Origin of the sequence: Gordonia sp. HS-NH1 (genome assembly GCF_001418765.1) — a bacterium.
Classification (GTDB): Bacteria; Actinomycetota; Actinomycetes; order Mycobacteriales; family Mycobacteriaceae; genus Gordonia.
On record NZ_LIYC01000006.1, the window covers coordinates 1 to 55,596 of the forward strand.

At 67.7% G+C, this 55,596-nt stretch carries 58 protein-coding genes (1 of these 58 only partly in view); 39 read left to right on the top strand and 19 right to left on the bottom strand.

The window, feature by feature from the left end; translation table 11 throughout:
• The 5 genes from AMD30_RS06570 to AMD30_RS06590 form a co-directional block, all read right to left on the bottom strand.
• Nucleotides 1-570, bottom strand: a 570-nt coding sequence (locus tag AMD30_RS06570) for an alpha/beta hydrolase domain-containing protein (RefSeq protein ID WP_269432754.1), incomplete at its 3' end; no start/stop codon positions are given.
• Nucleotides 571-578: 8 nt separating this feature from the next.
• Nucleotides 579-968, bottom strand: a complete 390-nt coding sequence (locus AMD30_RS06575) for a carboxymuconolactone decarboxylase family protein (protein WP_010840537.1) — start codon at nt 966-968, stop codon at nt 579-581.
• Nucleotides 965-1,861 carry an NAD(P)-dependent oxidoreductase gene (locus AMD30_RS06580; RefSeq protein ID WP_055475123.1) on the bottom strand — a complete coding sequence of 299 codons (897 nt, stop codon included), beginning with the start codon at nt 1,859-1,861 and terminating at the stop codon, nt 965-967. Before AMD30_RS06580 ends, AMD30_RS06575 begins: the two co-directional genes overlap by 4 nt.
• Nucleotides 1,858-2,598 carry an SDR family oxidoreductase gene (locus AMD30_RS06585; protein WP_055475124.1) on the bottom strand — a complete coding sequence of 247 codons (741 nt, stop codon included), beginning with the start codon at nt 2,596-2,598 and terminating at the stop codon, nt 1,858-1,860. The genes AMD30_RS06580 and AMD30_RS06585 overlap by 4 nt, the downstream gene beginning before the upstream one ends.
• Nucleotides 2,599-2,787: 189 nt before the next feature.
• Complete coding sequence (locus AMD30_RS06590) at nt 2,788-4,254, bottom strand: aldehyde dehydrogenase (protein ID WP_055475156.1); 1,467 nt, start codon at nt 4,252-4,254, stop codon at nt 2,788-2,790.
• A gap of 64 nt (nt 4,255-4,318) precedes the next feature.
• On the opposite strand from AMD30_RS06590, the gene AMD30_RS06595 reads away from it, so the two are divergent.
• From AMD30_RS06595 to AMD30_RS06630, 8 genes are read left to right on the top strand one after another with little or no spacing between them, the layout of a single operon-like run.
• Nucleotides 4,319-4,900, top strand: coding sequence for a TetR/AcrR family transcriptional regulator (locus tag AMD30_RS06595; RefSeq protein WP_035716876.1), 582 nt, complete (start codon nt 4,319-4,321; stop codon nt 4,898-4,900).
• Entirely contained in the window at nt 4,900-6,144 is a 1,245-nt protein-coding gene (locus AMD30_RS06600) for a cytochrome P450 (RefSeq protein WP_010840532.1), read from the top strand. The genes AMD30_RS06595 and AMD30_RS06600 overlap by 1 nt, the downstream gene beginning before the upstream one ends.
• Nucleotides 6,144-6,956: an SDR family oxidoreductase gene (locus tag AMD30_RS06605; RefSeq protein WP_055475125.1), complete on the top strand. Its 813-nt coding sequence runs from the start codon at nt 6,144-6,146 to the stop codon at nt 6,954-6,956. The genes AMD30_RS06600 and AMD30_RS06605 overlap by 1 nt, the downstream gene beginning before the upstream one ends.
• On the top strand, nt 6,953-8,320 hold the full coding sequence (locus AMD30_RS06610) for a cytochrome P450 (protein ID WP_010840530.1): 1,368 nt from the start codon (nt 6,953-6,955) through the stop codon (nt 8,318-8,320). The genes AMD30_RS06605 and AMD30_RS06610 overlap by 4 nt, the downstream gene beginning before the upstream one ends.
• On the top strand, nt 8,320-8,511 hold the full coding sequence (locus AMD30_RS06615) for a ferredoxin (protein ID WP_004022803.1): 192 nt from the start codon (nt 8,320-8,322) through the stop codon (nt 8,509-8,511). The genes AMD30_RS06610 and AMD30_RS06615 overlap by 1 nt, the downstream gene beginning before the upstream one ends.
• Before the next feature lie 54 nt (nt 8,512-8,565).
• Complete coding sequence (locus tag AMD30_RS06620; protein ID WP_055475157.1) at nt 8,566-9,111, top strand: nuclear transport factor 2 family protein; 546 nt, start codon at nt 8,566-8,568, stop codon at nt 9,109-9,111.
• A 6-nt stretch (nt 9,112-9,117) separates the two neighbouring features.
• Entirely contained in the window at nt 9,118-10,386 is a 1,269-nt protein-coding gene (locus AMD30_RS06625) for a hypothetical protein (RefSeq protein WP_055475126.1), read from the top strand.
• The gene (locus tag AMD30_RS06630) at nt 10,383-11,291 is read left to right on the top strand and encodes an SDR family NAD(P)-dependent oxidoreductase (RefSeq protein WP_055475127.1); all 909 of its coding nucleotides are present in this window, start codon (nt 10,383-10,385) and stop codon (nt 11,289-11,291) included. The genes AMD30_RS06625 and AMD30_RS06630 overlap by 4 nt, the downstream gene beginning before the upstream one ends.
• Nucleotides 11,292-11,549: 258 nt before the next feature.
• Here the strand turns inward: AMD30_RS06630 and AMD30_RS06635 are convergent, their stop codons facing one another.
• Both AMD30_RS06635 and AMD30_RS06640 read right to left on the bottom strand, forming a co-directional pair.
• Nucleotides 11,550-12,548 (bottom strand): NAD-dependent epimerase/dehydratase family protein, encoded by a 999-nt coding sequence (locus tag AMD30_RS06635; protein ID WP_055475128.1) that lies wholly within the window; start codon nt 12,546-12,548, stop codon nt 11,550-11,552.
• A 3-nt stretch (nt 12,549-12,551) separates the two neighbouring features.
• Nucleotides 12,552-13,604, bottom strand: coding sequence for a phosphotransferase (locus AMD30_RS06640; protein WP_055475129.1), 1,053 nt, complete (start codon nt 13,602-13,604; stop codon nt 12,552-12,554).
• A 250-nt stretch (nt 13,605-13,854) separates the two neighbouring features.
• Between AMD30_RS06640 and AMD30_RS06645 the strand changes: the two genes are divergently transcribed.
• Entirely contained in the window at nt 13,855-14,718 is an 864-nt protein-coding gene (locus AMD30_RS06645; RefSeq protein WP_055475130.1) for a mycofactocin-coupled SDR family oxidoreductase, read from the top strand.
• 14 nt (nt 14,719-14,732) lie between these two features.
• Here AMD30_RS06645 and AMD30_RS06650 read toward each other — a convergent pair whose 3' ends face one another.
• The 3 genes from AMD30_RS06650 to AMD30_RS06660 form a co-directional block, all read right to left on the bottom strand.
• On the bottom strand, nt 14,733-15,851 hold the full coding sequence (locus tag AMD30_RS06650; RefSeq protein WP_055475131.1) for a TIGR03857 family LLM class F420-dependent oxidoreductase: 1,119 nt from the start codon (nt 15,849-15,851) through the stop codon (nt 14,733-14,735).
• On the bottom strand, nt 15,848-17,437 hold the full coding sequence (gene fadD1, locus AMD30_RS06655) for a fatty-acid--CoA ligase FadD1 (protein WP_010840521.1): 1,590 nt from the start codon (nt 17,435-17,437) through the stop codon (nt 15,848-15,850). Before fadD1 ends, AMD30_RS06650 begins: the two co-directional genes overlap by 4 nt.
• Before the next feature lie 103 nt (nt 17,438-17,540).
• Nucleotides 17,541-18,002, bottom strand: a complete 462-nt coding sequence (locus AMD30_RS06660; RefSeq protein WP_055475132.1) for a hypothetical protein — start codon at nt 18,000-18,002, stop codon at nt 17,541-17,543.
• A gap of 103 nt (nt 18,003-18,105) precedes the next feature.
• On the opposite strand from AMD30_RS06660, the gene AMD30_RS06665 reads away from it, so the two are divergent.
• The 5 genes from AMD30_RS06665 to AMD30_RS06685 all read left to right on the top strand — a co-directional run bounded on the left by AMD30_RS06665 (nt 18,106) and on the right by AMD30_RS06685 (nt 23,354).
• A complete protein-coding gene (locus AMD30_RS06665) occupies nt 18,106-19,017 on the top strand; it encodes a PaaI family thioesterase (protein WP_055475133.1) in 912 nt (303 codons plus the stop codon).
• Nucleotides 19,018-19,401: 384 nt separating this feature from the next.
• Complete coding sequence (locus tag AMD30_RS06670; protein WP_055475134.1) at nt 19,402-20,202, top strand: TIGR03084 family metal-binding protein; 801 nt, start codon at nt 19,402-19,404, stop codon at nt 20,200-20,202.
• A gap of 86 nt (nt 20,203-20,288) precedes the next feature.
• Complete coding sequence (locus tag AMD30_RS06675; protein WP_014927896.1) at nt 20,289-21,449, top strand: acyl-CoA dehydrogenase family protein; 1,161 nt, start codon at nt 20,289-20,291, stop codon at nt 21,447-21,449.
• Between the two features lie 75 nt (nt 21,450-21,524).
• Entirely contained in the window at nt 21,525-22,697 is a 1,173-nt protein-coding gene (locus AMD30_RS06680; RefSeq protein WP_010840516.1) for an acyl-CoA dehydrogenase family protein, read from the top strand.
• 9 nt (nt 22,698-22,706) lie between these two features.
• Complete coding sequence (locus AMD30_RS06685) at nt 22,707-23,354, top strand: TetR/AcrR family transcriptional regulator (protein WP_055475135.1); 648 nt, start codon at nt 22,707-22,709, stop codon at nt 23,352-23,354.
• Here the strand turns inward: AMD30_RS06685 and AMD30_RS06690 are convergent.
• The 3 genes from AMD30_RS06690 to AMD30_RS06700 form a co-directional block, all read right to left on the bottom strand.
• Nucleotides 23,351-24,004, bottom strand: a complete 654-nt coding sequence (locus AMD30_RS06690) for a Pr6Pr family membrane protein (protein WP_055475136.1) — start codon at nt 24,002-24,004, stop codon at nt 23,351-23,353. The two genes, AMD30_RS06685 and AMD30_RS06690, sit on opposite strands and share 4 nt — an antisense overlap.
• A 110-nt stretch (nt 24,005-24,114) precedes the next feature.
• On the bottom strand, nt 24,115-25,233 hold the full coding sequence (locus tag AMD30_RS06695; RefSeq protein ID WP_010840513.1) for an NDMA-dependent alcohol dehydrogenase: 1,119 nt from the start codon (nt 25,231-25,233) through the stop codon (nt 24,115-24,117).
• 62 nt (nt 25,234-25,295) lie between these two features.
• Nucleotides 25,296-26,810: an aldehyde dehydrogenase family protein gene (locus tag AMD30_RS06700; RefSeq protein WP_010840512.1), complete on the bottom strand. Its 1,515-nt coding sequence runs from the start codon at nt 26,808-26,810 to the stop codon at nt 25,296-25,298.
• 222 nt (nt 26,811-27,032) lie between these two features.
• On the opposite strand from AMD30_RS06700, the gene AMD30_RS06705 reads away from it, so the two are divergent.
• The gene (locus AMD30_RS06705; protein ID WP_010840511.1) at nt 27,033-28,151 is read left to right on the top strand and encodes an HPP family protein; all 1,119 of its coding nucleotides are present in this window, start codon (nt 27,033-27,035) and stop codon (nt 28,149-28,151) included.
• A 9-nt stretch (nt 28,152-28,160) separates the two neighbouring features.
• Here AMD30_RS06705 and AMD30_RS06710 read toward each other — a convergent pair whose 3' ends face one another.
• Nucleotides 28,161-29,558: a helix-turn-helix domain-containing protein gene (locus tag AMD30_RS06710; RefSeq protein ID WP_231632655.1), complete on the bottom strand. Its 1,398-nt coding sequence runs from the start codon at nt 29,556-29,558 to the stop codon at nt 28,161-28,163.
• 327 nt (nt 29,559-29,885) lie between these two features.
• On the opposite strand from AMD30_RS06710, the gene AMD30_RS06715 reads away from it, so the two are divergent.
• The 6 genes from AMD30_RS06715 to tuf all read left to right on the top strand — a co-directional run bounded on the left by AMD30_RS06715 (nt 29,886) and on the right by tuf (nt 36,325).
• Nucleotides 29,886-30,761: an exodeoxyribonuclease III gene (locus tag AMD30_RS06715; RefSeq protein ID WP_055475159.1), complete on the top strand. Its 876-nt coding sequence runs from the start codon at nt 29,886-29,888 to the stop codon at nt 30,759-30,761.
• Nucleotides 30,758-31,528 carry a hypothetical protein gene (locus AMD30_RS06720; RefSeq protein ID WP_055475137.1) on the top strand — a complete coding sequence of 257 codons (771 nt, stop codon included), beginning with the start codon at nt 30,758-30,760 and terminating at the stop codon, nt 31,526-31,528. Before AMD30_RS06715 ends, AMD30_RS06720 begins: the two co-directional genes overlap by 4 nt.
• A 453-nt stretch (nt 31,529-31,981) precedes the next feature.
• The gene (gene rpsL / locus AMD30_RS06725) at nt 31,982-32,353 is read left to right on the top strand and encodes a 30S ribosomal protein S12 (RefSeq protein ID WP_004020596.1); all 372 of its coding nucleotides are present in this window, start codon (nt 31,982-31,984) and stop codon (nt 32,351-32,353) included.
• 6 nt (nt 32,354-32,359) lie between these two features.
• Complete coding sequence (gene rpsG / locus AMD30_RS06730; RefSeq protein ID WP_004020595.1) at nt 32,360-32,830, top strand: 30S ribosomal protein S7; 471 nt, start codon at nt 32,360-32,362, stop codon at nt 32,828-32,830.
• A gap of 91 nt (nt 32,831-32,921) precedes the next feature.
• The gene (gene fusA / locus AMD30_RS06735) at nt 32,922-35,027 is read left to right on the top strand and encodes an elongation factor G (RefSeq protein WP_010840507.1); all 2,106 of its coding nucleotides are present in this window, start codon (nt 32,922-32,924) and stop codon (nt 35,025-35,027) included.
• A gap of 107 nt (nt 35,028-35,134) precedes the next feature.
• Complete coding sequence (tuf, locus tag AMD30_RS06740) at nt 35,135-36,325, top strand: elongation factor Tu (protein ID WP_010840506.1); 1,191 nt, start codon at nt 35,135-35,137, stop codon at nt 36,323-36,325.
• 102 nt (nt 36,326-36,427) lie between these two features.
• On the opposite strand, the gene AMD30_RS06745 is transcribed toward tuf, so the two are convergent.
• Nucleotides 36,428-37,300, bottom strand: a complete 873-nt coding sequence (locus tag AMD30_RS06745) for a CDP-diacylglycerol diphosphatase (protein WP_055475138.1) — start codon at nt 37,298-37,300, stop codon at nt 36,428-36,430.
• A gap of 232 nt (nt 37,301-37,532) precedes the next feature.
• On the opposite strand from AMD30_RS06745, the gene AMD30_RS06750 reads away from it, so the two are divergent.
• The 3 genes from AMD30_RS06750 (at nt 37,533) to AMD30_RS06760 (ending at nt 40,375) form a co-directional block, all read left to right on the top strand.
• A complete protein-coding gene (locus AMD30_RS06750; protein WP_231632656.1) occupies nt 37,533-38,426 on the top strand; it encodes an SHOCT domain-containing protein in 894 nt (297 codons plus the stop codon).
• Between the two features lie 211 nt (nt 38,427-38,637).
• Nucleotides 38,638-39,549, top strand: a complete 912-nt coding sequence (locus AMD30_RS06755; RefSeq protein WP_055475139.1) for an alpha/beta hydrolase — start codon at nt 38,638-38,640, stop codon at nt 39,547-39,549.
• Between the two features lie 79 nt (nt 39,550-39,628).
• Complete coding sequence (locus AMD30_RS06760) at nt 39,629-40,375, top strand: alpha/beta fold hydrolase (RefSeq protein WP_055475160.1); 747 nt, start codon at nt 39,629-39,631, stop codon at nt 40,373-40,375.
• A gap of 137 nt (nt 40,376-40,512) precedes the next feature.
• Here the strand turns inward: AMD30_RS06760 and AMD30_RS06765 are convergent, their stop codons facing one another.
• Nucleotides 40,513-41,451 carry an oxygenase MpaB family protein gene (locus AMD30_RS06765; protein ID WP_044507154.1) on the bottom strand — a complete coding sequence of 313 codons (939 nt, stop codon included), beginning with the start codon at nt 41,449-41,451 and terminating at the stop codon, nt 40,513-40,515.
• An 82-nt stretch (nt 41,452-41,533) separates the two neighbouring features.
• On the opposite strand from AMD30_RS06765, the gene AMD30_RS06770 reads away from it, so the two are divergent.
• From AMD30_RS06770 to AMD30_RS06820, 11 genes are all read left to right on the top strand, one after another.
• Nucleotides 41,534-42,562, top strand: coding sequence for an o-succinylbenzoate synthase (locus AMD30_RS06770; protein WP_055475140.1), 1,029 nt, complete (start codon nt 41,534-41,536; stop codon nt 42,560-42,562).
• A 99-nt stretch (nt 42,563-42,661) separates the two neighbouring features.
• Nucleotides 42,662-42,895 (top strand): hypothetical protein, encoded by a 234-nt coding sequence (locus tag AMD30_RS06775; RefSeq protein WP_010840499.1) that lies wholly within the window; start codon nt 42,662-42,664, stop codon nt 42,893-42,895.
• Nucleotides 42,892-43,524 (top strand): TetR/AcrR family transcriptional regulator, encoded by a 633-nt coding sequence (locus AMD30_RS06780; protein ID WP_035716915.1) that lies wholly within the window; start codon nt 42,892-42,894, stop codon nt 43,522-43,524. Before AMD30_RS06775 ends, AMD30_RS06780 begins: the two co-directional genes overlap by 4 nt.
• Nucleotides 43,525-43,605: 81 nt before the next feature.
• Nucleotides 43,606-44,535 carry an SDR family oxidoreductase gene (locus tag AMD30_RS06785; protein ID WP_055475141.1) on the top strand — a complete coding sequence of 310 codons (930 nt, stop codon included), beginning with the start codon at nt 43,606-43,608 and terminating at the stop codon, nt 44,533-44,535.
• A complete protein-coding gene (locus AMD30_RS06790; protein ID WP_055475142.1) occupies nt 44,532-45,155 on the top strand; it encodes a hypothetical protein in 624 nt (207 codons plus the stop codon). Before AMD30_RS06785 ends, AMD30_RS06790 begins: the two co-directional genes overlap by 4 nt.
• Nucleotides 45,152-45,691, top strand: a complete 540-nt coding sequence (locus AMD30_RS06795; protein WP_084817216.1) for a hypothetical protein — start codon at nt 45,152-45,154, stop codon at nt 45,689-45,691. Before AMD30_RS06790 ends, AMD30_RS06795 begins: the two co-directional genes overlap by 4 nt.
• Before the next feature lie 32 nt (nt 45,692-45,723).
• Nucleotides 45,724-46,362, top strand: a complete 639-nt coding sequence (locus tag AMD30_RS06800; RefSeq protein WP_055475162.1) for a hypothetical protein — start codon at nt 45,724-45,726, stop codon at nt 46,360-46,362.
• Nucleotides 46,359-46,934: a hypothetical protein gene (locus AMD30_RS06805; RefSeq protein WP_055475143.1), complete on the top strand. Its 576-nt coding sequence runs from the start codon at nt 46,359-46,361 to the stop codon at nt 46,932-46,934. Before AMD30_RS06800 ends, AMD30_RS06805 begins: the two co-directional genes overlap by 4 nt.
• A gap of 83 nt (nt 46,935-47,017) precedes the next feature.
• Complete coding sequence (locus AMD30_RS06810; RefSeq protein ID WP_010840492.1) at nt 47,018-48,211, top strand: NAD(P)/FAD-dependent oxidoreductase; 1,194 nt, start codon at nt 47,018-47,020, stop codon at nt 48,209-48,211.
• Nucleotides 48,212-48,218: 7 nt separating this feature from the next.
• Nucleotides 48,219-48,950, top strand: coding sequence for a DNA alkylation repair protein (locus tag AMD30_RS06815; RefSeq protein WP_055475144.1), 732 nt, complete (start codon nt 48,219-48,221; stop codon nt 48,948-48,950).
• Nucleotides 48,951-49,292: 342 nt separating this feature from the next.
• The gene (locus AMD30_RS06820) at nt 49,293-50,342 is read left to right on the top strand and encodes an IS110 family transposase (protein ID WP_055475145.1); all 1,050 of its coding nucleotides are present in this window, start codon (nt 49,293-49,295) and stop codon (nt 50,340-50,342) included.
• Nucleotides 50,343-50,757: 415 nt separating this feature from the next.
• On the opposite strand, the gene AMD30_RS06825 is transcribed toward AMD30_RS06820, so the two are convergent.
• From AMD30_RS06825 to mftR, 3 genes are all read right to left on the bottom strand, one after another.
• Nucleotides 50,758-51,087 carry a DoxX family protein gene (locus AMD30_RS06825; protein WP_425307023.1) on the bottom strand — a complete coding sequence of 110 codons (330 nt, stop codon included), beginning with the start codon at nt 51,085-51,087 and terminating at the stop codon, nt 50,758-50,760.
• Between the two features lie 112 nt (nt 51,088-51,199).
• A complete protein-coding gene (locus AMD30_RS06830; protein WP_055475146.1) occupies nt 51,200-52,258 on the bottom strand; it encodes a ferredoxin--NADP reductase in 1,059 nt (352 codons plus the stop codon).
• 130 nt (nt 52,259-52,388) lie between these two features.
• The gene (mftR, locus tag AMD30_RS06835; protein ID WP_014927873.1) at nt 52,389-53,006 is read right to left on the bottom strand and encodes a mycofactocin system transcriptional regulator; all 618 of its coding nucleotides are present in this window, start codon (nt 53,004-53,006) and stop codon (nt 52,389-52,391) included.
• 158 nt (nt 53,007-53,164) lie between these two features.
• Between mftR and mftA the strand changes: the two genes are divergently transcribed.
• The 4 genes from mftA to mftD all read left to right on the top strand — a co-directional run.
• Entirely contained in the window at nt 53,165-53,272 is a 108-nt protein-coding gene (gene mftA, locus AMD30_RS06840; protein WP_010842291.1) for a mycofactocin precursor MftA, read from the top strand.
• A complete protein-coding gene (mftB, locus tag AMD30_RS06845; protein WP_010842290.1) occupies nt 53,272-53,625 on the top strand; it encodes a mycofactocin biosynthesis chaperone MftB in 354 nt (117 codons plus the stop codon). The genes mftA and mftB overlap by 1 nt, the downstream gene beginning before the upstream one ends.
• A gap of 147 nt (nt 53,626-53,772) precedes the next feature.
• Nucleotides 53,773-55,068, top strand: a complete 1,296-nt coding sequence (gene mftC / locus AMD30_RS06850; protein WP_010842289.1) for a mycofactocin radical SAM maturase — start codon at nt 53,773-53,775, stop codon at nt 55,066-55,068.
• Nucleotides 55,069-55,171: 103 nt separating this feature from the next.
• Nucleotides 55,172-55,596, top strand: the 5' portion of a protein-coding gene (gene mftD / locus AMD30_RS06855; protein ID WP_010842288.1) for a pre-mycofactocin synthase MftD. 775 nt of this gene lie beyond the right edge of the window; only the first 425 of its 1,200 coding nucleotides appear in the window; the start codon lies at nt 55,172-55,174; its stop codon lies beyond the right edge, outside the window.

The following is a 55,596-nucleotide window of genomic DNA, read 5'->3' on the forward strand; positions in this document are numbered from 1 at the left end:
GAAACGCCGGGAGGGATCAGATTCGCCGATCCCGAGAACGGTGGAGACCGTCAGACCCGCGAGCGGATGACCGGCGGAGTCGGTCTCGCGGACTGCTCGCCCAACCGAAGTGAAGATGTCGTAGCAGTACGCGTCGCCGGGGTGTCGTAGTCCGGCATAACGTTCCGGGTCTTTGGCGGCGAGGCCCTGCGGGGCGCCGGTCGCCACGCCGACCGAACCCGCCCCGCCCTCGACGCCGACGAACTGTGCCGACACGCCCACCCACGCGTGGCCCGCGCGGACGAGCTCGGCCGCCACATAGGAGTATTCGGGCGCGGCGTCGGCGCCGCTGCTGACGTTCAGCCACTCGACGACCACGCAGCCGCTGAAGGCCGCGGCCTCCGTCGGGCGTCGGACGACGATCCGGGTCGTGAACTCGGCGGTGGGCGCGCCGGTGTCACCGACGACCGGGTCGGCGGCCCCCGAAGCCGCGTACTCGGTGTCGGTGTAACCGGCCGCGGTGAGGTCGGGTAAGGGTGAGGCGCTCAGCAACGAACACCCGTTTCCACCGCGGAGGACACGGAATCGCATGGCCTGACTCACTTCTTCTTCCGATGCTGCTTGATCACCTCACCGAACATGAAGTGCATCTTGGTGCCCTGCGGCCAGCCGACGTAATAGCACAGGAAGAGGCTGATCTCCTCGAGCTGTTCGGGAGTGAGCTCGCCGTTCCCGAGCGCGGCGCCGGCCTGGATCTCGGCGACGTCGATGTTGTTGCTCGCGGCGAGCGCACCGAGCAGGAGCAATCGGCGATCGCGGTTGGACAGACCGTCGCGCGCCCAGACGTTGCCGAACACCTGGTCGGCGGTGTGCGCGAAGTAATCGCCCGGGCCGTCGCTCACCTCCCAGCCGTAGACCTCGGACATCTTCGCGAGTCCGCGCCTGCGCACCTCGTCGGGTGCGTCGCCGGAGATGTCGGATCGGGTCATGCTGGTTCTCCTTCGAGGTGGGGGACACCGAGCCCGGCGGCCAGATTCCGCAACGCGAGCTGCCCGAGAGGCAGATCGACACCGAGTTCTTCACCGAGAGCGAGTGCGAGCGTGAGGTCCTTCTCCCCCAGGGTACGGACGCCGGTGAGGATTCCGTACCAGGGATCGTCGGCCGCGACCGGAGCGGTGGTGTCACGCAACATGATCGCCCCGGGCCCACCGGTCACGGTGTCGGAGTGCCGGACCACCTTGCCGAGCTTGGCGATGTCGATGCCGGCGGCCTCGGCCAGTCGCGCGGCCTCGGTGGTCGCGGTGAACGAGATGAAGTGGAGGAGGTTGCGCGCCAGCTTCATCCGGGTGCCCGAGCCGACCTCGGGTCCCGCGTGGACGAGCATGTCGGCGGTGAGCGCGAACGGTTCCTTCAGTTTCTCGTACGCCTCACGTGGCCCGCCGACCATGATCGCGAGCCGGCCCGACGCCGCACCCATCGCGCCACCGGAGATGGGGGCGTCGAGCAATGTCACCTCGCGCGCCGCGCATTGTTCGGCGAGTTCGGCGGCGGTCTCCGGCGCGATCGTCGAGTGGACGGTGATGATGGTGCCCGGGCGAGCCTTGGACAGCAGGCCGTCCGGCCCGGCGACCACCGATCGGACCTGGGCGTCGTCGAGGACGCAGATGCCGATGATGTCGGCCGACGCGGCGAGATCGGCGAGCGAACCCGCGGCCGCGGCCCCCTTCTCGACGACCTTCGCGATGGCCTCGGACGAGAGGTCGAACACCGTCAGACCGCCGCGCCAGGCGGCCAGACTCCCGGCCATCGGACCACCGATGTTGCCGAGTCCGACATATCCCAGCCGAATCGGGTCCGGCCGGCCAGGCGTCGATTCGCTCATGAGCGGATGACCTGGCCGCCGTCGACGTTGAAGATCTGCCCGGTGATCCACCCGGCTTCGTCGGACAGGAGAAACAGGCACATGCCGACGAGATCCTCCGGCGTGCCGAAACGCTTCAGCGGCAGACGATTCACGATGTCGGCGACCATCTCCTTGGGTGTCGTGGTCCGAGTCGCCTCGGTGTCGATGGGCCCGGGGGCGATCGCGTTGACGCGGATGTTCTGCCCGCCGAGTTCGGTGGCGAGCTGCTGTGTCAGACCGTTCACCCCGACCTTGGCCAGACCGTAGAAGCCGCTGTACAGCCACGCGGCGGTGGAGGACTGGTTGACGATGGCGCCACCACCATTGGTCATGTGCGGGTAGACCGCCCGGGTCACGTTGAGCGCGCCGTCGAGGTTCACGCTCATGAACTTCTTGTAGTAGTCCCAGGGCACGGTGATGAGGAAGTCGAGTTTCATCCCGCCGTAGATCGCCGCGTTGTTGACCAGGCCGTCGACCGAGCCGTAGGCGTCGACGGTGGCCGCGGCGAGCGCCTTCGCCGAATCCTCCTCGGCGACATCGGTGTTGACGTACAGTCCGCCGATGTCGGCCGCGACCTGCTTGCCCTTGTCGTCGGCGAGGTCGGCGACCACGACGTTCGCGCCCTCGGCGGCGAGCCCGCGGGCGTACGCCTCACCGATCCCTCCTGCCGCGCCGGTGACGATGATGGTCTTGTTCTCGAAACGCTTGGAACTCATTGTCCTGCTTTCTGTGTGGTCAGTGTTCTGTTCCCTGAGGTGCGAGGAGCGATAGCGGGGGCTTCTCTGTTCCCTGAGGTGCGAGGAGCGATAGCGGGGGCTTCTCTGTTCCCTGAGGTGCGAGGAGCGATAGCCGCCGGGCCGAGCAAGCGACGAAGGAGCGCGTCGAGGTCGACGAGCCTCGAAGGGTCACGCCGGACGCGCGACGGCCTTGGTCTCCAGGTACTCCTCGAAACCGGCGACTCCCATCTCGCGGCCGATGCCCGACTGTTTGAAGCCGCCGAACGGGACATCGGCGGAGTACCAGATGCCGCCGTTGACACCCATCGTCCCGGTGCGTACTCCGTTGACGACCTTGTTGATCCGCTCCTCGTCGGACCCGTAGACCATGCCGGACAGGCCGTACGGCGAGTCGTTGGCGATGCGGATCGCGTCGTCGTCGCCGTCGTGGGGAATGATCACCAGCACCGGACCGAAGATCTCCTCCTGCGCGACTCGCGCCGAGTTGTCCAGGCCCGAGATCAGGGTCGGCTCGACGAAGTAGCCGGCGGGCTTGTCGGCGGGACGTCCGCCACCGATCTCGATGGTGCCGCCCTCGCTGGTGGCGAGTTCGATGTAGGACTCGATGCGCTGACGCTGCCGGGCGGAGATGACCGGTCCGCAGATGGTGCCGCCGTCGGTGGGGTCTCCGGCGGGCAGGCCGGCCATCGCGTCGCGGGTGGCGGAGATCGCCTCGTCGAGTCTGCTGCGCGGCACCACCAGGCGCGTGGTGATGGCGCACCCCTGACCGGCATGGGTGACGACGTTGAATGCGGCCATGGCGCAGGCAGATCCGATGTCGGCATCGTCGAGGACGATGAAGGCCGACTTGCCGCCCAGCTCCAGGAACACCTTCTTGAGCGACTCGGACGCGGCGGCCATCACCTTCTTGCCGGTCGCGGTGGAGCCGGTGAACGACACCAGGTCGACGCGGGGGTCGGTGCTGAGCTGGGCGCCGAGCTGGTGGTCGGTCGAGGTGACGATGTTGAGTACACCGGGCGGGAAGTCCGTCTCCTCGGCGACGACCCGGCCGACGAGCGCGGCACACCACGGGGTGTCGGGTGCGGGCTTGAGCACGACCGTGCACCCGGCGGCCAGGGCGGGGCCGATCTTGGCGAAGTTGATCTGGTGCGGGAAGTTCCACGGCGTGATCGCGCCGACGACGCCCACGGCCTCCGAGCGCAGCTCGCGATGGTTCTTGAGGCCCATGGGTTTGGCGGTGCCGAGGTCACGGGTCCACTCGTAGCTCTCGGCGAGGTCGGCGAAATAGCCGAGATCGGTGACCGGTCCCTCGAACTGCGGGCCGTGGGTGAGGAAGGACGGGCAACCCACCTCGGCGATGGTGAGTTCGCGGAGCTCGTCACCGTGGGCGAGCAGGGCGTCGCGCAGCTGACGGAGACAACGGGCGCGGAAGGCGTGGTCGCGCGACCAGTCGGTGGTGTCGAAGGCGGTGCGTGCGGCCGTGATGGCGGCGTCCATGTCGGCCGAGGTGGCGTCGGCCGCCTGCCCGATGACCTCCTCAGTCGCGGGATTGACGACGTCGAAGACGCCACCGCTCCCGGGGGTGAGTTTGCCGTCGATCAACAGATCCGACGCGGATTCGGGGCGAAGAGGCATGAGCTGGAACTCCATCTGGACAGGTGTCTGGACTCGCGTTCAAAGCTAGTGTAGCGTGGCTCACATGTCCAGCCCCGTGTCTCAGGAATCCACTCGCCGCAGGCTGACCCAGCAGCAGGCGGAAACGGTCACCCGCCTCACCGATGCCGCAGTCGATGTGCTGAACGCTGAGGGTTTCGACGGTCTCACCGTGCGGACGGTGGCCAAGATCGCCGGGGTCGCGCCGGCCACCGCCTACACCTACTTCTCGTCGAAGAGTCACCTGGTCGCCGAGGTGTTCTGGCGTCGCCTCTCGGCCGGCGTGCTGGAACCGGATCCCGCTGCGCCACGGAGCGAGCGCGTCGCGCAGGTGCTCCGCGAGGTCGCACTGGTCGTGGCCGGCGAGGGGCAACTGGGCGGTGCGGTGACGGTGGCCCTGCTGGGCAGTGATCCCGACGTCGAACACCTGCGCGTGCGGATCGGCGCTTTCATCCGACGTCGCCTCGCCGCGGCACTCGAAGAGGACCCGGAGAATCCGGGCCCGCTCCTGGACACCCTGGAGATGATCTACTCCGGCGGCCTGGTCTACGCCGGCATGGGGCACATGACCTACGAGCAGACCTCCGAACGTCTTGTCGCAGCCGCACATCTACTGATGGAGAAGTGATGACCGAATCGACGACGGTGTCGGGGATGGAGCACGAACTCCCCTTCGACCCGTATGCCTATGGTTTCCACGAGGATCCGTACCCCACCTATCACCGCCTCCGGACGGAATCGCCGGTGTACTACCACAGCGGGATGGACTTCTGGGCACTGGCCGGACATGCCGACGTCCGTGCGGCTTTCCGTGACACACAACGACTCTCGAACAGCTGGGGCGTGTCGATGGACCCCTCGGCGTACGGTCCCGACGCACACAAGTCGATGTCCTTCCTCGCCATGGACGACCCCAAACACATGCGCATCCGCAAACTGGTCTCCAAGGGTTTCACTCCTCGCCGGGTCAACGAACTCACCGGCCGGATCACCGCCCTCACGCACCAGCACTGGAGCAAGTGTCTCGACAAGGGGGAGTTCGACTTCGTCCACGACTTCGCCGCGCTGCTCCCGATGGACGTGGTGTCCGAGCTGCTGGGTGTCCCCGAGGCCGATCGCACCAGGCTGCGCCATCAGTCCGACCTGCTCCTCCACCGCGAGGACGGCGACCTCGACCTTCCCGAGGCGGCGGTCTACGCCTACATCGAACTGCACAACTACTATTCGGAGCTCATCGCCGACCGCCGCAAGAACCCCGGCGAGGATCTGGTCTCGGCCCTCATCGCGGCCGAGATCGACGACGACGAGACCGGCGAGAAGACACGGCTCACCGAGGACGAGATCGTCGGCTTCATGGTCCTGATGGTGGTGGCGGGCAACGAGACCACGACCAAACTCCTTGCCAACGCCCTGTATTGGGGCTGGCGCAATCCCGACGAACTCGCGAAGGTCTTCGCCGACCCGGAGGTCGTCGTCCCGGACTGGACCGAGGAGACGTTGCGCTACGACAACTCGACGCAGATCGTCGTGCGACGGGTGGTCGAGGACGCCCCGTACGGCGACTTCGTGATCCCGGCGGGCGATCGCGTGCTCCTCCTCGTCGGTTCGGCGAATCGCGACGTCGAGGTGTTCGGCGCCGATGCCGACCGGTACGAGATCGGCCGCGACTGCGGCCAGGCCCTGATGAGCTTCGGGCTGGGAGCGCACTTCTGTCTCGGTGCGCACCTCGCACGCCTGGAGGCGAACATCGGCCTGACCGAGGTCGTCAAATCGATCCGGGCGGTGGACATCGACGCCGACAAGGCGGTCCGGGTCCATTCGGTGAACGTGCGCGGCTTCGCCGAACTCCCGGTGAAGGTGACGGTGCGCTGATGGCCTTCCGTCCCCATCCCGAGCGGCGACCGGTCCTCGTCGCCGGCGCGTCGTCGGGCATCGGTGCCGCCACCGCCGAATTCCTCTCCACCGCCGGCCATCCCGTCGCCCTCGCGGCCCGCCGGGTGGACAAGCTGCAGGAACTGGCCGACACGATCACGGCGCGGGGCGGCGAGGCCGTCGCGGTGCCGTTGGACGTCACCGACGAACAGTCCGTGCTCGACTGCGTGGCGAAGGCCGAGGCCGCTCTGGGGCCGCTGGAGATCGTCGTCGCCGGCGCCGGCGACCTCGCGGTCGGGCTCTCCTATGAGACCGGGACCGACCATTTCGCCGACCAGATCAACATCCATCTCACCGGCGCCTACCGGATCTACCGCGCGGTCATCGGTGGCATGATCGACCGCGCCCGAGGTGATTTCGTGTTCATCGGGTCCGATGTGGCGATTCATCCGCGGCCCTGGTCGTCGGCGTATGTCGCCGCGAAATCCGGTATCGACGGGCTCGTTGCGACCATTCAGCTCGAACTTGAGGGCACCGGTGTGCGGGCCGGGGTCGTCCGCCCCGGGCAGACGCTCACCGGCATGGGGATGAACCTCGATCCGACGACGACCGAACACATGCTCAACGACTGGATCACACACGGTCTGGCCCGCCACGGCAATTTCCTCTCGCCCGAACACATCGCGCAGGCCGTCGCGGCCATGGTGTCCATGCCGCGCGGCGCGCACATGCGATCGGTCGAGGTGGAGGCCGAAGGCGCGGTCAGCGACAAGAAACGACAGGCAGCACAGGAGAAGGGGACGGACAAATGACCGCCATCACCGAATCAGGCCTGAGGCAACCGAATCGCGTCTCGGGTGGCGAGGGCGAACACGGACATCTCGACGAACTCGCGACCGACCCGATCTCGCTGTTCTGGCGCGTCCGCGAGGAGTGCGGGGACGTCGGCATGTTCCAGCTCGCCGATCGGGAGGTGGTGCTGGTCTCGGGGTCGGCCGCGAACGAGGAGTTCTTCCGCGCGCCCGAGGAGGATCTCGACCAGGCCGCCGCCTACCCGTTCATGACGCCGGTCTTCGGCGAAGGCGTCGTGTTCGACACGAGCCCCGAGGAGCGGTCCAAGGCGATCCACAACTCGGCGCTCAAGGGCGCACACATGAAGCAGCACGCGGTGACCATCCCGAACGAGGTCGAGCGGATCATCGCGGGGTGGGGTGACGAGGGGGAGATCGATCTCCTCGACTTCTTCGCCGAGCTGACTCTCTACACGTCGTCGTCGTGCCTCATCGGGCGGAAGTTCCGGGAGCGGCTCAACGGGCACATCGCGCACCTGTTCCACGACCTGGAGAAGGGCACGGACCCGATCGCGTACGTGGACTACAAGGCCGACATCGAGAGCTTCCGCAAACGTGACGAGGCCCGGGCCGAGCTGGTCGAGTTCATCCAGGGCGTGATGGACGAGCGGATCGCGAATCCGACCGAGGACAAGGAAGATCGCGACCTGATGGACGTCCTGGTCCAGGTCGGATTCGACGCGAACACCGTCACCGGCATGTTCATCTCGATGATGTTCGCCGGCCACCACACGACGTCGGGCACCGCCGCGTGGACTCTCATCGAACTGTTGCGCAACCCCGACTACATGCGACGGGTGTACGACGAGCTCGACGAGATCTACGGCGAGACGCCGCCCGGAGAACGTCCGGAGTACACCTTCGCGCACACCCGTCAGATGCCGCAGCTCGAGAACGCACTCAAAGAGGCGCTTCGGTTGCACCCACCGCTGATCATCCTCATGCGAGTGGTGCAGAACGACTTCCACGTCGAGGACTTCGAGGTCAAGGCCGGGCAGTCGATCGCCGTCTCGCCGGCGATCTCCAACCGGCTGCCCGAGGACTTCCCCGGCGCAGACAGCTTCGACCCGGACCGCTACGACAAGCCGCGGCAGGAGGACCTGGTCAACCGGTGGACCTGGATTCCCTTCGGCGCCGGCCGTCACCGTTGCGTCGGCGCGCAATTCGCGATCATGCAGTTGAAGGCGATCTTCTCGGTGCTCTTCCAGAACTACGAGTTCGAGATGCTGCAGCCCCCGGAGAGCTACCGCAACGACCACTCGAAGATGGTGGTCCAACTGCAGCAGCCCTGCCGCGTCGCCTATCGCAAGCGTCAGGACGCCTGATGCGCGTCGAGGTGGACCTGGACCTCTGCCAGGGGCATGGGATGTGCGAGCTCGAGGCGCCTGAGGTCTTCGCCGCGCACACCGACCATGTCGAGATCCTCGACGCGACCCCCGACGAATCCCAGCGCGCCGAGGTCGAGGCCGGCGTGCACTACTGCCCGACGCAAGCCCTCCGGATCATCGAGGGCTGAGTTCTGAACACGTCGCCCTCGCAATACCAGAACGACCGAATGAAGGTGGAAGACATGTCTTTTGACCGTGCGGAACTCGACGAGATGAAGGAGCGGTGGCTCGCCGCCAACATCGAGGCCGAGAAAGCCGGGGACTGGAAAACCCTGGCCGACTTCTACACCGAGGACGCCACCTACGGGTGGAACTACGGCCCTGAGAAGGATTTCATGGCCGTGGGTCGCGAGGAGATCCGCGAGCTCGCCCTCGGCCAGGAAATGGAAGGCCTGCAGGGGTGGGAATATCCCTACCAGGCGTGGGTGATCGACGACCAGACCGGTGACATGATCGGACTCTGGAAGCAGATCTACGAGGGCACGCGCGAGGACGGCAGCCATTACGCACTCGAGGGTATCCAGGGCAGCTGGTTCAAGTACGGCGGGAACTTCCAGTTCCGCTGGCAGCGCGACTTCTTCGACTACGGGAACGTGTCGGCGCTGTTCATCGAGATGATGAAGAACAACGCGATGAGCGAGCCGATGCTGAAGCGGGTGGAGAAGTCGGCGCCGGGAAACCTGCCGGGGTGGTACGACTTCGGCAAGGCCCCGGTCAAGTTCTGGTGACCTGAGATGACTTTTACAGCCCCGGCCTACCAAGGCCTGAGTCAGGATCAGCTCGCCGTTCTCGTACCCGAACTGCTGCTGTCGGGTCAGATGATCGACCGCAGCGGAATGGCTCACCTCATCAGTGCCTTCGGCCGGGACGTGATGGGCAAGGTCGCCATCGAGGAGTGGATGGCGGCGAGCCCGGTCTACACGCACCGGATGCGCACCGCCCTCGGGATCGACGGCGACGGCGTCGAGGACATGTTCAAGTGCCTCCAGCTCGACATCGGCGCGCCACCACAGTTCATGGACTTCCGGTACCGCATCGACGACGAGTACCACGGTTCGTTCGTCCTCGATCACTGCGGCGCATTGCTCGACGTCGAACCTCTCGGTGACGACTACGTGACGACCATGTGCCATGACATCGAGGACCCCACCTTCGACGCGACGGCCATCGCCACCAATCGGCGGGCGCGGATCCGGCCGGTCCATCGGCCACCGCGCCGGCCGGTCGATCGAACGCCGCACTGCGAGTGGACGGTCACGATCGAGCCGGATCGTGACGAGTTGCCCCTGCCACCGGACTCCGTGGACATGTTCGGCACCCGGGCCGGGCAGCTGGTCCTGTCGCCGATCGACACCACGGAGACCGACGGCTGGGTCGACTACCGCGGCCCGCTCGTCGAGGACCTCCAGTTCGCGGAATGGTCGACGTCGGCCCTCGTCCGCGTCGCCGAAGAGGTTGCGCTGCAACACCAGTTGCTGTCGCTGGGCTTCCTCGTCAGTCTGCGCAGGTCCGCCGAGAGCGAGGCGCAGGTCACCGAGATCTTCCGCAAGCAGTTGACCGGCATCGCCGGGCTCGCCGCCGACCGGATTCGCGTCGCGCTCGGATTGTCCGCCGACGCCGCAGGTCTCGCCGGGGTACTCGCCCTGCACCCGTGCTTCGGCCCGGTCCAGTACACGGGACTGACCGCCGAGGCCGACGGGGACACCGTCGTCGTCCGCATCCCGCAAGAATCCGATGCGATGACCGACGGCGGCTGGGTGTCGATCCTGGACGCCGATCACGTCGAGCCGCTCCAGGCCGCGGCCACCGCCGTCGACCCGTATCTCGCAGTCGCGGATGCGACGGAGGCAGGCGGCGATCTGGTCGTCCGGATCGTCAAGACGGACAGTCCGCGAAAGGAATACGGCGAGGTGGCCGTCGCACGATTCAGCGGGGGAGCGAGTTTCGAGTTCGTCGACCGCGGGCGGTCGATCCCGATCACGCCGGTGGGCAGCTCGGCGTGACCTCCGGCGGTGGCTGGTCACCCGGCGGCGCTGGACTCGGGGGCCGGGTCGCCGTGGTCGCCGGGGCCACGCGGGGCATCGGTCTCGCGGTCTCGTACGCGCTGGCCGGCCAGGGGGTCTCGGTCGTGGTCAACGGACGCGACCCGCAGGCGGTCGCCGACACGGTCGCCGAGATCCGCGGGGGCGGGGGTTACGCCGTGGGCGTCCCCGGCTCCGCGGGTGACGACGGAGTGGCCCAGACGATGGTCGAGACGGCACTGGCGGAATTCGGTGCCCTCGACATCGCCATCAACTGTGCCGGGATCGCCGAACCGTCCGGTTCGACGGTCCTCACGATCTCCCCGGACGAGTTCCGTGCCCAGGTCGACGCCCACCTGATGAGTGCGTTCCACCTGCTGCAAGCTGCCGGGCGGGTGTTCGTCGAGCAGGGTTCCGGGTCAATCGTCCTGACCGGTTCGGCAGCGTCACTCGGAATGTTCGGCGGTAGTGGGTACCCCGCCGCCAAGGGCGGTGTCAATGCGCTCGCTCTCGCCGCGGCCGCCGACCTTCGGGACCACCGGGTGCGTGTCAACGTGGTGATGCCCGGTGCGAAGTCGCGGTTGTCCTCCGGTGAGGACTACATCGCCCATATCGAAGGACTCCATCGCCGCGGGATACTCGACGACCTCACGCGCGACGCTGCTCTCGATCCCGCCCCACCCGAGTACGTCGCGCCGCTGTACGTGTTCCTGGCCGGTGACGCGGCCGAACACATCACCGGTGAGATCTTCAGTGCTGCCGGTGGATTCATCGGCCGCTTCGAGTCGCAGCAGGCGAGCTTCGTGGCCTACCGCGACCACAAGGACACCTCGCCCTACAGCCTCGACGAGCTCGCCGGCATCCTGGCCGGGCCTGCCTCGCCCTGAGCGGGTCGCGTCACCCATTCTCTGAGGAGCGAGCGGTGACCCCGCACTCTGAGGAGCTAGCGGTGACCCCTTTCGCTCCCTGAGGAGCGAGCTTGCGAGTGTCACGAAGGGTCTTGGCGAGTCGGGTTGCGAAGACCCTTCGTGACGCGCCCTCCGCAAGCTCCGGGCGCTCCTCAGGGAGCGGGAAGCAGGTCGTTCTTTCGGATTAGGGAGCGGTGGGGTTGTCGCTTGCGGTTCTCGCACCTCAGGGTTGCCGGTTCAAACAGCGCGGCGCGCGACGCGGCGTTCGAGCCAGAACCGGGCACCGTCGGCGATGGCCTCGGTCACCGGGCGTGGTTGCCAACCGAGGTCGCGTTCGGCCTTGCCGTGGTCCATCTCGGACATGAAGTGCATCAACCGGACCGAGGGGATCGTCAACTGCACCGGCTTGCGGGTCAGCGCCGCCCACGTGGAACCCACTGCCCCGAAGGTGTAGAGCGCGGCGCGATTGAGAACCAGACGCGGGGCCGGCCGGCCTGCGGTCGCGGCTGCGATGGACACGATCTCACCGGTGTCGATGAATCTCTCGGAGACGATGTAGCGTTCGCCGACCTCGCCGCGGTCCGCGGCGAGGAGGAGCGCGTGCGCGGCGTCGTCGATGCCGACCGACTCGGCGCGACAACCGCGAACGGTGAACGGCAACCTGCCAAGCGCCGCGCCCGCCACGAACGCACCGTGCGGGGTGGGTTGCCAGTCGCCGGGGCCGTAGGTGTTGGCGACGCACATCGCGACCGCGGGCACCGCGCCGTCCTGCGCTCGGTTCACCACCAGGTCTTCGGCGGCCACGCGGCTCTTCACATACTCAGGAGCCCGCGCGGCCCAGTTGAACTCGTCGTCCTCGGTCGCTTGACGGCCGTCCACCCGGCCGATGGTAGCCGCGGTGCTGGTGAACACGAACTTCCGCAGTGGCGTCCGAGCCGCGACGTCGAGCACCGAGCGCAGGGCCTCGACATTCGTCCGGTACAGCGGTGTGGGGTCGCGCAGCCACGCGCGCGTGTCGACTGCACAATGGAACACCACGTCGCACCCGTTCATCGCTCGCGCGACCGCGTCGGCGTCGAAGAGGTCGCCCGTCACGTGGTCGATGCCGAGGCCGGCCAGGGTACGGAGGTCGCTGGTGGGTCGTGTCAGCACTCGCACCTCGTCACCCGCGTCCACGAGCTGCCGCACGAGACGGGAACCCAGAAACCCGTTGCCTCCGATGACGAGTGACGGCACGGTTCAGAGTCCTCCGGGCGCGAGGTCGTCGATCGCCGCCGCGCTCCGGGACAGCATCGCGTCGAACATCGCGTTGCCCCGCTCGGTCGGTTGCGCCGCCGCGGAGCCGAACACGATGATCAGCGGCGCCTGGATGAGGTTTCCGACGTAGTCGTCCCAGCATTCGTCGAGCGTGTAACCGCTCACGCCTGCGATCGTCAGTGCTCGATGGTACGAGGCGACGATGCCGCGCTCGTGTCGGCGCCGATCGTCGGTGTTCAGACTGGTACTCAGGAGAAAGGCGATGTCGCGCAACGGGTTACCGGTCGTGATCGTCTGCCAGTCGATCACCGTGACCTCCCCGGAGGGTCCGAACAGGACGTTGTCCACGCGGAGGTCGCCGTGGATCAGGGTGGCGTTGTCCAGCGGGGCGACCAGCCACTCACCGGCCTCGCGGACGAGCCAGTCGACGGCCGCCGACGACGGGCCGTCGGGGGAGAAGCGTTCGCGGTAGACCTCGGCCATCGGGGCGAGGATCGATTCCATCACCTCCCGGTCGGCGTCGGTGGGCAACGGCATGTCGGCCAGGAGGGTCGGATCGTTCCATCGGGGAGCGTGCAGGCCGGCGGCCGCGACGGCGATCGACTCGGCCTGCGCCGGTGTGCAGCCGGCGATCTGGTCACCCTGCACAGCGGCGCCCATGTCCTCGAGCAGGAGAACGAACTCGGTGCCCGGATCAGAGATCGTCGCGGCGAAGCAGGTGGGTATGGGGACAGTGAACGAGGAGGCGAGGTCGCGGTAGAACCGCACCTCGTTGCGGAACACCCCGGATCCGAACTCGCGCTGGTCCGGTGTTCCGGTGGCGAGTTTCGCGATGACCGTGTCGGGCAACGCCGCTGCGTTCTCGTGGTCGAGATGCAGTCGATACGACCCGGCCATCTGCCCGGTGCCGACCGGCTCGGTCCGGACCGAGCCGATGTGGACGTCGTGTCCGTTGGCGACGAGAAACGCGGTCAACCACTCCGGGCTGAGTTCGTCTACGCGGGTGGGGATTCCGACGGTGTCCGGCACGGTCACGCCCTTTCGGTTCAGCGGTACGGATCGGGCCGATGTGACCGGGCTCACCCAGGCCGCTGGTCGCGACACTACCGAGTAAATGGACTGGTGTCCAGGGAGGCGGACGACGGTTCCGGTGTGTGGTGGGTTCTTGCCTCACGGCGGCTGCGAGAGCAGCAAATCCATTCCGCCACAGGACGGATCGCGCTCGGCTAGGCTGCCCGCAGACGCGGTGACCCGAGTCGCGGTCGCCGGGAGAGGGGAAGTGCGAGTGAACACCAGACTCGACGGAAAGGTCGCCCTCGTGACGGGCGCGGCGCGCGGCCAAGGCCGCAGCCACGCCGTGCGGATGGCCGAAGAGGGCGCCGACATCATCGCGATCGACATCTGCGATCAGATCACCACGGTCAACTACGCGATGAGCACTCCGGACGACCTGCAGCAGACCGCCGAGATGGTCGACGCCACGGACCGCAGGGTGATCGCCAAGATCGCCGATGTCCGCAGCCGCGATGCGCTGCAGGCCGCGATCGACGATGCCGTGGTGCAATTCGGCAGGCTCGACATCGTCGTCGCCAACGCCGGGATCAGCCCCCTCGGACCGGAGAGTCCCTCGGTCACATGGATGAACACCGTGTCGGTCAACCTCGGTGGCGTGATCAACACCCTCGAGCTGTCGTTGCCTCACCTCGAGGCCGGTGCGTCGATCGTCTGCATCGGGTCGATGGCCGCGTTCATGCCGTCGTTCGAGTCCGCGCAGGCCGGACCGGGCGCGGGCGGGTATGGCCACTCGAAACGGGCGGTGGCGCGACTCGTCAACGACCTCGCACGACATCTGGCGCCGAAAGGCATCCGCGTCAACGCGATCCATCCCGGCAACGTCGACACCGCGATGGTGCATCACGACGAGATCTACCGGTTGTTCCGTCCCGACCTGGAGAAGCCGGACTACGCGGACGTGAAGGATGTCTTCGCCTCGCTGCACGCGATGCCGGTGGAACTGCTCGCCCCCGAGGACGTCACCGAGGCGGTCCTCTACCTGGTGTCCGATGCTGCGCGGTATGTGACCGGGCAGCAGCTTCGGGTGGAGGCGGGCGCGTTGCTCAACTCGGTTCCGCCCGGCGTGCCCGACTGAGCGCGCCGATCGGGTCACCCCGCAACAGAACCCGGGTTCACGGGCAGTTGTCGCCTGGCGGGCCGGATCGAGCGATACGCACTCAGTACCGACAACAGTTCCGACGGTGCGGCGCCGTGCATGATGACCGAGTCGACACCGAGGTCGAACTGCCGAGCCACGGTGGCCGCACAGCGCGCGGCGGTCCCGACCGCGCTGTCGGCGACCCAGGACGCCGGAATGACCTCAGCGAGCTGTGCGAGTTCGTCAGCGGTTGCGGTGGCGTCGATCGGTCCGCGTGCGCCGGCGAAAGCCGGACTCTCCCTGACCCGGTCGAGATCGTCTCGGTGCCAACCATTGGCGCGCATGAGAACATCCGGATACCCCTGGAGATAGGTCGCGAGCCGGCCGTACAGGCGACGCAGCCGATCGTCCTCGGCGAATTGATCGGGCACGGTCGCCACCACAGACCAGATACGCACCGAAGCCGGGTCCCGGCCGGCCTCCTCGGCCGCCCCTCGCACCGTCTCGACCGCAGCGGTCGTGGCGGCGTCGGAGAAGAAGGTGTGCAGGACCACCCCGTCCGCGATTCGTCCGGCGAGACGCAAGGTGTTGGGCGACATGGTCACCAGCAGGATGGGGACCGGTGGGACGGCGACTCCGAGGTTGAGGTAGTCGTAGGTGCCGAGCGGTCCGTCGTGCCCGAGGACCATCTCGCCCCGCCAGAGGGTGCGCAACACCGAAGCCGCGTCGGTGAGTTGGGCACTCGTGACATCGGGGACGCCGAGAACCTGCCACTGCATGGCGAATCCGCGCCCGAGGCCGAGTGCGAACCGCCCACCTGTCATCGCCGACAACGTGGCGCCCATGGACGCGGTGATGATGGGATGACGGGTGTTGTGGTTGGTCGCGGCCGTGGCGACGCCCATGCGGCGGGTCGCCGCTGCCAGACCTCCCGCGAGCACGGCGGCATCCTTGACGTTGAAGCGCTCGGAGACGAAGGCGGCGCCGAAGCCCTCGTGGTCGGCCAGCCGCGCCTCGTCGGCGAGCTCGGCGGGATCGACCGGATGTCGGGACAGGGCGTAGTAACCGATCTCCGGAAGTGTCTGGTGTGCGGTCGAATCGGGAGACGACACCGCCGCGGGCGAGGTCATGCCTGTGCGGCCACCGCTTGCCGGTACACGCGGGTCCGGGCTTCGCGAACCCAGAGTCGGCCCGATCCGGGCGTGGCGCCCTCGGCCTTGAGGGTCCGTTTCAGGATCTTGTTCGTCGCGGTCGTCGGGAGATCGTCCTCGATCCGGACGTAGGTCGGCCACGCCTTCGGTGACAGGTCCGGTTGCGCGGCAAGCTGTTCGGCGAAGGACTCCGGTGTGAGTTCGACGCCGTCCTGCAGGACCACCGCGGCCATCACCGCGTCGCCGACGTGTTCGTCCGGAACGGCGTAGACCGCAACGCGGTTGATCTCCGGAACACGCAGCAGCACGCGTTCGATCGGACCGGCAGCGAGATTCTCGCCGTCGACGCGCATCCAGTCGCCGGTTCGGCCGGCCAGGTAGATCCAGTCGTCGGAGTCCTTGTAGGCCAGGTCGCCCGACCAGTACATCCCGTGGCGGAGTCGTTCGCTCGTGGCGTCGGCGTCGTTGTAGTAACCCATGAACATGCCGCCGCCCTCGATGTTCACCAGCTCGCCGATCGCGTCGTCGGCGTTGAGAAGTGCGCCATTGGAGTCGAATTCGGCCCGCGGGCACTCGGTCAGCGTCGACGAGTTGTATACGGCGACATTCGGGAAGCCCTTGCCGATCGAACCGTGCGGGGTGCCGGGCTCTCGGGTGATGATGATCGCCAGTTCTGTCGAGCCGAAACCGTCCCACACGGTGCAACCGAAACGGCGGGAGAAGTCGTCGATGTCGCGGTCGGTGGCCTCGTTGCCGAACGCCACCCGAAGTGGGTTGTCGGCGTCGTCGGGCTTCTCCTCGGTCGCCAGGATGTAGGCGAGCGGCTTGCCGACGTAGTTCATGTATGTCGCGTTGTAGCGGCGGATGTCGTCGAGGAAGGTCGAGGCGGAGAACTTGGCCGGTGCGATCGCGGCACCACCGCACAGCGCCACGCAGTAGCCACCCATGAGTGCGGCGCTGTGGAACAGGGGCATCGAGAGGTAGCACACGTCGCCGGGGCCGATGTCGTACTTGTCGGCGAGCACCGGGCCGGCGAAAGGCATCATCATGTGCGCGAACTGGACGGGCTTGGGATTGCCACTGGTGCCCGAGGTGAAGATGAGCATGAACGTGTCCATCGCCCCGGGTACCGAATGGGGCGTCAGTTCGCCTGCGCCGGAGATCATGTCGGCCCACTGCTCGGTGGAGGTGTCCAGTACCGTCATGCCGGGCAACTCCAGGCCGTCGAGGAGTGGTCGGTGTTCGGCGTCGGTGAGGAGGATCTGGCAGTCGGCGCGCAGGATGTCGGCGGCGAGGCCGTCACCGCGGCGGGTGTTGTTGATACCCGCCGTCACGTATCCGCCGAGTGCGCCGGCCGCCAGAGCGATCAGCATGTCCGGGGTGTTCCCGAGCAGTGCGCCCACGTGGAGTGGGCGCTGCGGGTCGGCGACCCCGAGGATCGCCGACGCCGCCCGCTCGGCATCGCGTATGTACTCGCGCCAGGTCCATTGCCGGCCCTCGAAGGTGATCGCGAGGTTGTCGTCGTCGGCGCGTGCCTGCAGGAGCTGGGTGACTGTCTCGGCCATGCGGCAAATCTAGAACGTGTTCACCCCACGTGTGTACAGATTTGCAGAATTGTCTACTCGGTCCTGGAGAGCCCGCTCAGCCCCGGGGAAGAACGTTGAAGAATCAGCGCGTGAACGATCCGCTGCCCGGCACGACCGTGAAGGTCTGATCGCCCTTTCCGAGGATCGTCGTCGTGAATTCGACTGACCCGGTCCCGGTGGCGACAGTGACACCGTCCGACGGACGCCCGTCCGTGCACGCCGCGAAGACTTCGTCGCCGGATGTCCCGGACGACGTGTTCTTCCAAGTGATCCCGACTCGTGCGTCCTTGAGGTTGGTGGCGCAGGCCTCGGTGGGAGTGGTGTCGAGTGAGATTCGCGTGACCCCGGGTTCGGTGGCCGAGGCGAGAATGCTCGCCACGAATCCGCCGGTGACGCCCTGGGAGCCGACGGTGACGCCGGCATTGGGGATCTGCTCCACGCTGAGCGGCCGCTCCGCGGGTTCCGCGACGGCGGTGCCCGCTCCGGCTCCGAACGCTCCCACTGCCACAATCGCCCCGATTGTTGCCACAGTCTTGCGTCGCATCTGTCTCTCCCGTCACTTTGGACACGTACGAACCCAGAGTACGGGAGTGAGATTGGACTCTCCAACGTGAGATCGGCTGCACTTCGCTGATACAAGGGATTTCATGAGCGAGCCGCACGATCCACTGTCCGCATTCCACCTCGGCGACATCACGGTGTCGGAGTCGGGGGTGCGGGCCTCGCAGCAGCTGTGCACGCGTTTCGTTGATCATCGCGGACTGATCGAGTTGCCGGCCCTCGCGGTGCTGTTCGACCACTGCGGCGGCATCCCGTTCCATGGCGTCCACGACGACCCCGCCGCAGCGACCCTGCAGGCGCGCCTGACGATGTCGACCCATGGGCGCGCGGAGATCGGGGACCTCCTCGCGGCGCGCGCCGAGTTGGTCATGCACGACGACGCGTGGGGCTCGACGTCGGTCGAGATCCGCACCGGAGCCGGGGATCTGTGCTGTGTGGGGACTGCGCGAAACGTCCGCGTCGGCCGTGCGCCGACCGGTGCCACGCCGTCGGCCGAGCTGGGCCTTCCGACACCACGGTGCGCCGACGCCGACCAGTCCGTCCTGCCCGAACCGATCCCGGCCATGCTGTCCGGGCGCGAAGTGGTCGATGAGATCGCGTCGAAGATGCGGGAGCCCGGCCCGCTCACCGACATGCTCAACGGCCGCGTCGAGGTCATCGACGGTACCTCCGACCGCGAGTCCGGTATCCGCTTCCGCAGTGCCACCGAACCCTGGATGGGCAACATGTTCGGCACCATGCACGGCGGTGTCATCGCCACGATCGTCGGTCAGGCCGCGTCGTTCGCCGGACATTTTCATGCCGGTGCCGGCCAGGAGTACTCGATCGGGGACATGGCGATCGGCTTCTACCGCTCACCTGCTGTCGACGGCAGTGAAGTGGTGGTCGAGGTGACGCCGATCAAGCTCGGCAGGCGCATCTCGTCCTTCGAGGCGACGATGACCTCCTACGACGACGTCCTGCTGAGCCGGGCCACGGTCGACATCCACTACCGCTGACCGCAGCTGGGTCTCGGGCTGGCCGAGCAGCGTCGACCGAGCGTAGCGAGGCCGCGTGGTGCTCCTGCTGGCCGAGCAGCGTCGACCGAGCGTAGCGAGGCCGCCGCGTCCGTCGAGGTCACTTTCTCGTGCTCGGGTCGCCAGGTGGCTTCGACTCGGCGCCTCGCTTCGCTCGGTGCCGGCTCAACCAGCGGTGGGAGCGTCGATCGACGAGCCTGGGGCTGTTTGCTCTACCGGCGGTGGGTCGCTGGCTCAACCAGCGGTGGGAGCGTCGATCGACGAGCGGTGGGGCTGCCGGCTCAACCAGCGGTGGTGACCAGCGGTGGGCTAAAGAAACAATCAAGCGCGCTTGATTCTTTTGGGGACCTGTGTGAGGGTGATCGCATGTCTGATGGACGCACCGCCGTGATCGGCGTCGTCGCCGATCTCGAGGCCGAATCCGCGCGGCTCGACACCGTGGTCGCCGGTCTCGACGACGCGGGCTGGGCCACGCCGACACCCGCACCGGGATGGACCGTCGCCCACCAGATCGCGCATCTGGCGTGGACCGATGAGGTCGCCGCTGTCGCGGCCACCGATCCCGATCGCTTCGCCGAACTTCTCGGCGAGGCGGCGGACAGCGTGGCGACCTTCGTCGACGACGCGGCCGAGGCCGGCGCGGCCGCACCGGTCGGGGAGATCCTCGCCGGGTGGCGAGCCGCGCGTGAGCGTCTCGCCGACGCCCTGCGTGAGGTTCCCGCCGGCGTCAAGCTCCCATGGTTCGGCCCGCCGATGTCCGCGGCGTCGATGGCCACCGCGCGACTCATGGAGACCTGGGCACACGGCCTCGACGTCGCCGATGCCCTCGGTGTTTCCCTGCCGCCCACCGACCGGATTCGCGGGGTCGCGCACATCGGTGTGCGTACCCGCGACTTCGCGTACGTGATCAACGGCCGGACCCCGCCCGCCGAGCCCTTCCACTACGCGCTCACCGCGCCGTCGGGTGAACTGTGGACCTGGGGGCCGGCGGACGCGTCGAACAGCGTGCGAGGACCGGCGCTCGACTTCTGCCTCCTGGTGACGCAGCGGCGCGCACTCGCCGACCTCGACCTCGAACTCACCGGCTCCGACGCGGTCGAATGGTCCGGCATCGCACAGTGTTTCGCGGGGCCGCCCGGACCGGGTCGCGAACCACGCGGGCGCTGAGACGCCCCGACCCCGCCGATGCCCGGCGGGCCGAGACCGATCGCCGTCGAATCACCGATCGCACGCAGTCCCGACAGGAGAACACGATGCCCATCGCCAACCCGATCTGGGAGACACCGGAACGTCTCGAATTGCGTTCCACTGTGCGGCGATTCGTCGACAAGCACATCCTCCCGCACCAGGACGACTGGGAGCGGGACGGAGCGATCCCGCGTGAACTGCACGTCGAGGCAGCCAAACTGGGCCTGTTCGGGCTCGGGGTTCCCGAGGAGGTGGGCGGCTCCGGCGGCGACCTGATCGACAGCACTATCCTCGGCGAGGAACTGCACTACGCCGGTGCGGCCGGCGGCGTCTTCGCGTCGTTGTTCACCCACGGCATCGCGCTGCCGCATCTGATCGCGGCCGGCGACCCCGACCAGATCGACCGCTGGGTGCGGCCGACGCTGGCGGGCGAGAAGATCGGGAGCCTGGCGATCACCGAGCCGGGCGGTGGCAGCGACGTCGGTCATCTGACGACCAAGGCCGAGCGCGACGGGGATGAGTACGTCGTCAACGGTTCGAAGACCTACATCACCTCCGCGGTCCGGGCCGACTTCGTCGTCGTCGCCGTCCGCACCGGAGGCCCCGGGGCAGGCGGTGTCTCGCTGCTGGTCGTCGAGAAGGGCACGCCCGGCTTCTCCGTCACCCGCAAGCTGGACAAGATGGGCTGGCGCAGTTCCGACACCGCCGAACTGTCCTTCGTCGACGCCCGGGTGCCGGTCGGCAATCTCGTCGGACCCGAGAACTCCGGATTCGCCCAGATCGCCACGGCTTTCGTCACCGAACGGTCCGGCCTCGCGGTCCAGGCCTACGCCAGCGCGCAACGGTGTCTCGACCTGACCCTGCAGTGGGCGCGTGATCGGGAGACCTTCGGCAAGCCGATCATCGCCCGGCAATCGGTGCAGGACACGCTGATCGAGATGGCCCGGCGCATCGACATCGCGCGGACCTACACGCGCGCTCTCGTGGAGCGCAAGGTCAGCTCCACCGATGACCTCATCGCCGAGGTGTGTTTCGCGAAGAACACCGCGGTCGAGGCGGGGGAGTGGGTGGCCAACAAGGCCGTTCAGCTGCACGGCGGCCTCGGTTACATGACCGGCACCGAGGTCGAACGGCAGTACCGCGACATGCGCATCATCGGAATCGGTGGCGGCACCACCGAGATCCTCAACGGACTGGCCGCCAAGCGGCTCGGCTACCAGGCCTGACCGGCCCGCCGGAACGCCCGCCCGCGGGACCGTTCCGCCGACGAACCACATCGACGACTGACAGGGAGTATCGAGATGACCGTGGACACCAATCCGTTCGTGGAGACCACCGAACGAGCCGAACTGCGCGCCGCGGTCGCCGGACTGGCGGCGAAGTACGGACAGGAGTACTTCCGCGAGTGCGCGCGAACCGGCCGTAAGACCGACGAGTTGTGGGCCGAAGCGGGCAAGCTCGGCTTCATCGGGGTCAATCTCCCCGAGGAGTACGGCGGGGGCGGTGCCGGGATGTACGAGCTCGCGATCGTGATGGAGGAGATCGCCGCGTCGGGTACCGGACTGCTCATGCTCGTCGTCTCACCGGCCATCTGCGGCAACGTGATCGCGCGGTTCGGCACCGACGAGCAGAAGCAACGCTGGCTGCCGGGTCTCGCCGACGGGTCGATCACGATGGCGTTCGGGATCACCGAACCCGATGCCGGCTCCAATTCCCACCAGATCACCACCACGGCCCGCCGGGACGGTTCGGACTGGCTGCTCACCGGCCAGAAGGTCTACATCTCCGGCGTCGACCAGGCTCAGGCGGTGCTGATCGTCGCACGCACCGAAGACGCCAAGACCGGCAACCTCAAGCCCGCGCTCTTCATCGTCCCCACCGACTCCGAGAATTTCTCGTACACCATGATCGACATGGAACTGCAGAACCCGGAGAAGCAGTTCCAGCTCTTTCTCGACGACGTGCGGCTGCCGGCCGACGCGCTCGTCGGCTCCGAGGACGCCGCACTCAGTCAGCTGTTCGCGGGACTCAATCCGGAACGGATCATGGCCGCGGCGTCGGCCGTCGGGATGGGCCGCTTCGCGCTCGACAAGGCGGTGTCGTACGTCAAGGAGCGCACGGTGTGGAAGACGCCGATCGGCGCGCACCAGGCGATCGCGCATCCGCTCGCGCAGGGCAAGGTGGAACTCGAGATGGCCAAGCTGATGATGCAGAAGGCCGCGACCCTCTACGACGCCGGCGACGACTGGGGCGCCGCCGAACCGGCCAACATGGCGAAGTACGCGGCCGCCGAGGCCTGCGTGAAGGTCGTCGACCAGGCCGTGCACTCCCTGGGTGGCAACGGACTGACCACCGAGTACGGACTGGCGCCGATGCTGAGTCTGGCCCGGATCGCCCGCATCGCACCGGTGAGCCGGGAGATGATCCTCAACTTCGTCGCGCAGACCAGCCTCGGGCTGCCGAAGTCCTACTGAGGCCCTGCGGTGACCGCATCCTCGGCGAATGTCCGCTCACCGCAACAGGAACGCTCGCGACTGACCCGCGAGCGCCTGTTGCGGTCGACGATCGACGCGCTGGCCGCGGACGGCTGGGCCGCTGCGACCGTGGCCGCGGTCGCCGAACGCGCCGGCGTGTCCCGCGGCGCGGCGCAACATCATTTCCCGACGCGCGAGACCCTCATCACCGCGGCGCTCGAGCAGGTCTTCGAGGACATGACGCGTGCGGCCGGCCAGGACCCCGGGGCATCGTCGGAGCCGGCTGACGAGGTGACCCCCGACCGGATCATCCGTGCCGTGCGGAGGGCCGTGGACGTCTACACCGGCACCGAATTCAAGGCCGCACTCCAGGTGTGGGCGGCCGCCGCGTCCGATCCCGCACTGAGGCGGCTCATCCTGCCGCTCGAGGCGAAGTTCGCGCGGGCGGCTCACCAACGCACCATGGCCGCGATGGGGGTGTCCCCGGACGACGAGACCGGTTACCGGCTCGTGCAGGCGACACTCGACATGGCGCGCGGACTGGGTCTGGCGGACACGCTGTCCGACGATTCGGCTCGACGCGCGCTGGTCGTCGATACATGGTCGGCGCAGCTCGTCGCCGCGTTCGGGACCGGGTCCGCGGACCGGCCGCGCTAGACCCGTTCGGAGGCGGGGTGTTCGGGGTCCGGGTGTTCGGGCTCTGGCGGGCCGGGTCGCCGGCCACGGGTGCCTGCCCAGTAGACACCGAACGACATGAACGCCATACCGACGAACACGACGACGAGTGAGATCGTCATCGACAGATAGCCGTGTTCGCGCGGATCGATGAACGGGTAGGGATACCAGTTCACGATCGGCCCGCGGATCAGCGTGTAGACGCCGTACACGAACGGGATCGCGAGCCAGGTCAGCCAGGAGCGCTCCGGTAGTCGGCGGGCGCGCACCACGATCCAGTCCAGGAGCATCACCAGCGGGATGACGCGGTGCAGCACGTCGTTCACCCAGGCATAGGTGACGTCGACGTCGATCCCCTGCAGCAGAAGTGCGTAGACGATCCCGGTGATGACCATGCATGTGGTTGCCGCTCCGCGAAGCCACTCCCACACCGGTGTCCCGGGCGCGAGGAGGCCCCCGGCGAGCAGGACGATCGCGGCGAAGATGTTGCTCAGCACCGTGAAATAGCTGAAGAAGTTGGCGAGGGTGAACCCGGCGTCGCCGTAGCGCAGCGCTGCCTGGTAGACGAGGGCGCTGATGCCGAGCGCGGCAAAGACGATGCGGAGCAGACGTATCCACCAGGTTGCGGTCACGTCAGCAATTCAAGCACCTCCGCCCAGGGTGTGACCCGGGTGAATCGCTCGCCGACATGGGTGGCCGGTTCGCCCGAGGGAGACGACACCTCGGGCGAACCGACCGGGTCTCACTCCGCGTGGATGATGACCCCGCGGATGTTCTTGCCGTCCCGCAGATCCTGGTACCCGTCGTTGACCTGGTCGAGGGTGTAGGTCTGCGTGATGAGTTCGTCGAGCTTGAGCTGCCCGGCGTCGTAGAGACGCAGTAGTTTGACGATGTCGTACTGCGGGTTCGCCGACCCGAACAAGCTGCCCTTGATCGTCTTCTGGTTCAGGGTCAGGTCGGTTCCGGAGACCTGCACGGTCAGCTTCGTCGGATCGGCGAGACCCGTGATCACGACCGTCCCGCCCTTGCCCACCACGGCGGTCGCGTTCGCCACCACCTCCGCGTCGACCGTTCCGACGAGGATCAGAGCCTGATCGGCGCCTTGTCCCCAGGTCAGCTCGTTGACCTTCTCCGCAGCCTCGGTAGCGTCGGCGAAAGCATGTGTCGCACCGAATTTCAGCGCCGTGTCCCGCTTGAGGGCGACCGGGTCGACGACCACGACGTACTTGGCTCCCGCCGAGACCGCACCCTGTACCGCGTTGATGCCCAGGCCGCCGATGCCGTAGATCACCACTGTGTCGCCGGCACGGACACCGCCCGCATACACCGACGTGCCCCAGCCGGAGGGCACACCGCAGCCGACGAGCACCGCCTTGTCGAGAGGCAGCCACTCGTCGACCTTGACCACCGAATGCTGCGAGATCGTCGCGCGTTCGGCGAAGGTGCCGAGCATGCACATGGCGCCGAAATCATCGCTGCCGGAATGGAACCGGAACGTGCCGTCGGGCATCGACCCCTCGAGGATGGTGGCGCCCATGTCGCAGAGGTTCTGCCGACCGGTGGAGCAGTAGCGGCAGGTGCCGCAGTTCGGGATGAAGCTGCAGACCACGTGGTCGCCGGGCTTCACCTTGGTGACCCCGGGGCCCACGGCTTCGATGATCCCCGAACCCTCGTGGCCGCCGACGATGGGGTAGCGGGGCGGGAGATCGCCGTCGGTGAGATGCAGGTCGGAGTGGCAGAGGCCGGCCGCGGTGTACTTGATCAGCACCTCGCCCTCGCGGGGCTCGTCGAGGTCGAGTTCGACGATCTCGAAGGGCTTTCCGGGTGCGGTGAGGACGGCGGCCTTGGTGGTGAGAGACATGAGGTTGTGCTCCTTGGGTATACGGGAAGGGGGCGTGCGGCCGGGCGGAGATGCGCTGTGGGTCAGAGCGAGATGTTGACGGCCTTGGTCTGGGTGTAGAGCTCGATGGCCGACGATCCGAGTTCGCGTCCCCAGCCCGACTGCTTGTAGCCACCGAACGGCATGGCCGTGTCGAAGCCGTTGTACTGGTTCACCCACACCGATCCGGCCTTGATCTGGCGGGCAGTCCGGTGCGCCTTGGACAGGTCGGTGGTCCAGATGCCCGCGGCGAGTCCGTAGATCGAATCGTTGGCCGCGGCCGCGACGCCGGTGTCGGCATCGAAGGGCATCGCGGCGACGACGGGACCGAAGATCTCCTCCTGCACGATCGAGAAGCTCGGCTCGACGTCGACGAACACGGTCGGTTCGATGAAGAAACCCTCATCGCCCCAACGTTTCCCACCGGTCAGTGCCCGTGCGCCGTCGGCGAGGCCCGCCGCGAGATACCCCGAGACGCGATCGAACTGTTCCTGGCTGACCAGCGGTCCGAGTTCGGTCGTCGGATCGAGGCCGGGTCCGATCTTGGCCTGGGATGCGGCCTCCGCGACAGCCGCGGTGAAGTCGTCGAAGATGGGGCGTTCGACGAAAAGCCTTGTCCCGGCGACACAGCACTGGCCGTGGTTGAACATCCAGGCCGCCACCGATCCGGCCACCGCCTTCTCGAAGTCCGCGTCGGCGAACACGATGTTGGGGCTCTTGCCACCCAGCTCCAGCGACACCTTCTTGAGGTTGCCCTTCGCGGCGTCGACGATCTTCTTGCCGACCTCGGTCGAACCGGTGAACGCGATCTTGTCGACGTCGTCGTGCGCGGCGAGCGCCGCTCCGGCCTCGCCGTACCCGGTGACGATGTTGACCACACCCGGCGGGAAGCCGGCCTCGGTGAACACCTCGCCGAGGAGCAGGGCCGTCAGCGGGGTCTGCTCGGCAGGCTTGAGGATCACGGTGTTGCCGGCCGCCAGTGCGGGCGCCAGCTTGAACGCGGCCATCAGCAGCGGGAAGTTCCACGGCACGATCAGGCCGCACACCCCGACCGGTTCGCGCAGCGTGTACGCGTGGAACTCGCCGCCGGGCACGAACGGCATCGAGACGTCGACCGTCGACCCGGTGATCTTGGTGGCCAGCCCCGCGTTGTAGCGGAAGATGTCGGCGGACCAGTTGGTGTCGACCGCGGCGGCGATGGTGGCCGCCTTGCCGTTGTCGAGCGCCTCGAGCTGACCGAACTCCTCGGCGCGTTCGGTGAGGATGTCGCCGACCCGCCAGAGCAGGCGTTCACGCTCGTTCGGCTTCATCCGGGTCCACGGGCCGTCGTCGAAAGCACGGCGTGCGGCGCGGACCGCCAGGTCGATGTCTGCCGCGTCGCCGTGCGCGACCGAGGTGATCGGGCGTGCGGTGGCGGGGTCGATGGTCTCGAAGGTGCGGCCCGAGGCCGACCACACCCATTCGCCGTCGATCAGCATGGGACGGTCGGCGGAGATGAAATCGCGGACACGCTGATGCAGGGCGGTGTGGTGGGCGGTGTCGGGTGCGACGGCGGTCATGTGGCCTCCTGGTCGGAACGGTGTCGACAGGGATGTGTCCTGGAGTGATCTGGGTCATATGCGACCTGACTCATTTCTCTCACCGTTCCGGGCCGCCGCCGTGTCCAGAAACTGAACACCTGGGCTGTACAGGGGCCGCGGCGGCCGGGCGCGCCCGCATGGCTACGGTGAGACGCCGACGAGTCAGTCAGATTCAGAGTTGGGGATCCCCGGAGGAGCAGAGTGAACGTGCGCCCAGCGGGCAGGGCCGGCGCCGCCCTGCGCGGCCTCGGCCCGGTGGCCGGGGGTCTCTCGGTCCGTGAGGCGGTCCGGGCCGGGACGGGTGCCGGAGTCGCGCTCGGACTCGTCGGCCTGGTGCTCGCGGCGTCGGGGGTCGACCTGCGACTCGGGCTCTTCCTGATAGCGCCGTTCGGGGCGACCGCCGTGCTCGTCTTCGCCGCGCCGAACAGTCCGCTGGCACAACCGTGGCCCGCGACCGTCGGCAACGTGGTGTCGGCCGTCGTGGGGGTGGCGACGACCCTCACCATCCCGCTGCCGGCCCTCCGGGTGGCGCTGGCGGTGGGCCTGTCCGTGGGCCTGATGATCGGGTGCCACGCGGTGCATCCGCCCGCCGGCGCGGTGGCGATGACGGCCGCGCTCAGTCCGGAGACGATCCACTCGCTGGGATTCCGGTTCGTCCTCGCGCCGGTCCTCGCGGGCACACTCCTACTGGTCGTCCTCGCCGCCGGATACGCACGGCTGACCGGGCGGCGTTATCCGTATCGCCGGTTCGACGACGCGTCTCCGCCGGCGGCGCGGCTCGGTCTCGACGAAGACGAACTGACCGGTCTCCTCGATCGCTACGAGCAGTCGCTCAACCTCGGCGTCGCCGATCTCGCCCGCCTGATCGGGGCAGCAGAGCTCCAGGCCGCCGGGCATCGGGCGGGTCCGCTCGCCGCCTCGGATGTGATGTCCCGCGACCTGGTGACGGTGGGCTCCGAGACGCCGCTGCGGGACGTCGCGACCCTCTTCGACGAGTACGGCTTCACCTCGCTTCCGGTGATCTCGGACGAGGGCACGTTCGCCGGGGTTGTCTTCCAGATCCATCTCGTGCGCCGGTTGATGCGTCCCGACGAGGTCGAGTTACGCGCCGCGGACGTGATGTCGCCGGAACCGGCCGTCGCGACCCCGGGCACGCCGGTCGGCGCCCTGCTGCCGCTGCTCGCCGAGAGCGGATGCGACGCGGTTCCGGTGCTGCAGGGCCGGACCCTGGTCGGCATCGTCACCAGGACCGACCTCATCGCGGCGCTCGCTCGGCGGACGCTGCGGGACCCGCTGCCGCCCAGCTCGGTGCCGGAGTAGCCGGCCGGTTCAGATGTCCAGCGCGCGCATCCGCGAGTACAGCGTCGTGCGGCTGATGCCGAGGTCCTTCGCGGCGTGCACCTTGTTGCCGCGGGCCCGGTCGAGTGCCTCGACGATGGCCGTGCGCTCGGCCTGCTCCCGGCCGGACAGGTGCGCGGCCCGGCTGGTCGTCCGATACGCGGGTGGCAGGTCGCTCGACTCGACGACACGCGCCGCGCGGGCCCGGCACGCCGCCGCGGCCTGCCGGAGTACGGAGTTGAGCTCGGTGAGGTTGCCGGGCCAGTCATCGCACAGCAGCGCGTCCGTCGCCGATCCGGACAGCGAGAGCTCCGGGTCGATACCGGTCAGCGCGCTGCTCGCGATCGCCGCCAGCTCCGAGGTCCGATGACGCAGCGGCGCGAGGTCGACCCGCGTCGCACACCGCGCCAGCAGGGCGGCCACACCCGGGCTCGCCTGGTCTCGAGGCCCGCCGACGACGATCAGCGGCGACTCCCGCGAACTCGACACCGCCACGCGGCCGAGCAGCGCGACCGACTGTGCGTCGAGCAGGTCGACGCCGTCGATGACCAGCGGAGTGTTCATCGATCGAGCACGTCCGACATACGCGGGGATGTCGGGGCGCCGTCCGCTGATGAGTTCGTCGGCCACATCGACCATCACCGCCGACCGATCGGCCTCCGCGGCGAGCGCGGCCGCGTGGGTGCTGCGTCCGGTGCCCGGTTCACCGGTGATCGCGACGCTCGTGCGGGACGGGGCGGTCGGCGGTGCGGACCGCGTCGTGGGCGGCTCGCTGACCGGCCGGAACCGGAACAGCGCTGCGCCGCAGGCGCCCGGCACGGGTTCGACCGCGATCTCCACCTCGGCGCCGGACACGAGCGTCAGCGGTAGCACCGTCGCCCGCAGTGCGGGATCGGTCGCGACGATCCGCAGGGCGCCGATGTCGGTGGGTGAGAGCAGTTCGGCGGCAAGGGCATTCGTGAGCTGGAGGTCGTCGCCGATGGCGGCGACGGCCAGGTCGCGCCGTGGCGCGGCACGCTGGAACGCGTCGAGGACGCACCGCTGGTGGGCGCGCGAGCGGTCGAGCAGACGGTCGGCGATGTCGGCGACGATCCCGTTCACCACGGGGATCGCCAGCGGGTTGATGCGGTCGGCGATCTCGGACATGCAGATGATCCCGGCGAGCCTGCGGGTGGCCGGATGGATGATCGGCTGCCCGAAACAACTGATCGACTTGAACTGCTCGAGGTAGTGCTCGGCTCCGTTGACGACGATCCCGCCCCGGGTCTCCGCCGGGGTGCCGAGGGCCGTGGTCCCGACGACGTCCTCGCCGAACGGCACACCCGGCGACGCGCCGATCGCGTCGAGTCTGCGCTCCACCATCGTGCCGAACGCCACCCGTGTCACCATCCGGCACTCGTGGTCCACGAGCAGCAGCGAGACGTCGGTGTCGGCGAGTCGGGCGGCGGCATCGTCGAGGACCGGGCGCGCGGCGTCGAGCAGCGGATCGGCGGCGGCGATGTCCTGGACCTGCGTCGGGGTCCGGTCCCCGGGTCGGACCCCGGACAGCGCCGAGCGGCGCCACGAGTGCTCGATGACGGCTCGTCGAGGCGCGGAATCGGAGGTGCGGTGCAGCGTGTCGATGCCACCAACGTGACATACATCACCGTGGAAGGAAAGGTCGGGTCCCTGCTCCGCGGTCTCGGGGGCCTGGTCCGGGCGTACTACCGTGGTCGCATGCGCGTGGCGACCTGGAATGTGAACTCGGTGAAGCAGCGCATCCCGCGCCTGCTGCCGTGGCTGGACGAACGTCGACCCGACGTGGTGTGCCTGCAGGAGACCAAACTCTCCGACGCGGCCTTCCACGAGTCGCTGGGCACCGAGCTCGCCGAACGCGGATACGAGATCGCGCACGCCGGACAGGGGCAGTGGAACGGGGTGGCGCTGCTGTCGCGGGTCGGACTCGACGACGTCCGCATCGGGTTCGACGGCATGCCCGGATACCCCGACCCGTCGACCCTCGAGGCGCGGGCGGTGTCGGCGGTGTGCGGGGGACTGCGCATCCACTCGCTGTACGTACCCAACGGCCGCTCGCCGGACTCGGACCATTACGGCTACAAACTCGAATGGCTGGCGGCGCTTGCCCGCGCGGTCGACGACCCCGCCACGACGCTCCTGTGCGGCGACATGAACATCGCGCCCGCCGACCCCGACGTGTTCGATCCCGACGCGTACGTGGGACACACCCATGTGACGCCGCCCGAACGCGCCGCGCTGGCGACCTTCGCATCGATGGGCCTGCGCGACGTGGTCCGGGACCGGTGGCCCGACGACCGCGTGTTCAGCTACTGGGATTACCGCGCCGGGATGTTCCACAAGGACCTCGGGATGCGCATCGACCTGATCCTGGCCGGCGAATCGGCCGCCGATCGGGCGGCGGCCGCCTGGATCGACCGGAAAGCGCGCAAGGGCAGCAAGCCCAGCGACCACGCGCCCGTCATCGTCGACCTCGACGAGGCCCCCGACGGAGACATCGGCCCGGTGGTCCCGCCGCCGTCGAACCCGGCGAAACCCGGTGCGGCGAAGGTGAAACTGCCGCAGACGCCGGAGTGACCCGCTCGACGGCCGACCCTCGCCTCCGTCGTCTGGTCGTCGCGGTCGCGAGGACTTACGGACGATTGCTCGGCGCGGTGCTGTCCGTCGCGAAACGATGCGGTGCCGGACGACTCGGCGGGGGTCCGGCGGCCACGGCCGGTGTCCTCGTCTCGGTTCACCTGCTGGCGGTGACCATGTGGTTCGGCCCGCTCGGGATCGGCGCGGCGCTCGGCGCGGGCCTGGTGTCGGCGGCCGTCGTCCGACGCCGCGTGCGGTACCGCGGGCTGACCGAGGTCGAACGCCGCACCGCCGAGGAGGTGTTCGGGACAGCGAGCTGGCTCGACGACGTGGTCCTCACCGATCTGGCCGGTCGCGGTCGGCGCGCGTTCACCCTGCCCGCGGTCGACGGACGCATCCTGTGCAACCTCGGAACGGCGTTCGACGCGCCCCTGGGCACCGGCACCGGGGCATATCCGGCGCCGGCGCAGCTGCTGATCCACGAGCTGGTCCACGCCTGGCAGATCACGGCCGCGACCTCGCCCGGGGAGTTCCTCGCCGACGCGCTGGCCGACCAGGCCCGGTACGAACTGGGCGAGGACGTCTACGGCATGCACGACGCCGACGCCACCCACCGCGCGCTGCGCCGGGGCGACGTGGAACGGCAGGCGACCGTCGTCGACCGGTGGTTCGCCGGCCAGTCCTCTCCCACGCGGCGTCCGCGCGATCCGAACAGCCCGTACCTGCACGAGATCGAGCAGCTCAGGAGTCCCCGCCGACGCCGATGACCGTGCCACCCGCCCGGCCGTTCTCCGCCCTCGACGCCTGCGGTTTCGAGGTGTATGAAGTGAGAGGGGTGCGCCGTGCACGAGCGTCACCCGGAGCCGATCGCACACAACCCGTTCACCTGCTGGTTGCGCGCAGGATCCGTTTTTTGACCTGTGTAAACCCGATCGGTAGAGTGGATCGTCGGTGCCCGGCCCATGCTGGGCCAGTCCGCATGCCTGCCCAACGGCTCTCGAGCCGCCGAGTTTCTCGGGGTACGGCCGGCAGAGGGACTGACAGGCGAATCCGCTGTCGAGTGTATGACACGCCCGACCTCGGGGTAGCGAAAATGTACTGACCAGCACATACGTGCTGGTGGGGCGAGTTGTGGAAGCCACGAAAACGGGCTGCGAGCCGGTTTTCGTGCTTGCCCGGAGCACCAACCACAACCGATGACAAAGAGGAACGAACACCTAGTGCCAACCATCAATCAGCTGGTCCGCAAGGGCCGTCATGACAAGGCCGCCAAGACCAAGACCGCGGCCCTCAAGGGAAGCCCGCAGCGTCGTGGCGTGTGCACCCGCGTCTACACCACCACCCCCAAGAAGCCGAACTCGGCGCTGCGCAAGGTCGCCCGTGTGCGCCTGACCAGCTCGGTCGAGGTCACCGCGTACATCCCCGGCGAAGGCCACAACCTGCAGGAGCACTCGATGGTGCTCGTCCGCGGCGGTCGTGTGAAGGACCTCCCGGGTGTGCGCTACAAGATCATCCGCGGCTCGCTCGACACCCAGGGTGTCAAGGACCGCAAGCAGGCTCGCAGCCGCTACGGCGCAAAGAAGGGGAACTGATAAGTCATGCCACGTAAAGGACCCGCGCCGAAGCGCCCCCTCATCAACGACCCCGTCTACGGTTCGCCGCTGGTGACCCAGCTGGTCAACAAGATCCTGCTGGACGGCAAGAAGTCGACCGCCGAGCGCATCGTCTACGGCGCACTCGAGCAGGCTCGCGACAAGACCGGCACCGATCCGGTCGTCACCCTCAAGCGCGCCCTCGACAACGTGAAGCCCACCCTCGAGGTGAAGAGCCGCCGCGTCGGTGGTGCCACCTACCAGGTGCCGATCGAGGTCAAGCCGAACCGTGCCAACACCCTCGCGCTCCGCTGGCTCGTCAGCTTCAGCCGTCAGCGTCGTGAGAAGACCATGGTCGAGCGTCTCGCCAACGAGCTGCTGGACGCGTCCAACGGTCTCGGTGCTTCGGTGAAGCGCCGCGAGGACACCCACAAGATGGCCGAGGCCAACCGGGCGTTCGCGCACTACCGCTGGTGACACCCGCCGTCCGCGGCGTCGGAGAACACCGACGCCGCGGACGGTCCCACCCCCAGACCCAACAGCTCTAGCGAAAATGCGAGGCGATTAAGTGGCACAGGAAGTGCTCAGCGACCTGAACAAGGTGCGCAACATCGGCATCATGGCCCACATCGATGCCGGCAAGACCACCGCCACCGAGCGAATCCTCTTCTACACCGGTGTGAACTACAAGATCGGTGAAACCCACGACGGTGCCTCGACCACCGACTGGATGGAGCAGGAGAAGGAGCGGGGGATCACCATCACCTCCGCGGCGGTGACGTGTTTCTGGAACAAGAACCAGATCAACATCATCGACACCCCCGGCCACGTCGACTTCACCGTCGAGGTGGAGCGCAGCCTCCGCGTGCTCGACGGCGCGGTCGCCGTGTTCGACGGCAAGGAAGGCGTCGAACCGCAGTCCGAGCAGGTCTGGCGTCAGGCGGAGAAGTACGACGTCCCGCGCATCTGCTTCGTCAACAAGATGGACAAGCTCGGTGCGGACTTCTTCTTCACCGTGCGCACCATCGAGGAGCGCCTCGGCGCCAAGCCGCTGGTCCTCCAGCTGCCGATCGGTGCCGAGGACAACTTCGACGGTGTCGTCGACCTCATCGAGCAGAAGGCCATCACCTGGCGCGGAACCGTCGAGATCGGCGCCGAGCCGACCATCGAGGAGATCCCCGCGGACCTGGCCGACCAGGCTGCGGAGTACCGCGAGAAGCTCCTCGAGACGGTCGCCGAGACCGACGAGGCGCTGCTCGAGAAGTACTTCGGCGGCGAAGAGCTGACCGTCGCGGAGATCAAGGCCGCGATCCGCAAGCTCACGATCGCCCGCGAGTACTACCCGGTGATCTGTGGTTCGGCGTTCAAGAACAAGGGCGTCCAGCCCATGCTCGACGCGATCATCGACTACCTGCCGTCCCCGCTGGACGTGCCGTCGGTCGAGGGTCACGCCGTGGGCGACGAGGAGGAGATCCTCTCGCGCAAGCCGTCCGCGGACGAGCCGTTCTCGGCTCTCGCGTTCAAGATCGCGGCTCACCCGTTCTTCGGCAAGCTCACCTTCGTGCGTGTCTACTCGGGCCACATCACGGCGGGCACCCAGGTGCTCAACGCGACCAAGGGCAAGAAAGAGCGCATCGGCAAGCTCTTCCAGATGCACGCCAACAAGGAGATGCCGGTCGAGGACGCCACCGCGGGTCACATCTACGCGATGATCGGACTCAAGGACACCACCACCGGTGACACCCTGTGCGATTCGGCCGCGCCGATCGTGCTCGAGTCCATGAGCTTCCCGGACCCGGTCATCAACGTCTCGATCGAGCCGAAGACCAAGTCCGACCAGGAGAAGCTGGGCACCGCGATCCAGAAGCTCGCCGAAGAGGACCCCACCTTCTCGGTGAAGCTCGACGAGGAGACCGGCCAGACCGTCATCGGCGGTATGGGCGAGCTCCACCTCGACATCCTGGTCGACCGCATGAAGCGCGAGTTCAAGGTCGAGGCCAACGTCGGCAAGCCGCAGGTCGCCTACCGCGAGACCATCCGCAAGACGGTCGAGAAGCACGAGTTCACCCACAAGAAGCAGACCGGTGGGTCGGGCCAGTTCGCGAAGGTCATCATCAAGCTCGAGCCCCTCGTGGACGCCGAGGACGGTGCGACCTACGAGTTCGCCAACGCCGTCACCGGTGGTCGCGTCCCGCGCGAGTACATCCCGTCGGTGGACGCCGGCGCCCAGGACGCCATGCAGTACGGTGTCCTCGCCGGTTACCCGCTGGTCAACCTGAAGGTCACCCTGCTCGACGGTCAGTACCACGACGTCGACTCCTCGGAGATGGCGTTCAAGATCGCCGGCTCGCAGGCCCTGAAGGAAGCTGCGCGGATGGCCAGTCCGGTCATCCTCGAGCCCATCATGGCCGTCGAGGTCACGACACCCGAGGACTACATGGGTGACGTGATCGGCGACCTGAACTCCCGCCGTGGCCAGATCCAGGCCATGGAGGAGCGCAGTGGTGCGCGTGTCGTCAAGGCACAGGTGCCGCTGTCGGAGATGTTCGGCTACATCGGAGACCTCCGGTCGAAGACCCAGGGCCGGGCAAACTACTCCATGGTGTTCGATTCGTACGCGGAGGTTCCCGCGAACGTGTCGAAGGAAATCATCGCGAAGGCCACCGGCGAGTAAATCCGGTCCTAGCGACATGCGCCGACCCGTTCTGCGCACCAACGTAAGAAGAAAACCCCTGCTGGGATCCGCCCAGTAGAGCAACAACAGTCCAGGAGGACAATCAAGTGGCGAAGGCGAAGTTCGAGCGGACCAAGCCGCACGTGAACATCGGCACCATCGGTCACGTCGACCACGGCAAGACCACGCTGACCGCGGCCATCACCAAGGTGCTGCACGACAAGTACCCGGACCTCAACAAGAGCTTCGCGTTCGATCAGATCGACAAGGCTCCCGAGGAAAAAGCTCGCGGTATCACGATCAACATCTCGCACGTCGAGTACGAGACCGAGAAGCGTCACTACGCCCACGTCGACGCCCCCGGTCACGCCGACTACATCAAGAACATGATCACCGGTGCTGCCCAGATGGACGGCGCGATCCTCGTGGTCGCCGCCACCGACGGCCCGATGCCGCAGACCCGCGAGCACGTGCTGCTGGCCCGCCAGGTCGGTGTGCCCTACATCCTGGTCGCCCTGAACAAGGCCGACATGGTCGACGACGAGGAGATCATCGAGCTCGTCGAGATGGAGGTCCGCGAACTGCTGGCCGCCCAGGAGTTCGACGAGGAAGCCCCGGTCGTCAAGGTCTCGGCTCTCAAGGCCCTCGAGGGTGACCCCGAGTGGACCAAGTCGGTCGAAGAACTCATGGCTGCCGTCGACGAGTCGATCCCGGACCCGGTCCGCGAGACCGAGAAGCCGTTCCTCATGCCCGTCGAGGACGTCTTCACCATCACCGGCCGTGGCACCGTTGTCACCGGTCGTGTGGAGCGCGGCGAGGTCAACGTGAACGAGGAAGTCGAGATCGTCGGCATCCGCGAGAAGAGCACCAAGACCACCGTCACCGGTATCGAGATGTTCCACAAGCTCCTCGATTCGGCACAGGCAGGCGACAACGCCGGTCTGCTGCTCCGCGGCCTCAAGCGTGAGGACGTCGAGCGCGGTCAGGTCATCGTGAAGCCGGGCACCACGACCCCGCACACCGAGTTCGAGGGCCAGGCTTACATCCTGTCCAAGGACGAGGGCGGCCGTCACACCCCGTTCTTCAACAACTACCGTCCGCAGTTCTACTTCCGCACCACGGACGTGACCGGCGTCGTGACCCTCCCCGAGGGCACCGAGATGGTCATGCCGGGCGACAACACCGAGATGAGCGTCAAGCTCATCCAGCCGGTCGCCATGGACGAGGGCCTGCGTTTCGCCATCCGCGAGGGTGGCCGCACCGTCGGTGCGGGTCGAGTCACCAAGATCACCAAGTGATCTTGTCCTGACGCACTGACTCTCTGAGTCGACAAAAGGCGCCCGGTCACGACAGTGGCCGGGCGCCTTTGTCGTCGGCCCATTCCGACGGGGGGTCGGCTCCTACTTGTGGACCCAGGCGTAGATCTCGTCCATCGACCCGGTACCTGTGGCGGTTCCTCCGCCGAGAGTCGGTGTGCTGGCGAGTACGAAATAGGTATTGGGCTGGCCGGCGTCGACGACTGCGATCGAGTACTTTCCGATGTCCTGCGAGGCCGTCATCTGACCGTGCAGGACCTTGAACAGGTCGGGGAGTCCACCGGTGTACTTCACGACATGGAAGTGTCGCTTCGAATTAGGGGTCTTCGCGGGATCGACGTTCAGGATGACGTCGGTCTTCGTCCATGCGTACAGGTTCGTCTCGGGCTGCGGGATGGCTCTTAGATCGCGCAGTGTGCCGGGGTACACCTGGGCCATGTGGAGATGGAGTTGGTCCTGGCCCCGCTTCTCGACCGAGTTCACCCCGATGGCAAGGGGTTTGGCCGGATCCTTGGCGACGCGCTTGCCGCCCTGCCACCACGCGGCGCTCCACAGATTCAGCTGCGAGCCGTCCCACAGGTAGGGGCATTCGATGCCGCGTACGCGGTTGGTGGGCACGACCAGGAAGTCGTCGTTGACCCCTTTGCTGTCGCCGCCGTGGCGAACCGCGTAGTACTTCGGCTTCTTCGGATTCGGTTGTACCTGTGCCGCGGGTTGGACGACTTCGAGGTTGCTGCCGAGTTTCTTGGGTGTCGTGTTCTTCACCTGCCCCCACAGCCAGAGTCGGTTGTCGGTTTTCGGATTGTCGCCGGCTTGGCCGCAGAGTTTCTGGGTGGGCGTCGGTGGTGCGGCCGAGCCGACCCCGCCTCCACTCAGGGCCGTACTCGCGACGACGGCCGTGCTGACGGCCAAGGTCGTGAGGAGCCGGGTGAACCGATGCGAGTGGGTGTCGTGCATGGGGAACCTCTCGATTGTGAGCTCGGCGTGCTCATCTGAGCGCAGAGTGTGCCACCCGACTCGCCCGGGTTGGGCGAGAACGTGCAGATCAGGCACCTTCTGCTCGAGCGAAAGGCCGCGAAACACGCGATTCCGGCGCGGATTCCGAATGATGTGTGAACGTGTCGTTCCATGGCGGGACGCGGTGGACTTCAGGCTTCCCCGCGGGAGGTCCGCGAATTAGAGTTCGCGCATGACCATGTTCGGAGAGTCGGGGACCGGACCTCGTGTTCCTGCCCATGTGTGGAGTGCCGTGGGCACTTTCGCCTTTGTCATGCTGTGCGGGATCGTCGGGCCGATCTTCCTCGTCGCCTACTTCGTGATCGATGCGCCCGACACCGAGTGGATGCTGTGGACCGGGATCGGCGTCACCGTTCTCGATGTCCTTCTCGGCGTGGGAATCGCGTGGTTCAACTACCGCGGAGGCGCCAAGCTCGAACGGCTGCGTGCCGCGGGGGTATTCGGCATCGCCGAGATCACCTCCATCGGTCAGACGGGTGTCGAGATCAACGACCAGCCGATGATGAAGCTGGGGTTGCGGATCCGGGCAGACGGGCTGGTGCCCTTCGAGGTGTCGACCCGGAAGGTAGTCCCGTACTACCAGCAGCCGTTGCTGTCTGCCCGGCGGCTGGCGGTGATGGTCGACCCCGACACCCAGGACTTCGAGATCGATTGGCAGGCAACGGCCTTGCTCGCCGGGACGGTGCCCGCCAGGTTCACCTCGGAAGAAGACGGTCGTACCTACGATCTCACCGGTCAGGCGGAGCCGCTGGGCGAGATCCTGCAGATCCTCGGGCGACACGGAGTGGCGGGGAGCGGCGTCATCGATCTGCGTTCGAATCCCGCGGCGCGCGCGGAGGTCATGGACGTCGTCCGTGGCTGGGCCGGCGTCCGGACGGACTCGGCGACGCCGTCCCGGACGGACTCGCCGTTCTTCACCAAGCCCGGCGCCGGGGTGGGCGGGGTGGCCGACTCCGGTAGATCGCCGGCGGAGCGGCTTGCCTCGCTCGACGAACTGCGCCGTGCCGGAACGATCACCGAGGAGGAGTACGCGCGGGCGCGACAGCGCATCGTCGACGATCTCTGATGGTCAGCCCACCTTCTGTGGCGTGGTGAACCGTCTGTCACATCAGCAACTTTGATCACTATAGCCACTGTGGTCACCGGCCGGTATCGATGTCGATGCCCTCTGGTCACAGCTGTGGCATCGCGAATCGCCGTCGAATTACTGTTCGTCAGTGCAGTTCTCACTACGGCCTCGCCGTCTCGCCCGTCGACGACGAGCCCTGGCTCTCTCCTTGACGCTTCTTGCCGTGGTCGGTGTGATCACCTTCGGATCGGGCAATGCATCCGCCTCTGCGACGTTCAGCAGGTTCCACGTGACCGGCTGCGGCATGCCGACCACCCCGGTGGACACCTGGACCCGCTGGGGCAACTACAAGACCGTGATCGCGCTCGACGGTCTCCGTGCGACCGGCGACATCAGCGGGTGGCGACGAGACACCCGTATCCAGCGCATCGCCGACGTCGGCGTCAACGTGGTCCAGCCCGTCGGAGGGCTCGCGAGCTTCTACACCGACTGGGAAGCGGCCAGTCCGGCCAACAAGATCGATTATCGGTATCGATGGACGTGCCGGCTGAACACGATCGTGCGCGAACTCGACGCACGCGGTCTCGCCGTCGGCGCGGCAGGCAAGTACGCGATGATGGGTATCTCCATGGGCGGCAACGCCGCGATGGTCTACGGGGCATATCACCGCAAGCGCATATCGCACGTGTTCTCGATGTCCGGGTACCTGAACCTGTCCGCACCCACCATGCGGGAGGCCGTGCGACTCGCGTTGATCGACGCCGGGATCGGCGCGGGCGTCGGCCCGTTCAGCGCCGACGCCATGTGGGGGCCGCCGTGGAGTGACCGGTGGGCCCGTAACGACGCCCTCGTCCAACTGCCCCGGATGCGCGGGATGAAGATCCGCATCGGCTCGGGATCGGCGACGTGGGGTCCGCACAACGCCGACGCCGTCGCCTCGGTCAAGGGCACCCCCCTGGAGGTCGTGTCGCTGGCGCAGACCCGGTCGTTCGAGGTCGCCGCCGCGCTGCAGGGCATCCCGGTCACGACGGACTTCCCGTCGGTGGGGACCCATACCTGGGGGTACTGGGAGGACATGGTGTGGCGTGCCACGAACAGCGGCTGGTTCCGCGACCGATGAGAACCGGTCCGTCCGGGACCCACGCGCTGGTGTGGACTGTGACGGCGGCCGCACCGCCGACGCTCGTAAGCTGACGGTCATGCGTGTTCTGCGTCGAAGCGGCGGCCCCGACCTGGCGGTCCGGGTCGCGGGCGAAGCCGACCGTGGCGTGCCCGTCGTCCTCGTGCACGGCATGGCGTCGGATCATTCGACCTGGCGTCGCCTCGCGGCGGCTCTCCGCGCCCGCGGGCGCGCGGTGATCAGCGTCGACCTCCGCGGACACGGACGCAGCGGGCGGGCCCGAGATGTCTATCGGCTCGACGACTTCCGCGACGATCTGGCCTACGTCCTCGACACCCTCGGCATCGCGGTCGCCGACGTGGTCGGCCACTCTCTCGGGGCCCACACCGCGCTACGTTTCGCCATGCTCGAGCCGTCCCGGATCCGGCGTCTGGTACTCGAGGAGGTGCCGCCGATGCCCCGTGACGAGGCCGACCTGTCCGAGGGCATCGCGATGCGGGCGACGCTGGGTGAGCAGGTTCGTGGACTGATCGCGTTGGCGCGCAATCCCTTTCCGGTGATCCGATTCGATGGACGGATGGGCGACCAGATCGTCGCCGAATTCGATGTCTGTGCACCGCACTGGTGGTCGGAACTGCCGGATGTGCAGGCCGCCGCCCTGGTCATCTCCGGTGGCGAGAAGAGTTTCCTGCCCCCGCGCCACCTGCAGACCCTCAGCGAGGCCCTGCCGGACTCGCGGTTCGTCACCATCGAGGCGGGTCACAGCGTCCACCGTGATCGCGCCGCGGAGTTCGTCGCACACGTCGACGGATTTCTCGGGCACTGACCCTTCGAGACGCTCGCAAGCTCGCTCCTCAGGGAGCGGGAGAGGTGAGGCCCCCTGCTCGCGGTGTGGTCCCGGGGTGCCGGAGGCGCCCTGCTCCCTGAGGAGGCCCGGAGCTTGCGGAGGGTCGTCTCGAAGGGTTATCGCGCGGGCTTGTTGTGCAGCGGCCTCGGGTCGATCCCGACCTTGCGCCAGGCGTCGTAGGCCCACGGGACGTAGAGGTACTTGAGCGGCAATTTGTTGATCAGTGGATTGGCGGCCCGCATGAGGGCGGCGAAACGCTGGAAGTTCTTCTCGCGTCGCTCGTTCCACTCCAGATCGCAGACCGCGCGCATCTGTGGGGGCAGCGTCCCGACGACGACCGTTCGGATGAAGGCGTTCAACGGAAGCGACACGATCTTCCACACGGGTGCGGGAATCTTCTTGGGCCGGGGGAGCCCCTGCCGGATGTAACCGGTGGCGTAGACGATCGTCTTGTGCGGCACGAAGCGGTCGAGCATGTCGTCCCAGTACTGGACGAACTCCTCGTAGGTCTGCGGCTGCCCGCGGTCGCTGACCCCGTAGAGCTGGTACCAGGTCTTGCTCTCCTCGAAGATCTGGACCTTCTCGGCGTAGGACAGGCGCCGGATGAAGGTGTCGGTGATGTAGAGGACCTGGTCGACGAAGGTCGCGTGCGCCCAGTAGAACAGTTCCGGATTGAGTGCGTGGTAGCGCGATCCATCGCTGATGGTGCCCTTGATGTCCTTGTGGAAGTCGCGCACCGTGCGTCCCCACTTCTCCGGCTCGGTGCTGTAGACGGTCCGCATGACCGGGGGCCCGGTGCGCTTGGCCCGACCGAGGAAGTCGCTGAAGATGACCGAATGGTCGAGCACGGCCTGGCCGAGCTGCTCGATGCAGTTCTCCGTGCCGGCCAGGCGCTGGAAGCCGAGCAGGCCCCGGTTGTCGCCGTAGAACTTCCACACGAGCGAGTCGGCACCGAGGCGCGGCGAGGCGATCTCGCCCGCGGTGTCCGGAGTGTCGTCGACGATCATCGGTTCCGCCTCGCGGATGCCGGCGTCGAATCCCTGGTTGACTGACATGGCGGCGAGAATATCGCACTTGGAACAAACTTGGAAGGTTGTTTCAACGACGCGGGTGATCCGCATGCGAGAGGGAGGTCCGATGACGCGCGGCCGACAACGGGAGACCGGACGGCAGGAGTGGGCGCTTCCCGACGTCGAGGACGTCCTCGCCTCCGCGGTCGCGGTACGGCTGCCGATGCGCACGAGGTTCCGCGGACTGACCGCCCGGGAGACGATGATCTTCGCCGGGCCGGCGGGATGGGGTGAGTTCGGGCCGTTCGTCGAATACGACGACAAGGAGGCGTCGTCGTGGTTGCGGGCCGGCCTCGAAGCCGCCTGGGTCGGGCCCCCTGGCGCCGTTCGCGAGACCGTCCCGGTCAATGCGACCGTGCCCGCGATCCCCGCCGACGAGGTCGCCACTCTGCTGGAGCGTTACCCCGGCGCGGGAACCGCCAAGGTCAAGGTCGCCGAACCCGGTCAGACGCTCGACGACGACGTCGCGCGGGTCGCGGCGACGCGAGCGGTCATCGACCGGGTCCGCGTCGATGCGAACGGGGGCTGGACCGTCGACGAGGCCGTCGCCGCGTTGCGTGCCATCGGAGACGTCGAGTACGCCGAACAGCCTTGTCGCACAGTCGAGGAACTGGCTGCGGTGCGTCGAGCGGTGTCGGTGCCGATCGCCGCCGACGAATCGATCAGAAAAGCCGAGGATCCGTATCGAGTGGTGGCCGCCGACGCCGCGGACGTCGCCGTGGTCAAGGTGGCTCCGCTCGGCGGGATGCGGGCGACCCTCGACCTCGCCGACGACCTCGGACTCGAGATCGTGGTCTCGAGCGCCCTCGACAGCGCGGTCGGGATGGCCGCGGGCGTCGCCGCCGCTGCTGCCCTGCCGCGCCTGGAACTCGCGTGCGGACTGGGAACCGGATCGCTGCTCACCGCGGATGTCGCGGCGTCGTTCCTGATGGTCGACGGCACGGTCGGAGTTCGATGGTTCGGCCCCGGCGCCTCGGTGGAGACGGCCGAGCTCGCCGTCGGGCCGGATCGGCAGCACTGGTGGCGGGAGCGTGTGCGGCGGTGCCATCGGCTGCTCGCGGCGCGCTGGAACGTCGACGCCCACACCGCTCGATAGGAACGCTTTTTCCGATCTGTCTCATCATGGTCTAGGATGCGATGTGGGTCACAGTGTGGCCGACGCTTCACGGACAGCTCGAGCGGGAGAGGGATGAGCATGGCTTCGGATCTGGCGGCTGCGCCGGCGGGGATGGGTCTGCCCGGTACCTCCTGCTCGGACCGAGTCGTGGCGATGGCTGCGGGCGGCGCTCTCGGCGACCGCGTGCACGCAAGCCCCGGGTTGTATTTTGACCAGATGGAGATCACGACGATCACGCAGCGCAGGCTGGGCGGCAACCAGTGGCCGGTACCCGCGGAGGACGAGCTCCCTGTCACGGTGTGGCGGCGATGACCGTGGCAGACACCGGAACGAAGACCGACAGCAGGGCCAGGACGTCGACACGGAAGGTCCGCAACACCGCCAGCCCGGCCGACCAGGAAGCGGCGATCCTCGCCGCTGCCGGGGCCGAGTTCGCCGAGGTCGGCGTCCGACGCGCCAACATCGACGAGGTCGCCGCACGCGCGGGGGTGAGCCGCAGTACGTTGTACCGTCGCTTCCCCAACAAGGACGCGCTGCTCTACGCGGTGGCGAACGACGCCTACGAGACCGGCATGCAGAAGCTCGAGGCCTCGGTGAAGGGCCTCGGCCCGAAGGCCGCGCTGGTGGAGGCATTCGCCGTCGGCGCCGAATGGGTCAACTCCGACCCGTTGCTCAGCCGCATCGTCCTCACCGACTCCGAGATCAAGAGCGTCACCGCGAAGATGACGTCGTTGTTCATCGACATGGTCACCGACCGGGTTGCCGCCACACTCCGCGACGAGGGCGCGCAGATGCCCGTCGAAGATCTGCTGGAAGCAGTGGAGATCCATGTGCGGCTGGTGATCTCGCTCCTGGAGACGCCGCCCTCGGACCCCGCCCGTAACGAGCCGCAGCGCGTTCGGGACTTCGCGTCGAAGTTCCTGGCGCCGATGATCTGGTGAACCCCGGCCGGGGATGAACGGGCCCGGTCCGTCGCACCCCGCGCCCGCTGTTCGAAGTCCGCACCCACCGAAGGAGATCCAATGAGTCTGCGCGACAGGCTGTCCCGAACACCCGATCACGACGCCATCCGCGCCGCGTTACGGGACAAGGTCGTGGTCGTCACCGGTGGCGCACGCGGCATCGGATTCGAGACCGCGACCCAGCTGTTCGACGCGGGCGCCAAGGTGGCCATCGGCGATGTGGATTCGGAAGCCGTGGGCAAGGCCGCCGCCGACCTCGGCATCGAGGGCATCGAGGTGGACGTGACCAAGCGCGAGTCCTTCGACGCCTTCCTGACCGAGGTCGAGGCGCGGCTGGGACCGATCGACGTGCTCGTGAACAACGCGGGGATCATGCCGGTCGGCCCGTTCCTGTCCTACGACGACACGATCATCCGCCGCACCTACGAGATCGACGTGCTCGGCGTGATCATCGGCTGCCAGGAGGCGGCCCGCCGGATGGCGCCGCGCCGCACCGGTCACATCGTGAACATCGCATCGACGGCCGGACGCATCCCGACCCCCGGTCTCACGATCTACAACGGCGCCAAGGCGGCCGTCATCGAGTTCTCCGAGGCGCTCGGCGCCGAACTCGAACCGCAGGGCGTCACGGTCAGCGCGGTACTCCCGACATTCACCCGTACCGCCCTGATCTCGGGCCTGCAGACCAACAAGTTCATCCAGACCGTCGAGCCCGGCGAGGTGGCCTCGATCGTCGTGCAGACGATCGCGCGGCCGGTCACCCGGGTCTACGCGCCGCGGTCGATGCGATGGGCCGAGTCGAGTCCGCTGTTCCCGCAGGCGATGAAGCGTCTCTCGCGCAAGCTGACCAAGCTCGACTCGATTTTCCTGAGCCCCGACCAACAGGCCCGCGCCGCATACTCCAGCCGGATCCGCGGCGAGAAGGTCGACACCAGGGCGGTGGGCGCGAGCCTGACGCAGCCCCAGGAGAGCACGCCCCTGTCGTCGTGAAGGTGGCGGACACGAGAGGTCGGCCGGCGGCCTCGTCCGGAAAGCGCGACATCGCTGCCGATCGGGCGGCCAGACGCGAGCTGCGCGAGGCACTGGACGAATTGCACAGGATCGAGGTGGACGCCGGACTCCGGCGTCGCCTTCCCCGGCGGCGGTGGGTCGTCGCGGTCCTCGTGCTCGTCGTGGCCCTCGCGCTGGCCGCGGTCGCGGTGACCGCGTGGACGCGAGACCGTGCGCGCTACTCCGACGCCGAACTCCAGTCGGCCGCAGCCGAACGGGTCGAAGTGCTCATCGCGCCGGACAGCCGCGATGACCGGCGAGCCCAGCGGATCCTCGCCGGTGCCACGGGGGCCTTCTATGACGAGTTCGCCCAGTCCGCGGACAGCTACACCGAATTCGTCCGTGCCAACGGCACTGTCGCGGAGTCGTCGGTCGACGGCACCGGGATATCGGCCCGGGACGGGGACTCCGCCACGGTCCTCGTCGCCGCCACCGTCGTGTTCGCGCGCCCCGGCCCACCGGATGAGACCGACGACCAGGCACGCAGATTCCGGTTGCGGGTCCTTGTCACACCGGACGACGGCAGCCTCAAACTCGGGGCGGTGCAGTACCTCCCATGAGATCGACGACGACATCCGGGGCGGCCGGAGGACACCCGGGGCGGGCGAGGGCGCGGACCGTCTCCGCGCGCGTCGCAGCTGTCCGCATCGTGATCGCGACGGTCGTTCTGGCGACGACGCTCGTCGTCGTGCTCGCGCTGTGGGATTCGCAGCGAGCGGGCGCCGATGTCGCGGAGAGCCGGGACGAGCTTCGGACGCAGGCCGGTGCGATCGTCTCGGAGGTCTTCTCCGTCGACGCGGAAAGGTGGCAGCAGGACCGCGCCCGGGCGCGAGCCCTGGTCGCCGAGGACTTCACGGACAGCTACGGTGCCCAGCTCGATCGACCGCCGCCCGAGGGGACGTCGTCGGTGACCTGGCGACCCGAGATCGTCAGCATCGTCGGGGCCGACGCGCAGGAGGGGGAAGCGTTGTTACGCGTCGCGGTGACCGTTCGCCCCGCCGACCGGCCGGCGACGACGGTGCGCCGTTCGGTCCTCGCCCGGTTCGTGCGTTCGGGCGACGCGTGGCGTCTCTCCGCCGCGGATGTGATCGGATGACCGCGCACCACGGCCGCCGGGGGGTGGCGGCGATGAACGAGACCGGCGCCACCAGAGTCGAACTCGCCCGTGAGCGGGTCGACACGGCGGTGCGCCGGGCGCGCACCGCCCGGATCGCCGCCGCCCCGGCCCTTCGGTGGCGTGCGATACGTCGGACACGCCTGCTGCGCCGGACCCTCGTCGCAGCGGCACTCGCCGTGCTGGTCCTGGTCGCGGTGGCCGGCGTGCTGAGCTGGCAGATCCGCGGGCAGCACGAGGTGACGGAGCTGACGAACGACGTGCTCGCGTCCGCACGCGGCGCCGTGACCGTCATGCTCACCGCCGACCCGGCCGATCCCGATGGTTACGTGACCGCTGTCGCCGAGGTGAGCACCGGAGCCCAGCGGGAGCGGATCGAGGCAGCCCGCGACGCCCTGGTCGCGGAGGTGGGCGGGCAGACGGGTTCGAGTGTCGGACAGGTGGTGTCGGCGGGACTCGTCACGGACCCGACATCCGACGAGATCGGTGCCGACGTCGACGTGCTGGTGGTCGCCGACGCGACGAATCCGGCCCTCCTGGGTGAGTCGGGGGACGGGTCCGGGGTCGACACCACCGGCGAGCGGGTCACGGCGCTGGTCACGATGACCCTCACCGAAGACGGCTGGAAGATCGCCCAGGCGAGGCGTCCGTGACCGCCACCGGAGACCGCGAGTTGCTACCGCCACTCCCGACCAGACGCGAGCGCACCCGGATACGGCTTCTGGCCGCCGCGTCGGTGCTGCTGCTCGCGGTCGCGGTGATCGCCGGCGCGGGCGCGCTGCGTCCCGGCTCCGATCCGACCGAGGAGCAACGCGCCGAGATCCTGACGGCCGCGGCGGCGGCGGTCGGTGCGGTTCTCACCTATTCGCCGGATGACCCCGCAGACCGGCGTCGAGCGACCGATGCGTTGCTCACCGACCCGCTCCGCCTGGAGTACCGCAACCGCGGAGCCGATGTCGTGGTGCCGGGTGTCCGTACGTCGGCGGTCTCGGTGGCGGGTGAGGTCGTCGGTGCCGGCCTGCACGAGAGCGGTCCCGACCGGGCGCGGGTGCTCGTGTTCGTGAACGAGATCATCGCGACCGCGCCCGGTCAATCTACAGGCTTTAGGCTGCCCGCCGATGCGAAACCGGCGCGGACCCCTACCGCGCGATGGGCACTTATGCGTAAGGTCGACGGGAATTGGCTGCTGTCCGACCTGCAACCGGTCGGCGATGTGACCCGTTGAGACACGAGTTGTCCCCGGGCGGTCCGCGCGACCGCCGGGCGCAGACGGCTGTCGACCGGGAGAGACGACAAAGGGGACGAGAGATGAGTGGATCGAGCGCGGGCGTGGTCGTCGTCGGTGCCGGGCTGGGCGGAATCCGGGTCGCGGAGAACCTGCGGAACAACGGTTTCACGGACCCGATCACGCTCGTGGGGGCCGAAGCCCACCCGCCGTACGATCGTCCGCCGCTGTCGAAGTCGGTGCTGCTGGGCAAGGACGACCGCGTCGACCTCAAGCCCGCGGAGTTCTATGACGAAGCCGGCATCACGCTGCGGCTGGGTGAGGCGGTGACCGCGGTGTCACCGGCAGATCAGACGATCACGCTGGCCTCGGGCGCCACCGTCGCCTACGACACCCTGGTGCTGGCCACCGGCCTCGATCCGCGGCCGTTTCCCGGTCTCACCGAGAAAGTCCGGGGCGTGCACGTGCTCCGCACCTACGACGACGCGGTCGCGCTGCGCGACGAGATCGATTCCGCGAGCACCGCAGTCGTCATCGGTGCCGGTTTCATCGGATGTGAGGTGGCCGCCGGGCTCACCGCGCGCGGTGTGGCCGTGAGCCTCGTCGAACCGGCTCCGACGCCGCTCGCCGTGGCGCTGGGCGAACAGATCGGCGCGCTGGTGTCGCGGCTGCACGTCGCTAACGGCGTCGATCTCCGGACCGGCGTCGGAGTCGGGAACATCGTCGTCTCCGACGGCCGGGTGCATGCCGTCGAACTCACCGACGGCACCACGTTGCCCGCCGACATCGTGGTCGTCGGCATCGGTTCGACGCCGGTGACGGGATACCTCGACGGCTCCGGCATCGAGCTCGCCCCGCGCGACGTCGGGGGTGGCATCGCCTGCGACGCAACCGGACACACCAGTGCCGAGAACATCTACGCACTCGGCGACGTCGCCAACTGGCTCGACGAGGACGGCACTCCACACCGCGTCGAACACTGGAATCACACGGTCGAGCAGGCGTCGGTCATCGCCCACCAGATCACCGGGGGCGACGCGGTCACCGCGTCGGTCGCGTACTTCTGGAGCGACCAGTTCGACGTCAAGATCCAGGTGCTCGGCGCACCGCGCGCCGATGACGACGTCCACGTCGTCGACGACGACGGCAAGAAGTTCGTCGCGTACTACAGCCGGGACGGTGTCCTCACCGGGGTGGTTGGCGCGGGCAAGGTGGGCGCGGTGATGAAGACCCGGCCGAAACTCCAGACCCCGACGCCCGTGGCGGATCTGCTCTAGGCCTCTCATGTCGCACGCGCCCACCGCCGCGCAGGTACGCGACGCGGCGGCCGAGGTGGCGGATCCAGAGCTCGCGCGCGGACAGGCCGCGTTCTTCCAAGCCCGACCGGGTGGATACGGGGAAGGCGACGAATTCCTCGGAATCCGGGTACCCGTGCAACGCAAGATCGCGAAGGCGTTCCGCGGTATCGCGCCGGATCAGGTCGTCGAGCTGCTCGACTCACCGGTGCACGAGCACCGTCTGATCGCGCTGTTCCTCCTCCGCGAGGAGTTCGACAGCGAGCTGCGTCGCGGTGGCGACGGGCGGGGCTGGGTCGACCTCTATCTCGACGCCGTGCGCCGAGGCCGGGTCGACAACTGGGATCTCGTCGACTCCTCCGCCGATCCGGTCCTCGGCGAATACTGCAGGCGCACCGGAGAACTCGACCTCGTCACGCAGCACGCGCGGGACCCCGACCTCTGGCGACGACGTGTCGGGATCATCGCGACCTTCGCGTTCATCAAGCACGGGGATGCGACGGCACTGCTCGCCGTGGCACCGTTCGTCCGCGACGACCGTCGCGATCTGATCCAGAAGGCATTCGGCTGGATGCTGCGCGAGGTCGGCAAGCGGGTCGATGAGACCGTGCTGCTCGGCTACCTGGACGACAATGCGGCACGGATGGGCCGTACCGCCCTGACGTACGCGCTCGAGCACCGGACTCCGGAAGAACGCAAGCACTATCGCGGCCTCCGTTGACCGGCTCCGTGCTCGAATCCGTTGGCGCCGTAGAGCCTTCTGCTCCCTGGGGTGCGATGCCTCGCCCTCCGCTCCCTAATCCGAAAGAGTCACATACCCACTGGTCCCTTCAGTGTCAGGGTTGTGGGGCCACGTGAGTGGTGATTGGGTTTCGTCCACCGGGTGTTTGGCTCTGCTGGTCCCTGCCACCCCCGCTGGGTTGGTGTTGCCTCATCGTGCCGACATCTGGTGTGACGGACCGGCCGGCGTGACTTGATAGGAGCGTGGCAGCGCCCCTCCACTGAAGTATGTCCACCGACCGGCCCGACTGTCCGCCCACCCTGTGACAGGAAGGCAAGCTCCATGATCGTCATCGGTGCTGATGTTCACAAGCGCTCCCACACTTTTGTCGCCGTCGATGACGTCGGCCGCAAACTCGGATCCACGGTCGTAGCTACGACGACCGCCGGTCATCTCACGGCACTGCGCTGGGCCCACGATAGGTTCGGTCATGAACTGCTCTGGGCTATCGAGGACTGCCGCAATATGTCCGCACGCCTCGAACGCGATCTACTCGGCGCCCACCAGAAGGTCGTGCGGGTCACCCCGCGGTTGATGGCCGAACACCGTCGCACCGGGCGTGAACGCGGTAAGTCCGATCCCATCGACGCGTTGGCCGTGGCGCGGGCCGCCGCCCGGGAACCTGATCTGCCGGTGGCCTCCCACGATGACGTGTCCTATGAGGCCAAGGCGCTGGTGGACTATCGGGAAACCCTTGTGCGGGAACGCACGTCGAAGACCAACCGGGTGTTGTGGCGGGTGCATCAACTCGACCCCGAATACCACATTCCTCGCGGCGGGTTGACGCTGAACAAACACCAGAACAACCTCGCGGCGTGGCTGATCGACCGCCCCGGGATCGATGCCCGACTGGCCCGCAACGAGGTCGCCGCGATCATCGCGTTGACTGCCGAGATCAAACAGGTCACCCGCGAGATCACCACCCTGGCGCGCGACGCAGTGCCGACGCTGCTGGCGATGCCCGGTTGCGCGGAACTGACCGCGGCGAAACTACTCGGCGAATCCGCCGGCATCACCCGCTTCGGCACCGAGGCGCATTTCGCCCGGAACGCCGGTGTCGCACCCGTGCCGGTGTGGTCAGCCAACCCCGGCCGCCACCGCCTGACCCGCTCAGGGAACAGACAGCTCAACGCCGCCCTGCACCGCATCGCTTTGACTCAAGCCCGCATGCCCGAGTCCCTCGGCCACACCTACTACCAACGCAAACGCGACGAAGGCAAAACCAAACGCGAAGCCATGCGCTGCCTCAAACGACGTCTGGCCCGCGTCGTCTACAACAACCTCACCCTCGACCACCACAACCGCACAACCCCACAACAAGACGCCGCTTGACATAGGAGCTATGAGGTGCGAGGAGCGATAGCCGCCGGGCCGAGCAAGCGACGAAGGAGCGCGTCGAGGTCGACGAGCCACGAAGGGCCCGGTGAGATGCCTTGCGCGGCCCTTCGTGGCTCGCTTCGCTCGCACCTCAGGGAGCAAGAAATTCGGACGCTCACGAGTGTTCTTTCGTAGTCCACGACGGCCGCCAGACCGCAGATATTGAGGTGCGAGGGAGCGCGTCGAGGTCGACGAGCCACGAAGGGCCCGGCGAGATGCCTTGCGCGGCCCTTCGTGGCTCGCTTCGCTCGCACCTCAGGGAGCAAGAAATTCGGACGCTCACGAGTGTTCTTTCGTAGTCCACGACGGCCGCCAGACCGCAGATATTGAGGTGCGAAGGAGCGCGTCGAGGTCGACGAGCCTCGAAGGGTCAGCCCTCGCGCGCGACCTTCGCGGCAGCCCAGATCATCGGCAGCTGGAAGGGCAACCGGGCGAGGGCCACGATCTTGTAGGGCAGCGGCTTGTCCCACCAGAGGCGGACCATGTTGATGTTCGCGGGGTACACGGCCAGGAACAGCAGCACCGACGCCGCGCCCGCGGCACGCCGGGTCTTCGGCGCGAGAAGCGCTGCGCCCAGCCCGATCTCGGCGACACCGGAGGCGTAGGTCAGTGTCCGGGGGTCGCCCGGGATCTCCTCGGGGATGATCTCGTCGAACGGCTTGGGCGCGACGAAGTGCAGCACGCCGATGCTGATGAGCATGGCGGCGAGGCCACGTGCGAGCTGGACGGGGTCGAGCCGGGAACCACGGAGGGTGTTCACGTCGTCGTACTCCTTCGGTAGACCTGCGACTGCACGAACTCAACCCACTCTGTCAGAATTCGATCTTCAGCGTGTCCGATGTGGGATGCGCCTGGCAGCCCAGGATGTAGCCGTCCTCGATGTCCTCGGGGTCGAGCGCGCCCGCGTTGTCCATGTCGACGCTGCCCTCGGTGAGAGTGCAAGCACACGAACCGCATTCGCCCTCCTGGCAGGAATACGGCGCATCGAGTCCGGCGGCCAGCATGATGTCGATGAGAGTGCGTGACCGCGGCCAGGTCAGGGTGTGGGTCTCACCGTCGAGTTCCACCTCGACGGTGGCGGCCGCCGCCTGCTCCTCGTCGCTGACCTCGTCGAGTTCGACGTCGGCGAACGGATCGCCGGACAGCGAGTTGTAGACCTCGGTGTGCACGTTGTGATGCGGGAAATCAGCGTCGGCGAGGCCCTTGTGCACGGCATCCATGAAGGGCCCCGGCCCGCACATGTAGGCGACGTGCGAGGCCGCGTACGGGGCGAAGGCCGTCGACAGCGCGGTGGCACTCGGCAGGCCCTGCAGTGACTCGAGCCAGTGGATGACGGTGAGCCGGCCGGGGTGGGCGGTGAGGAGTTCGCGGAGCTCGGCGGCGAAGATGACGTCGGCGACATCGCGATTGGCATAGAAGAAGACGATCGGCGCATCACCCTTCGCGAGGGCGGCCTTGAGGATCGACATCACCGGTGTCACACCGCTGCCGGCAGCGATGAGCAGGAGCGGATCGTCGTAGGACCTGGGGGTGAACACCCCGGACGGTGGCAGCACCTCGACCTGGGTGCCGGGGGAGAGGTGGTCGCACACCCAATTCGATCCGTACCCGTCGGCCGTGCGCTTCACGGTCACCTTCGGCTGCGGGTCGGTGAACGGCGACGATGCGAGCGAGAAGCAGCGCGCGACCGATCCGGTCTGCTCGCTCGGAATCCGGAGCGTCAGGAACTGCCCCGGTTTGTAGTCGGTGAACGCCTTAGCGGAGGCCTCTGGCACCTCGAAGGCGATGGACTTGGCCTCGGCCGTCTCGTCGATCACCTCGGACACCGTGAGGATCACGCTGCGTGAACCGTGAGGGGTCAGGTCAGACATGTGCGCAGTCTCCGCCGTCGAGGACCGGCACCCCGGCCCAAATTAGAACACGTTCTACTTCAGCCTAGCGCAACTGTCTCGGGTCCCACGAGGGGCTCCGGCGACACCTGGGCGACCGTTGCCAGCGTAGTCATGCCAGGGAGGCCACGCCGTCGGCCATGGTCCGTGCGCCGGACTCGATGAGCGCCTCCAGGTCGGCGTCGGGGTCGTCGAGCCACTTCTCATATGCCGCGAGTGCGGCGCCCAGGCACAGCCAGCCGACGGTCTGCGGCAGGTGGTCGCCGACTCCCACGCCCAGTCGGGCGGCGCAGAACTCGGCGATGACCTGCCGCCAGTCGGCGTAGACGATCATCGAATGTGCCTGCAGTGCAGGCACGCCGAGCAGGAGTGACATGCGCCGGCGGTGATTGTCGAGTTCCTCGGCGGGTACCCGGTTGAACGAGACGAGCGCGTCGACGAGTGCTTGTGCGATGGGCGTCTCCGGCGGGGTTCCGGCGAGGAGCGCTCGGAGTCCGTCGAGGTGGTCGTCGAATTCGCCCCAGGGGATCTCGTTCTTCGACGAGTAGTAGCGGAACAGCGTGCGTCGGGCTATGCCGGCCGCCTCGGCGATGTCGTCGACGCTCGTGTCCTCGAAGCCCTGGATGGTGAAGAGATGAATCGCCAGTGCGCTGATCTGCGCGCGTGACGTGATCGGGCGCCGGCCCGGCGGCGTGCGTGCGGGCGGATCGTCGTGCGGCGTCGTCGTCATCGGAACCTCACCCTATGGGACCGGTGCCGTGTGGGGCGAGGCAACCGTTCACCTGGCCGTTCGGACAGTTGTCGCGCGTCCTCTGGATTTCTGCACCGAGTGCCACTATAGTCTGTCGTGATCCGCATCACTACCCGATCAACCAGGAGGTATGGATCATGGCAGATCAGTCCGCCGCGACAGCCCACGGCTCGAACGACACCGAGCTCCTCGCCGAGTCGCTCGTCGAAGAGGTCTCGATCGACGGGATGTGCGGGGTCTACTGATGTCAGCCCCGACATCGAATCCGATCTCCGGCGACCGTTCCGCGGTCGCCGGGGTCCGGTTCGACACCCCAGCCGACGCCCCGGGTTTCGACACGCTCGAGCCGTGGCAGCTCAATCCGAAGGTGGCGCTGCGGCCGGAACCGTTCGGCGCGCTGCTGTACCACTTCGGCACTCGCAAGCTGTCGTTCCTCAAGAACCTGACCGTCGTGGGCATCGTGAAATCCCTCGCCGACCACGACTCCGCAGAGGCCGCGCTCCTCGCCGCCGGGATCTCGCCGGCCCAGCGTCCCCTGTATCTGCAGGCGCTGACCGCGCTCGCCGACAGCGGCATGATCGTGCCGCGCCCCGCCTGACCCCGGCCACTCGGACGACCCCCGCACGACGATGTCGACCGGCAGCAGCCCCGTTCGATCCGCATCGGTGCGACCGGTGCCCGCCCCGACCGCCCGGCCTGGCGCCCCAGCCCTGAACTGCCAGCCCCGAACGCAAGGACCTCAACGATGACGACCATCGAGATGCCGCCCACCGCAGTCGAATTCGCGAATTCGCTTCGCGCACCCGCGCCGACAGCCGGCGAGGTGCCGAAAGTCGGTCGGCTCGTCGACCAGTTCGAGAAGGGCCTGGATGCGCCCATCTGCCTCACCTGGGAACTGACCTACGCGTGCAATCTCGCGTGTGTGCACTGCCTGTCGTCGTCGGGCAAGCGGGACCCGCGCGAGCTGTCCACCGAACAGTGCAAGGCGATCATCGACGAGCTGCAGCGCATGCAGGTCTTCTACGTCAACATCGGTGGCGGCGAACCGACGGTGCGTCCCGACTTCTGGGAACTCGTCGACTACGCGACCAGTCACCAGGTGGGAGTGAAGTTCTCGACCAACGGTCTGCGGATCGACAAGAAGGTGGCCGCGCGACTCGCGGCGTCGGACTACGTCGACGTCCAGATCTCGCTCGACGGTGCCACCGCGGAGGTCAACGACGCGGTCCGCGGTCCCGGTTCCTTCGACATGGCGGTCCGCGCGCTCGAGAACCTGTCCGAGGCCGGTTTCGCCGACGCCAAGATCAGCGTCGTCATGACACGGCAGAACGTCAGCCAGCTCGACGAGTTCAAGGCGCTGGCCGACCGCTACAACGCCACTCTGCGCATCACGCGACTGCGTCCCTCCGGCCGTGGCGCCGACGTGTGGGACGACCTGCACCCGCTGCCGCAACAGCAGCGCGAACTCTACGACTGGCTTGTCGCACACGGTGATCGGGTGCTCACGGGCGATTCGTTCTTCCACCTGTCGGCGTTCGGTTCGGACTCCGGCGGAGGCCTGCCGGGACTCAACCTCTGTGGTGCGGGACGCGTGGTCTGCCTGATCGATCCGGTCGGCGACGTGTACGCGTGCCCGTTCGCGATCCACGAGAACTTCCTCGCCGGCAACATCCTCTCCGACGGCGGCTTCCAGGAGATCTGGCAGCGGTCGGATCTGTTCACCGAGTTGCGCGAGCCGCAGAATGCCGGGGCGTGCACGAAGTGTGCGCATTTCGACGCCTGCCGCGGCGGGTGCATGGCGGCGAAGTTCTTCACCGGGTTGCCGCTGGCCGGACCCGACCCGGAGTGCGTCCAGGGATACGGCGAAGAACTCCTCGCCGGAGACCGCATGAAACCGACTGCGAACAAGGACCATTCGCGTGGTACGCCGCTGACCCTGATGACCCGTCGTCCCGACGGTGACCTGACGCCGGTGGCCTCGCGCCCCACGAAGTCCTGTGACGAGAACCCGCTCGCCGGGTTCACCCCTGCCGCGCGGTAGTCCGCCCGCGGTACACCACGGGCGCGCCGTCCTCACCGATCGGCGCCCCGTCTCCATGAGTGCCGGGTAGGCGCTCATGCCAGATGAATGAGTAGGAAAGATCATGGTTGCCAACCCCTGGGCGAGAAACCCCTGGTTCGAGACCGTCACCGAGGCACAACGACGGGCCAAGAAGCGTCTGCCGAAGTCGGTGTACTTGTCACTGGTCGCCGGCACCCAGGCCGGCATCACCGTCGACGACAACGTCCGTGCCTTCTCCGAACTCGGCTGGGCACCGCACGTCGTCGGCGCACAGGCCGAGCGTGAGATGGCGACAACGGTCATGGGGCAGGAGATCTCGTTCCCGGTGATGATCTCGCCGACCGGTGTGCAGGCGGTCGACCCCGAGGGCGAGGTCGCGGTCTCCCGCGCCGCGGCCGCCCGGGGTACCGCGATGGGGTTGTCGAGCTTCGCGTCGCACTCGGTCGAGGAGGTGACCGCGGTCAACGACAAGGTCTTCTTCCAGATCTATTGGCTCGGCAGCCGGGA

Excerpts from the sequence above, each read along its gene's own strand:
- AMD30_RS06575 (WP_010840537.1), bottom strand. The coding sequence starts at position 968 with ATGACCCGATCCGACATCTCCGGCGACGCACCCGACGAGGTGCGCAGG.
- AMD30_RS06580 (WP_055475123.1), bottom strand. The coding sequence starts at position 1,861 with ATGAGCGAATCGACGCCTGGCCGGCCGGACCCGATTCGGCTGGGATAT.
- AMD30_RS06585 (WP_055475124.1), bottom strand. The coding sequence starts at position 2,598 with ATGAGTTCCAAGCGTTTCGAGAACAAGACCATCATCGTCACCGGCGCG.
- AMD30_RS06590 (WP_055475156.1), bottom strand. The coding sequence starts at position 4,254 with ATGCCTCTTCGCCCCGAATCCGCGTCGGATCTGTTGATCGACGGCAAA.
- AMD30_RS06595 (WP_035716876.1), top strand. The coding sequence starts at position 4,319 with ATGTCCAGCCCCGTGTCTCAGGAATCCACTCGCCGCAGGCTGACCCAG.
- AMD30_RS06600 (WP_010840532.1), top strand. The coding sequence starts at position 4,900 with ATGACCGAATCGACGACGGTGTCGGGGATGGAGCACGAACTCCCCTTC.
- AMD30_RS06605 (WP_055475125.1), top strand. The coding sequence starts at position 6,144 with ATGGCCTTCCGTCCCCATCCCGAGCGGCGACCGGTCCTCGTCGCCGGC.
- AMD30_RS06610 (WP_010840530.1), top strand. The coding sequence starts at position 6,953 with ATGACCGCCATCACCGAATCAGGCCTGAGGCAACCGAATCGCGTCTCG.
- AMD30_RS06615 (WP_004022803.1), top strand. The coding sequence starts at position 8,320 with ATGCGCGTCGAGGTGGACCTGGACCTCTGCCAGGGGCATGGGATGTGC.
- AMD30_RS06620 (WP_055475157.1), top strand. The coding sequence starts at position 8,566 with ATGTCTTTTGACCGTGCGGAACTCGACGAGATGAAGGAGCGGTGGCTC.
- AMD30_RS06625 (WP_055475126.1), top strand. The coding sequence starts at position 9,118 with ATGACTTTTACAGCCCCGGCCTACCAAGGCCTGAGTCAGGATCAGCTC.
- AMD30_RS06650 (WP_055475131.1), bottom strand. The coding sequence starts at position 15,851 with ATGACCTCGCCCGCGGCGGTGTCGTCTCCCGATTCGACCGCACACCAG.
- fadD1 (WP_010840521.1), bottom strand. The coding sequence starts at position 17,437 with ATGGCCGAGACAGTCACCCAGCTCCTGCAGGCACGCGCCGACGACGAC.
- AMD30_RS06660 (WP_055475132.1), bottom strand. The coding sequence starts at position 18,002 with ATGCGACGCAAGACTGTGGCAACAATCGGGGCGATTGTGGCAGTGGGA.
- AMD30_RS06665 (WP_055475133.1), top strand. The coding sequence starts at position 18,106 with ATGAGCGAGCCGCACGATCCACTGTCCGCATTCCACCTCGGCGACATC.
- AMD30_RS06670 (WP_055475134.1), top strand. The coding sequence starts at position 19,402 with ATGTCTGATGGACGCACCGCCGTGATCGGCGTCGTCGCCGATCTCGAG.
- AMD30_RS06675 (WP_014927896.1), top strand. The coding sequence starts at position 20,289 with ATGCCCATCGCCAACCCGATCTGGGAGACACCGGAACGTCTCGAATTG.
- AMD30_RS06680 (WP_010840516.1), top strand. The coding sequence starts at position 21,525 with ATGACCGTGGACACCAATCCGTTCGTGGAGACCACCGAACGAGCCGAA.
- AMD30_RS06695 (WP_010840513.1), bottom strand. The coding sequence starts at position 25,233 with ATGTCTCTCACCACCAAGGCCGCCGTCCTCACCGCACCCGGAAAGCCC.
- AMD30_RS06700 (WP_010840512.1), bottom strand. The coding sequence starts at position 26,810 with ATGACCGCCGTCGCACCCGACACCGCCCACCACACCGCCCTGCATCAG.
- AMD30_RS06710 (WP_231632655.1), bottom strand. The coding sequence starts at position 29,558 with ATGGTGACACGGGTGGCGTTCGGCACGATGGTGGAGCGCAGACTCGAC.
- AMD30_RS06715 (WP_055475159.1), top strand. The coding sequence starts at position 29,886 with ATGCGCGTGGCGACCTGGAATGTGAACTCGGTGAAGCAGCGCATCCCG.
- rpsG (WP_004020595.1), top strand. The coding sequence starts at position 32,360 with ATGCCACGTAAAGGACCCGCGCCGAAGCGCCCCCTCATCAACGACCCC.
- AMD30_RS06745 (WP_055475138.1), bottom strand. The coding sequence starts at position 37,300 with ATGCACGACACCCACTCGCATCGGTTCACCCGGCTCCTCACGACCTTG.
- AMD30_RS06750 (WP_231632656.1), top strand. The coding sequence starts at position 37,533 with ATGACCATGTTCGGAGAGTCGGGGACCGGACCTCGTGTTCCTGCCCAT.
- AMD30_RS06760 (WP_055475160.1), top strand. The coding sequence starts at position 39,629 with ATGCGTGTTCTGCGTCGAAGCGGCGGCCCCGACCTGGCGGTCCGGGTC.
- AMD30_RS06765 (WP_044507154.1), bottom strand. The coding sequence starts at position 41,451 with ATGTCAGTCAACCAGGGATTCGACGCCGGCATCCGCGAGGCGGAACCG.
- AMD30_RS06770 (WP_055475140.1), top strand. The coding sequence starts at position 41,534 with ATGACGCGCGGCCGACAACGGGAGACCGGACGGCAGGAGTGGGCGCTT.
- AMD30_RS06775 (WP_010840499.1), top strand. The coding sequence starts at position 42,662 with ATGGCTTCGGATCTGGCGGCTGCGCCGGCGGGGATGGGTCTGCCCGGT.
- AMD30_RS06780 (WP_035716915.1), top strand. The coding sequence starts at position 42,892 with ATGACCGTGGCAGACACCGGAACGAAGACCGACAGCAGGGCCAGGACG.
- AMD30_RS06785 (WP_055475141.1), top strand. The coding sequence starts at position 43,606 with ATGAGTCTGCGCGACAGGCTGTCCCGAACACCCGATCACGACGCCATC.
- AMD30_RS06795 (WP_084817216.1), top strand. The coding sequence starts at position 45,152 with ATGAGATCGACGACGACATCCGGGGCGGCCGGAGGACACCCGGGGCGG.
- AMD30_RS06800 (WP_055475162.1), top strand. The coding sequence starts at position 45,724 with ATGAACGAGACCGGCGCCACCAGAGTCGAACTCGCCCGTGAGCGGGTC.
- AMD30_RS06810 (WP_010840492.1), top strand. The coding sequence starts at position 47,018 with ATGAGTGGATCGAGCGCGGGCGTGGTCGTCGTCGGTGCCGGGCTGGGC.
- AMD30_RS06815 (WP_055475144.1), top strand. The coding sequence starts at position 48,219 with ATGTCGCACGCGCCCACCGCCGCGCAGGTACGCGACGCGGCGGCCGAG.
- AMD30_RS06820 (WP_055475145.1), top strand. The coding sequence starts at position 49,293 with ATGATCGTCATCGGTGCTGATGTTCACAAGCGCTCCCACACTTTTGTC.
- AMD30_RS06825 (WP_425307023.1), bottom strand. The coding sequence starts at position 51,087 with ATGCTCATCAGCATCGGCGTGCTGCACTTCGTCGCGCCCAAGCCGTTC.
- AMD30_RS06830 (WP_055475146.1), bottom strand. The coding sequence starts at position 52,258 with ATGTCTGACCTGACCCCTCACGGTTCACGCAGCGTGATCCTCACGGTG.
- mftR (WP_014927873.1), bottom strand. The coding sequence starts at position 53,006 with ATGACGACGACGCCGCACGACGATCCGCCCGCACGCACGCCGCCGGGC.
- mftA (WP_010842291.1), top strand. The coding sequence starts at position 53,165 with ATGGCAGATCAGTCCGCCGCGACAGCCCACGGCTCGAACGACACCGAG.
- mftB (WP_010842290.1), top strand. The coding sequence starts at position 53,272 with ATGTCAGCCCCGACATCGAATCCGATCTCCGGCGACCGTTCCGCGGTC.
- mftC (WP_010842289.1), top strand. The coding sequence starts at position 53,773 with ATGACGACCATCGAGATGCCGCCCACCGCAGTCGAATTCGCGAATTCG.